The sequence below is a fragment of the Catenovulum maritimum genome (assembly GCF_001050375.1).
Lineage (GTDB): Bacteria > Pseudomonadota > Gammaproteobacteria > Enterobacterales > Alteromonadaceae > Catenovulum > Catenovulum maritimum.
This window is the reverse complement of sequence record NZ_KQ130484.1, coordinates 1-57,671: the sequence shown is the minus strand read 5'-3', so window position 1 is coordinate 57,671 and position 57,671 is coordinate 1. Positions and strand designations below refer to the sequence as shown.

General features: G+C 37.3%; 53 protein-coding genes. 29 read left to right on the top strand and 24 right to left on the bottom strand.

All coding sequences use genetic code 11. From position 1 onward, the window contains the following. The first annotated feature begins 50 nt into the window (after positions 1–50). Entirely contained in the window at positions 51–2,084 is a 2,034-nt protein-coding gene (locus XM47_RS04440; RefSeq protein WP_048690222.1) for a putative bifunctional diguanylate cyclase/phosphodiesterase, read from the top strand. A gap of 16 nt (positions 2,085–2,100) precedes the next feature. Continuing rightward, positions 2,101–2,709: a mechanosensitive ion channel domain-containing protein gene (locus tag XM47_RS04435; RefSeq protein ID WP_048690220.1), complete on the top strand. Its 609-nt coding sequence runs from the start codon at positions 2,101–2,103 to the stop codon at positions 2,707–2,709. A gap of 67 nt (positions 2,710–2,776) precedes the next feature. On the opposite strand, the gene XM47_RS04430 is transcribed toward XM47_RS04435, so the two are convergent. Further along, on the bottom strand, positions 2,777–3,580 hold the full coding sequence (locus XM47_RS04430) for a response regulator (protein ID WP_048690218.1): 804 nt from the start codon (positions 3,578–3,580) through the stop codon (positions 2,777–2,779). Positions 3,581–4,029: 449 nt separating this feature from the next. Here XM47_RS04430 and XM47_RS04425 point away from each other — a divergent pair, with 449 nt between their 5' ends. Together XM47_RS04425 and XM47_RS04420 are read left to right on the top strand one after the other, a co-directional pair. Beyond that, positions 4,030–4,335 carry an STAS domain-containing protein gene (locus XM47_RS04425; RefSeq protein WP_048690216.1) on the top strand — a complete coding sequence of 102 codons (306 nt, stop codon included), beginning with the start codon at positions 4,030–4,032 and terminating at the stop codon, positions 4,333–4,335. A 24-nt stretch (positions 4,336–4,359) separates the two neighbouring features. Further along, a complete protein-coding gene (locus XM47_RS04420; protein ID WP_048690214.1) occupies positions 4,360–6,063 on the top strand; it encodes a fused response regulator/phosphatase in 1,704 nt (567 codons plus the stop codon). Positions 6,064–6,146: 83 nt separating this feature from the next. Here XM47_RS04420 and galU read toward each other — a convergent pair whose 3' ends face one another. Next, entirely contained in the window at positions 6,147–6,983 is an 837-nt protein-coding gene (gene galU, locus XM47_RS04415) for a UTP--glucose-1-phosphate uridylyltransferase GalU (RefSeq protein WP_048690212.1), read from the bottom strand. Between the two features lie 369 nt (positions 6,984–7,352). Here galU and XM47_RS04410 point away from each other — a divergent pair, with 369 nt between their 5' ends. The 10 genes from XM47_RS04410 (at position 7,353) to XM47_RS04365 (ending at position 18,722) form a co-directional block, all read left to right on the top strand. Next, complete coding sequence (locus XM47_RS04410) at positions 7,353–8,057, top strand: response regulator transcription factor (protein WP_048690211.1); 705 nt, start codon at positions 7,353–7,355, stop codon at positions 8,055–8,057. Next, positions 8,054–9,337 (top strand): HAMP domain-containing sensor histidine kinase, encoded by a 1,284-nt coding sequence (locus XM47_RS04405; RefSeq protein ID WP_048690210.1) that lies wholly within the window; start codon positions 8,054–8,056, stop codon positions 9,335–9,337. Before XM47_RS04410 ends, XM47_RS04405 begins: the two co-directional genes overlap by 4 nt. Positions 9,338–10,055: 718 nt before the next feature. After that, positions 10,056–10,508, top strand: coding sequence for an RNA polymerase-binding protein DksA (dksA, locus tag XM47_RS04400; protein WP_048690208.1), 453 nt, complete (start codon positions 10,056–10,058; stop codon positions 10,506–10,508). Positions 10,509–10,553: 45 nt separating this feature from the next. Next, a complete protein-coding gene (gene gluQRS, locus XM47_RS04395; RefSeq protein ID WP_048690206.1) occupies positions 10,554–11,420 on the top strand; it encodes a tRNA glutamyl-Q(34) synthetase GluQRS in 867 nt (288 codons plus the stop codon). 185 nt (positions 11,421–11,605) lie between these two features. Then, entirely contained in the window at positions 11,606–12,907 is a 1,302-nt protein-coding gene (gene pcnB / locus XM47_RS04390; protein ID WP_048690521.1) for a polynucleotide adenylyltransferase PcnB, read from the top strand. After that, positions 12,904–13,386: a 2-amino-4-hydroxy-6-hydroxymethyldihydropteridine diphosphokinase gene (gene folK / locus XM47_RS04385; protein WP_048690205.1), complete on the top strand. Its 483-nt coding sequence runs from the start codon at positions 12,904–12,906 to the stop codon at positions 13,384–13,386. Before pcnB ends, folK begins: the two co-directional genes overlap by 4 nt. Positions 13,387–13,405: 19 nt before the next feature. After that, positions 13,406–14,263: a pantoate--beta-alanine ligase gene (panC, locus tag XM47_RS04380; RefSeq protein WP_048690203.1), complete on the top strand. Its 858-nt coding sequence runs from the start codon at positions 13,406–13,408 to the stop codon at positions 14,261–14,263. A 389-nt stretch (positions 14,264–14,652) separates the two neighbouring features. Further along, positions 14,653–14,991, top strand: coding sequence for an Hpt domain-containing protein (locus XM47_RS04375; RefSeq protein WP_048690201.1), 339 nt, complete (start codon positions 14,653–14,655; stop codon positions 14,989–14,991). After that, positions 14,988–16,247, top strand: a complete 1,260-nt coding sequence (locus tag XM47_RS04370) for a response regulator (RefSeq protein ID WP_048690200.1) — start codon at positions 14,988–14,990, stop codon at positions 16,245–16,247. The genes XM47_RS04375 and XM47_RS04370 overlap by 4 nt, the downstream gene beginning before the upstream one ends. Positions 16,248–16,262: 15 nt before the next feature. Beyond that, positions 16,263–18,722 carry a PAS domain-containing hybrid sensor histidine kinase/response regulator gene (locus XM47_RS04365; protein WP_048690198.1) on the top strand — a complete coding sequence of 820 codons (2,460 nt, stop codon included), beginning with the start codon at positions 16,263–16,265 and terminating at the stop codon, positions 18,720–18,722. Here the strand turns inward: XM47_RS04365 and XM47_RS04360 are convergent. From XM47_RS04360 to XM47_RS04350, 3 genes are all read right to left on the bottom strand, one after another. Next, on the bottom strand, positions 18,714–19,568 hold the full coding sequence (locus tag XM47_RS04360; protein WP_078061838.1) for a DUF72 domain-containing protein: 855 nt from the start codon (positions 19,566–19,568) through the stop codon (positions 18,714–18,716). The genes XM47_RS04365 and XM47_RS04360 overlap by 9 nt on opposite strands. Positions 19,569–19,615: 47 nt before the next feature. Next, positions 19,616–19,978 (bottom strand): DUF2750 domain-containing protein, encoded by a 363-nt coding sequence (locus XM47_RS04355; protein ID WP_048690197.1) that lies wholly within the window; start codon positions 19,976–19,978, stop codon positions 19,616–19,618. A gap of 61 nt (positions 19,979–20,039) precedes the next feature. Further along, positions 20,040–22,793 carry a sensor domain-containing protein gene (locus XM47_RS04350; protein ID WP_048690195.1) on the bottom strand — a complete coding sequence of 918 codons (2,754 nt, stop codon included), beginning with the start codon at positions 22,791–22,793 and terminating at the stop codon, positions 20,040–20,042. 145 nt (positions 22,794–22,938) lie between these two features. On the opposite strand from XM47_RS04350, the gene gmk reads away from it, so the two are divergent. The 6 genes from gmk to XM47_RS04320 all read left to right on the top strand — a co-directional run bounded on the left by gmk (position 22,939) and on the right by XM47_RS04320 (position 28,071). Beyond that, positions 22,939–23,565, top strand: a complete 627-nt coding sequence (gene gmk / locus XM47_RS04345) for a guanylate kinase (protein WP_149865457.1) — start codon at positions 22,939–22,941, stop codon at positions 23,563–23,565. Between the two features lie 133 nt (positions 23,566–23,698). Further along, complete coding sequence (gene rpoZ, locus XM47_RS04340) at positions 23,699–23,980, top strand: DNA-directed RNA polymerase subunit omega (protein ID WP_048690192.1); 282 nt, start codon at positions 23,699–23,701, stop codon at positions 23,978–23,980. Between the two features lie 292 nt (positions 23,981–24,272). After that, positions 24,273–26,375 carry a bifunctional GTP diphosphokinase/guanosine-3',5'-bis pyrophosphate 3'-pyrophosphohydrolase gene (gene spoT, locus XM47_RS04335; protein ID WP_048690191.1) on the top strand — a complete coding sequence of 701 codons (2,103 nt, stop codon included), beginning with the start codon at positions 24,273–24,275 and terminating at the stop codon, positions 26,373–26,375. Positions 26,376–26,407: 32 nt separating this feature from the next. Further along, on the top strand, positions 26,408–26,794 hold the full coding sequence (locus tag XM47_RS04330; protein ID WP_048690189.1) for a RidA family protein: 387 nt from the start codon (positions 26,408–26,410) through the stop codon (positions 26,792–26,794). Positions 26,795–27,074: 280 nt separating this feature from the next. Further along, positions 27,075–27,794: a tRNA (guanosine(18)-2'-O)-methyltransferase TrmH gene (trmH, locus tag XM47_RS04325; protein ID WP_048690187.1), complete on the top strand. Its 720-nt coding sequence runs from the start codon at positions 27,075–27,077 to the stop codon at positions 27,792–27,794. Positions 27,795–27,798: 4 nt separating this feature from the next. Next, positions 27,799–28,071 (top strand): TMEM165/GDT1 family protein, encoded by a 273-nt coding sequence (locus tag XM47_RS04320; RefSeq protein ID WP_048690516.1) that lies wholly within the window; start codon positions 27,799–27,801, stop codon positions 28,069–28,071. A gap of 188 nt (positions 28,072–28,259) precedes the next feature. Here XM47_RS04320 and XM47_RS04315 read toward each other — a convergent pair whose 3' ends face one another. Together XM47_RS04315 and XM47_RS04310 are read right to left on the bottom strand one after the other, a co-directional pair. Beyond that, positions 28,260–28,796: a cytochrome b gene (locus tag XM47_RS04315; protein ID WP_048690183.1), complete on the bottom strand. Its 537-nt coding sequence runs from the start codon at positions 28,794–28,796 to the stop codon at positions 28,260–28,262. A gap of 124 nt (positions 28,797–28,920) precedes the next feature. Further along, entirely contained in the window at positions 28,921–29,298 is a 378-nt protein-coding gene (locus tag XM47_RS04310) for a c-type cytochrome domain-containing protein (protein ID WP_048690182.1), read from the bottom strand. A 187-nt stretch (positions 29,299–29,485) separates the two neighbouring features. Here XM47_RS04310 and XM47_RS04305 point away from each other — a divergent pair, with 187 nt between their 5' ends. From XM47_RS04305 to XM47_RS04295, 3 genes are all read left to right on the top strand, one after another. After that, on the top strand, positions 29,486–30,967 hold the full coding sequence (locus XM47_RS04305; RefSeq protein ID WP_048690180.1) for an ATP-binding protein: 1,482 nt from the start codon (positions 29,486–29,488) through the stop codon (positions 30,965–30,967). Next, positions 30,930–31,613 carry a response regulator gene (locus tag XM47_RS04300; RefSeq protein ID WP_048690178.1) on the top strand — a complete coding sequence of 228 codons (684 nt, stop codon included), beginning with the start codon at positions 30,930–30,932 and terminating at the stop codon, positions 31,611–31,613. Before XM47_RS04305 ends, XM47_RS04300 begins: the two co-directional genes overlap by 38 nt. 92 nt (positions 31,614–31,705) lie before the next feature. Continuing rightward, the gene (locus tag XM47_RS04295; RefSeq protein ID WP_048690176.1) at positions 31,706–32,371 is read left to right on the top strand and encodes a glutathione S-transferase family protein; all 666 of its coding nucleotides are present in this window, start codon (positions 31,706–31,708) and stop codon (positions 32,369–32,371) included. A gap of 52 nt (positions 32,372–32,423) precedes the next feature. On the opposite strand, the gene XM47_RS04290 is transcribed toward XM47_RS04295, so the two are convergent. The 6 genes from XM47_RS04290 to XM47_RS04265 form a co-directional block, all read right to left on the bottom strand. Further along, positions 32,424–32,921: a metal-dependent hydrolase gene (locus XM47_RS04290; RefSeq protein WP_048690175.1), complete on the bottom strand. Its 498-nt coding sequence runs from the start codon at positions 32,919–32,921 to the stop codon at positions 32,424–32,426. Between the two features lie 74 nt (positions 32,922–32,995). Further along, positions 32,996–33,499, bottom strand: a complete 504-nt coding sequence (locus XM47_RS04285; RefSeq protein WP_048690173.1) for a DUF3016 domain-containing protein — start codon at positions 33,497–33,499, stop codon at positions 32,996–32,998. Then, complete coding sequence (locus XM47_RS04280; protein WP_048690171.1) at positions 33,483–33,869, bottom strand: hypothetical protein; 387 nt, start codon at positions 33,867–33,869, stop codon at positions 33,483–33,485. The genes XM47_RS04285 and XM47_RS04280 overlap by 17 nt, the downstream gene beginning before the upstream one ends. Before the next feature lie 205 nt (positions 33,870–34,074). Beyond that, positions 34,075–36,840, bottom strand: a complete 2,766-nt coding sequence (polA, locus tag XM47_RS04275) for a DNA polymerase I (RefSeq protein WP_048690170.1) — start codon at positions 36,838–36,840, stop codon at positions 34,075–34,077. 580 nt (positions 36,841–37,420) lie between these two features. Further along, a complete protein-coding gene (locus XM47_RS04270) occupies positions 37,421–39,157 on the bottom strand; it encodes an ATP-binding protein (RefSeq protein ID WP_048690168.1) in 1,737 nt (578 codons plus the stop codon). Between the two features lie 4 nt (positions 39,158–39,161). Beyond that, positions 39,162–39,701 (bottom strand): YfiR/HmsC family protein, encoded by a 540-nt coding sequence (locus tag XM47_RS04265; protein ID WP_172656502.1) that lies wholly within the window; start codon positions 39,699–39,701, stop codon positions 39,162–39,164. Between the two features lie 154 nt (positions 39,702–39,855). Here XM47_RS04265 and XM47_RS04260 point away from each other — a divergent pair, with 154 nt between their 5' ends. Genes XM47_RS04260 through XM47_RS04250 form a run of 3 tightly spaced genes read left to right on the top strand, consistent with a single transcriptional unit; the run spans position 39,856 to position 41,866 of the window. After that, complete coding sequence (locus XM47_RS04260; RefSeq protein WP_048690164.1) at positions 39,856–40,551, top strand: DNA-3-methyladenine glycosylase I; 696 nt, start codon at positions 39,856–39,858, stop codon at positions 40,549–40,551. A 4-nt stretch (positions 40,552–40,555) separates the two neighbouring features. Next, complete coding sequence (locus XM47_RS04255) at positions 40,556–41,326, top strand: class I SAM-dependent methyltransferase (RefSeq protein ID WP_078061836.1); 771 nt, start codon at positions 40,556–40,558, stop codon at positions 41,324–41,326. Between the two features lie 57 nt (positions 41,327–41,383). Next, positions 41,384–41,866 carry a YajQ family cyclic di-GMP-binding protein gene (locus tag XM47_RS04250; RefSeq protein WP_048690161.1) on the top strand — a complete coding sequence of 161 codons (483 nt, stop codon included), beginning with the start codon at positions 41,384–41,386 and terminating at the stop codon, positions 41,864–41,866. Between the two features lie 235 nt (positions 41,867–42,101). Here the strand turns inward: XM47_RS04250 and XM47_RS04245 are convergent, their stop codons facing one another. From XM47_RS04245 to dapF, 9 genes are all read right to left on the bottom strand, one after another. After that, positions 42,102–43,571: a sulfatase gene (locus tag XM47_RS04245; RefSeq protein WP_048690159.1), complete on the bottom strand. Its 1,470-nt coding sequence runs from the start codon at positions 43,569–43,571 to the stop codon at positions 42,102–42,104. A gap of 295 nt (positions 43,572–43,866) precedes the next feature. Then, positions 43,867–44,346, bottom strand: a complete 480-nt coding sequence (locus tag XM47_RS04240; RefSeq protein ID WP_048690156.1) for an early set domain-containing protein — start codon at positions 44,344–44,346, stop codon at positions 43,867–43,869. A 58-nt stretch (positions 44,347–44,404) separates the two neighbouring features. Then, the gene (gene glyS / locus XM47_RS04235; RefSeq protein ID WP_048690154.1) at positions 44,405–46,471 is read right to left on the bottom strand and encodes a glycine--tRNA ligase subunit beta; all 2,067 of its coding nucleotides are present in this window, start codon (positions 46,469–46,471) and stop codon (positions 44,405–44,407) included. A 3-nt stretch (positions 46,472–46,474) separates the two neighbouring features. Next, the gene (gene glyQ / locus XM47_RS04230; protein ID WP_048690152.1) at positions 46,475–47,398 is read right to left on the bottom strand and encodes a glycine--tRNA ligase subunit alpha; all 924 of its coding nucleotides are present in this window, start codon (positions 47,396–47,398) and stop codon (positions 46,475–46,477) included. 321 nt (positions 47,399–47,719) lie between these two features. After that, positions 47,720–48,901: a methyl-accepting chemotaxis protein gene (locus XM47_RS04225; RefSeq protein WP_048690150.1), complete on the bottom strand. Its 1,182-nt coding sequence runs from the start codon at positions 48,899–48,901 to the stop codon at positions 47,720–47,722. 66 nt (positions 48,902–48,967) lie between these two features. Further along, a complete protein-coding gene (locus XM47_RS04220) occupies positions 48,968–49,672 on the bottom strand; it encodes an HAD-IA family hydrolase (protein WP_048690149.1) in 705 nt (234 codons plus the stop codon). A 1-nt stretch (position 49,673) separates the two neighbouring features. Beyond that, positions 49,674–50,573 (bottom strand): tyrosine recombinase XerC, encoded by a 900-nt coding sequence (xerC, locus tag XM47_RS04215; RefSeq protein ID WP_048690147.1) that lies wholly within the window; start codon positions 50,571–50,573, stop codon positions 49,674–49,676. Positions 50,574–50,580: 7 nt separating this feature from the next. After that, positions 50,581–51,279 (bottom strand): DUF484 family protein, encoded by a 699-nt coding sequence (locus tag XM47_RS04210; protein ID WP_048690145.1) that lies wholly within the window; start codon positions 51,277–51,279, stop codon positions 50,581–50,583. Further along, positions 51,276–52,106 carry a diaminopimelate epimerase gene (gene dapF, locus XM47_RS04205; protein WP_048690143.1) on the bottom strand — a complete coding sequence of 277 codons (831 nt, stop codon included), beginning with the start codon at positions 52,104–52,106 and terminating at the stop codon, positions 51,276–51,278. Before dapF ends, XM47_RS04210 begins: the two co-directional genes overlap by 4 nt. Before the next feature lie 246 nt (positions 52,107–52,352). Here dapF and XM47_RS04200 point away from each other — a divergent pair, with 246 nt between their 5' ends. After that, complete coding sequence (locus tag XM47_RS04200) at positions 52,353–52,766, top strand: CBS domain-containing protein (protein ID WP_048690141.1); 414 nt, start codon at positions 52,353–52,355, stop codon at positions 52,764–52,766. Positions 52,767–52,828: 62 nt separating this feature from the next. Here the strand turns inward: XM47_RS04200 and XM47_RS04195 are convergent, their stop codons facing one another. Further along, complete coding sequence (locus tag XM47_RS04195) at positions 52,829–54,397, bottom strand: hypothetical protein (RefSeq protein ID WP_048690138.1); 1,569 nt, start codon at positions 54,395–54,397, stop codon at positions 52,829–52,831. A gap of 269 nt (positions 54,398–54,666) precedes the next feature. On the opposite strand from XM47_RS04195, the gene XM47_RS04190 reads away from it, so the two are divergent. Together XM47_RS04190 and cysE are read left to right on the top strand one after the other, a co-directional pair. Then, the gene (locus XM47_RS04190) at positions 54,667–55,554 is read left to right on the top strand and encodes a class II glutamine amidotransferase (RefSeq protein ID WP_077066472.1); all 888 of its coding nucleotides are present in this window, start codon (positions 54,667–54,669) and stop codon (positions 55,552–55,554) included. Positions 55,555–55,614: 60 nt separating this feature from the next. Then, the gene (gene cysE / locus XM47_RS04185) at positions 55,615–56,409 is read left to right on the top strand and encodes a serine O-acetyltransferase (RefSeq protein ID WP_172656501.1); all 795 of its coding nucleotides are present in this window, start codon (positions 55,615–55,617) and stop codon (positions 56,407–56,409) included. A 32-nt stretch (positions 56,410–56,441) separates the two neighbouring features. Here the strand turns inward: cysE and XM47_RS04180 are convergent, their stop codons facing one another. Beyond that, complete coding sequence (locus XM47_RS04180) at positions 56,442–57,605, bottom strand: sugar efflux transporter (RefSeq protein ID WP_048690136.1); 1,164 nt, start codon at positions 57,603–57,605, stop codon at positions 56,442–56,444. Positions 57,606–57,671: the final 66 nt, after the last annotated feature.

Below are 57,671 nucleotides of genomic sequence, written 5' to 3'. Positions count from 1 at the left end.
GTGGCAAACGCCACTGTTTTCAAATTAACTAACCCAGAGACTTTCATCTAATGACTTCGCTGATTAAATCTTCTAAAAGTTTCCTAAAGTATCTTTTTTTACCACTGATTACGCTCTTAACTTCGTTTCCTGCTCTATCTCAAGTCGACAGTCTTACTGACAGTTTAAATCTGATCTCTGTTATTTTTATTCCTTGCTTATTACTAGCCTTGGGCTTTAGCTTAATCGTACTCAGAAAAATATCAGCCCCAACTGCGATTTTATTCTCTATCTTTATTGGGGTTACCTGTTTATTAAATTTAAGCCAGTCGATAGATACTCAAATTTATCTCACTCAGGTACTTTTTCCTCTTGGACTCATTAGCCTTTTTGCCTGTTTACTCGGATTAAATAAGCTAGATAAAAAATGGCGCTGGTTAGCCATTAGTTTATTACTTGTTCCGACTTTTTTTGCGCTGAACCAGTTCTTGGCACTTAGTTCTAACTTTGCCGCTAATCTTATAAATATCGCTTTGGCGGTTTGTTTTGCCTCATTTTGCTTGATAAAAATAAAAGACAGCTTAATTTTTACCTCTGCATTAATGTTAGTTTTGAGTTCAATATTCATTGAATTTAAGCTACATATTGATTTTGATTTAGTTTCAATTTTGGCTAATCTAAGTGCTATTTTATTGTTTTTTAAATTCAGTCAACAATGCTTAGAAAGCTGCTCATTTAATTTAGGAACAGCAGCAAAAAACACGGCTGCCTCTAATATTGAATCTGAATATATAAATCCAGTAACGGGTTTAGCGAATAAAAATACCTTAGCGCTCAGCTTTAAAAGCAACATACTATCTAGCCAAGATACTTATGCTTTAGTGGTGTTAAAAATAGAAGATTTATCCAGTATTAATCAACTTTTAGGGTTCGCGACAGGCGATACCATTTTGATTCAAACTGGGTTACGGATTAATCAAAAGTTAACCGAAATAGCAGAGATTCCAGTATTAGAACAAAGCAGAGATGAGTTAAAACTTGCCCATATTTCTGGCGTTCGATTTGCATTCTGGTTAAACATAACCAAAGACAGAGACTTACCAAACAAAATCGCCGTAAAAATTATGCAGGTTTTACCTGAGCCTATTCCTTATGAGTCCATTATAATTTCACTTTCGACTTCGCTTGGCTACGCTGTATACCCAAATCATGGAGAAGATTTTGAATCTTTATTTTATAAAGCCAACTTAGCTTTAACTAACAATCCAAATCCACACCTGATTAATCCATTTAATCTTGAATATGATTTAATAAATAAACAACAAAAATCGCTCGCTGCTCAATTACCCGATGCGATAAATAAAGAGCAACTAGAGTTAGTTGCACAGCCGATTTTGAATTTATCAAGTAAAGAAATCGTCTCTGTTGAAGCATTAATTAGGTGGCGACATCCAAGCAAAGGTTTAATCGCGCCTGCTGAGTTCATCAATATTGCAGAAAATACAGGGTTAATTCATAGCATTTCTAAGTGGGTAATTGAAACAGGCTTAGCAGAAGTTAGCAAATGGCAACAAGCTTCATTAAATTTGAGCATTTCAATTAATATTTCAAGTAAAGATTTACTTCAGCATGAATTTGTTGATTATATCGCAGAGCAATTAGTGCTATTTAATTTGCCAAGTTCTAGCTTAATTTTGGAGATAACAGAGTCTGTTATTGCAAACAACCCAGAACAAAGTCACGCTGTGATTCAAAGGCTAGATCAAATGGGTATTGCCGTTTACCTAGATGATTTTGGCAGCGGGTTTACTTCACTTGCTAGTTTAAGAAACTTAGCGATTGCAGGGTTAAAAATTGATCAAAGCTTTATTGCTAATTTAACCACGAGTAATAGAGATAATACGATAGTCACTAGCATTATTGATTTAGCGAGAAACCTAGGTTTCAAAATAATAGCCGAAGGCATAGAAGCAGAAGCAATAGAAAGCCGATTAATCGCACTTGAATGTGATTATGCTCAGGGCTTTTTATACTCTAAACCCATTGAGTTGCACGGCTTTATTAACTGGGCTAAAACATGGCAACCAAAACAAAATGTTATTTAGGAGAATATAACACCCTATGCTTATGCAGCAATTAGAAAGATTTTCACATATGTTTGAAGGCAACACGCTTCAAACAACACTGACAGTATTGGCATTATTAATTTATCTTTTTTTAGTCCATAAAGCTGTGCCTAAGTTAGGCGATATTATGCAAAACAGTCGTTTAAAGGAAAGATCATTTAACCAGGCTAGCTTTTCAGCTTTACTCATCATAAGGATATTCTTTATTGCAATTTTGCTATTTATTTGGGGGGTCGATTTTAACAGCCTACTGATTGTTGGCTCGAGCGCAATCGCATTATTAGGTGTAGCACTATTTGCAAGCTGGTCAATATTGAGTAATGTGACCGCGTTTTTTATCTTACTGTTTAGCAAAAGCTTTAGACGTGGCAATTTCATCCGAATCGTCAATTTAGACAATTTTGTCGAAGGCTATATTTCAGATATTAATTTAATTAACACGACGTTAATTACCGAACAAAGAGAACTACTGATTTACCCTAATAATTTATTGGTAACACAACCAATTATCGTGAACCCTAAAAGTCATATTATGACTGTTGGCAAAACCACGGATTTATTTGTTAAAGCTAAGCCGATAAGAATGAAAAGGAATATCCGGTAGCTAGATGATAAAAGTGCGTTGGGAAGCAAGGTATGCTTCCCAAATTAAGACATGAATGAGTTTAAAATTAATGTTCGTGGTTTAATATATGGAACAATAACTCTTTTACTGTATGCGGCTCAAAAGGCTTATCACAGATCGCATTAACCCCTGCCTGCTCAATATTAGCTAAATGACTTTCATTAGCTTCTGAGCTGACCATTAAAATTGGAATATGTGATTGCTGACTTTGGTTTCTGACAAATTCAGTCAACTGCTTGCCATCGAGTTCTGGCATGTTGTAATCCGTCACAATCAAATCAAACATTTCATCTTCTAAAATTCGTTTGGCTTCGGCACCATTAACCGCCTCTGTCATGCGCTGAACGCCCAGATTAGTTAGCACTCTCTTTATATGATTTCTTGCCAGCCGACTATCATCGACAACCAGCACACGAATATCATGAATATCAAAAAGTTCTAGCTCTAGTTCATCTGTGGTCAACAAATCAAGCGTAGAGTTAATTGCAGTGCCCAAATGTTCAGAATTAAAAGGCTTAGGTAAAATAGCCACTACACCTGCTTGCTTAAACTCTTCTAATTGCTCTTTTCTATATTCACTGGAAATCAACATAAAAGGGACATCCGAATAAGGCTCCGAATGACGAATATGATGTAAAAGCTCTAATCCAGTACCATCAGGAAAATGAAGTGACGAAATCACCAAGTCAGGTACATGATTTAAAATTGATGCTCTTGCTGAAGCAATGTCATTTGCTTCTTCTATATTGCTGATATCTTCTTTTAATAAATGTTTAGTAATAACTTTACGCTGCATTGCAGATGGTTCAACTAACAATATAGATAAATCTGCTGGTGATAGATGTTGCATACGAACCTTAACCTCTAGGTCGGTTTAAATATAGTAAATGACCGATATAAAAATAACTGCCTGAATTCTGCTACACACCCTATTGAGATTAATTAGATGTATTGACTTAACTCGTCTCAAGCTCATCAAATAATGAAAAAGCTGCGACTCTAACGTGATAATTGCGTCTTAAATCAGGCTAACTTCCCTTCTTATACCTTTTCAGAAAGGCAAGTTCCACTACTTTTTTGTCTAAAACTTGACGATCTAACCTTAAATTATCTTATTAATTATCAAATATTAATAATTTAACTTGATAATTAACCGTGAAAATTTAATATAAAAATTTGAGTTTTAGTAAAGCTTAACTATTGTTTATTTAACAGTTTTTTTTAATTACGATTACACATCAGTTTGACAGCTGCTAAACTCATTGTGAAAAGTATTCCCCTTAATACAGGCAGGTATTTATGAGTCTAAGTAAAACCCTATCACCCGATAACAAAACCTTTACGATCCAAATTCAAGGTAAATTTGATTTTAATCTAGTACAAGAGTTTCGCTCTGCTTATGCGGATATTGGTGCAGAAAACCCTAAAGTTGTAATTGATCTTCGTGATACAGAATACATGGATTCATCAGCTCTAGGTATGCTCCTAAATATGCAGAAAAATCTAGGGTCAAAAGTAAGTTCGATTGCAATCTCAAATTGCCGTCCTCAAATTAAAAAAATCTTACAGATTTCTCGCTTCGATAAAAAATTCGAAATTGATTGATATAGTGCGTTAGGATATTAACTTATGCATATTTTGGTTGTTGATGACCAAGCGTTAAACCGCACTATGTTGCAGTACATGCTTGAAGTGGAAGGCTATCAAGTTTCTTTAGCTGAAAATGGCAGGGTCGCAATTGAAACTTTTAATCAAGTAAAGCCTGATGTGGTTTTGCTTGATGTAATCATGCCTGAAATGGATGGCTTTGAAACTGCACCAGAGCTAAAGAAAATGTCTGGAGATGTCCATCTTCCAATCATTTTCATTACCTCATTAGACGACCAAAAATCCATGCTGCGCTGCCTAGAAGTCGGCGGCGATGATTTCCTAGCAAAACCCTTTGATAAAGTTATACTTTCCGCCAAAATTAAAGCGCATGGCAGAAACCGTGAACTTTCGATTCGAATATTAGAACAGAGAAATGAACTCAAATACCATCAAAACTTGATGGACCGAGAGCATAAGATTGTTGAGCACATATTTTCTAATGCCCTCAATAACAATCGCTATATCAAAGATATTCTAAGCCACCACTTATCCCCTGCGTCCATGTTTAATGGTGATATGCTACTGGCAAATAGAAGCCAGCTAGGCAGTTCCTATATTTTACTCGGTGATTTTACTGGCCATGGCTTAGCGGCTGCAGTAGGGGCTTTACCAACAGCTCAAACTTTCTTTAATTTAACCAACAGGGGTATGTCTGTTGGTGATATTGCTAGAGAAATAAATAACCAACTTATCAATTTATTACCCGACGATATGTTTTGTGCGGCAGCCATAATAGAGCTATCAAATAGCGGTAAAGCAGTCTCAATTTGGTGCGGTGGCATGCCGGATATTCTAGTTGTGAATAGAAACAGCGGGATAAAACAGCGAATACAAGCCCAACACATGGCGCTTGGTATTTTAGACAACGATGAGTTTGAACACGCCAGTATCAATTGCGAAGTACAAGATACAGATAGTCTGATTTTATACACCGACGGTGTAACTGAGTCAGAAAATAAAGCAGGTGAAATGTTTGGCCAAGAAAGGCTAGAAGGCTTTTATAATGAACAACCTAAAGCTGAGTTAGTCGATGTTATTTCTTGCTTAGATGACTTTAGAGGGGCTACTGAGCAAGCTGATGATATTTCTCTGGTACAAATTAATTGCCTCGCCTCTCCTAAACCAGAAGCCGTTTCTGAGAATTCAATTCCACCACTTCCTTGGCATATTAGTTTAGATTTATCACCGGATGATATTAGAAATACAGATCCAGTCGCTAATATTTTAGACATGGTCTCGGCATTCGAAGGCATGGAAAAACATCGTTCAACCCTGTTTTTACTTTTGGCCGAAATGTACAACAACTCAGTTGACCATGGACTATTAAAACTAGATTCAGCTATCAAAGATGCCGAAGATGGCTTTTTTGAGTATTACATGCAGCGCCAAGAAAAGTTAGAGCAGCTAACAGAAGGCTCACTAACCTTAAATATTTCTTACGCGCCAGGTATTGAGTCAATTAAACTTTCAGTAACGGATAGTGGCGAAGGTTTTGATACGAGTGAAATCGCTGATATTCAAAATAGAACAGAACAACATGGTAGAGGTTTAAAATTAATTTTAGAGCTAGGCGAAAAATTGGAGTATCAAGACCAAGGGCGAACGATTATTGTGCACTATTCAGTAGCCCAATCCAAAGCGCTAGACGAGATACCAGATGCCGAAACTGCAGAAATTGAATAAGTTAGCTTGAGCTAATTTTAAACCAATAAAAAAGGCTGCGTTTATCATGCAGCCTTTTCATAAATAACATAACTAATTAGACATTAATCGTCTGAGTATACGTTTTCGTAAACATAGTTTGTTGCGTCGACAAAGCCTTTCACACTACCACAGTCAAAGCGCTTGCCCTTGAATTTATAACCAATCACTTTACCTTGCTTAGCTTGAGCTAAAAGTGCATCAGTTAATTGAATCTCACCATTTTTACCTGGAGGCGTATCACGAATAATATCGAAAACATCAGGCGTCAAAATATAACGACCAATAATAGCTAAGTTAGAAGGTGCATCTTCAACAGCAGGTTTTTCTACCATGTCTGTGACTTGATAACGACCATCACCAATGTCATCGCCCGCAATTACACCATATTTAGAAATTGTTTCTTTTGGAACTTCCATTAAAGCAACAACTGTACAACCCGTTTCTTCATGGATTTTAGCCATTTGAGCCATAACCCCTTCACCACCCACTTCATCAGGCAAGCACAAATCGTCCGCTAAGATAACACCAAACGCTTCTTTACCTATTAAAGTCTCTCCACACAAAATTGCATGGCCTAAACCTTTCATTTCAGGTTGGCGGGTAAAAGAGAAAATACCATTATTTTGAACATGACGAATTGACGTTAGGTATTTTTCTTTACTAGTGCCTGAGATTTCATTTTCTAGTTCATAAGAAATATCAAAATGATCTGCAATTGCGCGCTTGGTTCTACCCACAACAAAGCCAACATATTGCATGCCTGCTTCTATTGCCTCTTCAACACCATATTGAATCAAAGGCTTGTTAACAATTGGTAGCATCTCTTTCGCTTGTGCCTTAGTAGCCGGCAAAAAACGAGTTCCGTAACCTGCGGCTGGAAATAAACATTTTTGAACCATTTGGGTTTCCCTATCAGTAAATTTAAATTCTCTTGTTGGCTTAAACAGCACATAACATATGTTCGATAATGCAATGCTCAGAGAATAAACTCAAGTAGGCAAAGCGTTTTACCCTGATTTTTTTTATAAAAATAGGTATTAAAGTCTCATTTTGATCAACAAATTAGTTATAAGGCACCTCAATCCTTTACTTATCTTTACGTTGTAAACCTTAATTTTCGCTAGTGATGTTGCCATACTCTGGTAAATTAACGCTTTGTGGTCCAGTATATTTAATAGCGATATCGTTTTAGCAAAAAATATAATTCGGTTCATAAAAGCAATACTGCCGTCATAAATATAATACGCACTCAAGAGGTTTGTCATATTATGGAAAAAGCTTTATCCGTTTGGTTAATCGACGATGACACTGAATTAACAAGTCTGCTATCTGAATATCTTTGCCACAATGGATTAGCCTGCGAAATATTTAATTTAGGCGCGCCAGTTTTAACGGCCCTAAAACAAGGAAAACTTCCTGACCTTATGGTTTTAGACGTAATGATGCCAGGATTATCCGGGCTGCAGTTATTGCCCTCTATAAGAAGCCACACAGATGTTCCTGTTATCATGCTAACCGGTCGAGGTGAAGAGATAGATCGCATCCTCGGATTAGAGTTAGGTGCAGACGATTATATTTCAAAACCGTGTAATCCAAGAGAGCTACTTGCACGTGTGCAAGCCGTTTCACGCCGCTATAACGCTATCCCGCAACAGGTAAAAAAAGCGCAACAAAATCTTTCATTTCATGGAATTGCGTTAGATCTAGGTACACTAGAATGTACTTACATGGAGCAAAAGATAGAATTAACAGGCATTGAACTTTCTGTTTTATCTGAATTAATGAAACACTCGGGGCAATTAATCAGCAAAGCAGACCTCACCGAACGCATTCTGCACCGTAAATTAACCGCATATGATAGAAGTATTGATGTACATGTCAGTCGAGTTAGACAAAAGCTCAAGCAAGCAGGCTTAACCCAAGACATAATTAAAACGGTTCGCGGTCAAGGGTACCAATTTATCGCAGCATGATTAAAAAATTTAGGTTTTACAGTTTATTCTGGAAAATATTTGCCATTATTTGGTTATCTCAAGCGCTTATCTTATTAAGCGCTTCACTCATCATTGGCTTAAACGCGGAAAGAGCGCAACAAAACACAACAGTCGAACGTAAAATAGAGAGGCAAGTCCAAAAAGTACTGCACAGGTATGAAAATAGCCTACAACCTCACTTTCCTCCTTGGCTAAAACCTTTTGATGAACTCGCTGAAATCATAGATTTACAAAATGGTTTCCGTATTTTTGGCCACTTAATGCATGCCAACGACCAATCAACACGCTCTTTTATTGTTGAGTCAGAAAACCACTTCAAATATAAAGTTAACTATGTGTCGCTAACCAGAGGTGATGCCTTAGAGCAACTTTGGCAACGCTATGGCAAGGTACATGTTCTTTTTAGTCTTTTCTTCGTTAGTGTCTTTAGTGCGGTTATTACGACCTTAATGGCAAATCCTATTCGCCGATTGAAAAAGCATGTGACACTGCTTTCGGATGGCGAACTTCACACACGAGTAAATGAAAAACTAACTCGTAGGCAAGACGAAATAGGAGGCTTAGCAAATAGCATAAACTTAATGGCGGAAAGAATTAATGCTTTAATAGATGACAAGCAGCAACTCCTAGCAGATGTCAGCCATGAATTAAAAGCCCCCATCGCGAGAATGCAAGTCGCTAACGAAATGGCGTCACAAATAGCTGAAGAAAATAATTTGCCCACCCGATCTCATCAACAAATAGATAAAGATATTCAAATTTTAACTGCATTAATCAACGAAATATTAGATTTAGCCAAACTAGACAATGCAACGATGAACGGGCAAGAAGACTTAGTTGATCTCGATAATATTATTTTAGAAACGATTGATGCAGCTCATTACGATTACCCTAGTCGAGAAATTAGATACACGGGTTTAAACAAAACCTTCCCTGTGAGCCAAAGACTTTTTTACCGAATATTTAATAACTTACTCAATAATTCGTTAAAGCATACTGATAGTGATATCGAAATTAGTGCGATTGAAATCGATAACCAGATAAAAGTCGCAGTCCGAGATTTTGGTCCTGGATTACAACCTGAGGTACTAACAAACTTATTTAGACCTTTTACTCGTGGTGAGAGCAAAGCAACAGGCTTTGGCTTAGGCATGACAATAGCAGCTAAAGCAACAGAGAAATTAGCAGGAAAAATAATAGCAAGCAATCATCCTGAGCAAGGGCTAATAATAGAAATATATTTACCGTTAAAACGCTAGACAATACACCGTTAGGTTATGTCTTAATATTCGGCATAACGCATGATAGCCTCCTTTCGAAACGTTTAAGCTTGAAATCTAACTTATAACCTCGCCTAAATCTAAGCCAAAGCGCGTCAGTATAAAGTAGTCAGTTTATTTACAACCTTCCGCATAAGCGATCTTAGATGTAAGACATTTCCCTTCCTGAATATAGAATATGACCTGGACTCATTTAAGTTATAGCCAAAAACAGAATCTAATACATTGTTTTTAAATAAAAAATAACAAAGCATAAAAAAACTATGCCTTTATTGTTTTAAATAATTCGCTTTTAAGTTTTCTGCAGTCGACTAATATTTAACTCGAAAGGACGCAAATATAAGGAAGGGCAGGAGCTCAGCTTATCAAGGAGATAAGTAATGGATAGGACATAGCATGAAGCTAGTATCAATCAGAAGATTGTTTCCAAGGAATATAGCAGGACGCTACATAGTGGAATACGCAGCTAACCGTCAAAAAACGCCTTTTTAGGCGTTTTTTCTTTTCTCCCCCATTTAAATTCTAAAATAATGCCCATATATTGGCTTTATTGAGCAATTCATATTATTAGTTAACTTTGCATTGCCCAAAATAACACACTATAGTGAATTGATTTACTTTAAGATTGCGTCTAATTACGCTTTCTGGTATAGATACGCGCCTAGTAGATTACTGGCAAAGAATTAGGAGAACTGACATGGCCGCTGGCACAGAAAGAAAAGCAACAGGCATAATAGCTCAGGCCGGTTTACAACCTTACCAAGAGAAGCCTGGTGAGGAATACATGAATGCCGATCAACAAGAGCATTTTAAGAAGATACTATCAACATGGCGCAGTCAACTTAGAGCTGAAGTAGACAAAACAATGCATCATATGCAGGACGAAGCAGCAAACTTCCCTGATCCTGTTGATAGAGCATCACAAGAAGAAGAGTTTAGTCTAGAGTTAAGAACTCGCGACCGTGAACGTAAGTTAATCAAGAAAATTGAAAAAACTTTACAATTAATCGAAAGCGATGATTTCGGCTTCTGTGATGAATGTGGTGTGGATATTGGTATTCGACGTTTAGAAGCAAGACCAACAGCCGATTTATGTATCGATTGTAAAACGCTTGCAGAAATCAAAGAAAAACAAAACGCGGGTTACTAATTAAACAAAGCCGCTTAAATACAATTTAGCGGCTTTTTTATTCACATGACGTATATAGGCCGTTTTGCCCCTTCCCCATCAGGTCCACTCCACCTTGGCTCACTTGTCGCTGCAATCGCAAGCTATTTAGATGCTAAATCCAACCAAGGGTTATGGTTGTTAAGAATTGAAGATATAGACCCTCCAAGGCAAATAAAAGACGCAGATAAAATCATCCAACAACAGCTCAATAGTTTTGGCTTAAATTGGGATGGTGAAATCCTTTATCAAAGTACTCGGTTAGAAGCCTATCAGCAGCAGCTAAACGATTGGTTGAGGCAGGACAAAGCATATTGTTGTAATTGTACTCGACAACAAATTAAAGCAAACGGTGGCGTACATGCTGCAACTTGCAAACAGCTCAACTTATCGAGCCAAGGCAACGCTATTCGATATAATAACCCCAAAAATATTGAACACTTTAGCGACTTAATCCACGGCCAAGTAAAAGTAGACAGTAAGCAAGCTTTTGATGATTTCGTACTATTCCGGCGTGATGGACTTTACGCCTACCAGTTAGCGGTGGTATTAGACGATATATTCCAAAAAGTGAGCCATGTTGTCAGAGGCCAGGATTTACTCGAAACCAGTGTATGGCAAATAGCGCTCTATAACAGCTTAAATCAAGCAACGGTGCAGTATGCACATTTACCTTTAGTTTTAGCACAAGACGGCCGAAAGCTAAGTAAGCAAAATGGCGCTCCGAGTGTCAGCGAACACGACATAGCTCAGCAAATAACTCAAGTGCTCAATATTTTAGGTCAAAAGCCGCCTCTAGAGTTAAACCTTGAATCCAAAGAAACAATTTTAACTTGGGCAATCGACAATTGGCGACCCCAACAAATTCCAAAATCATCAATTTTCAGCCAATAATCACTTTTTTGCAGAAAATATAAGCATTTTTCACTGCAAAAATTTTCATTTTATCGAGTCTGTTATATCATTGCGCCAAAATTTTTACCTCAATAGGTTTAGTTATCATTAATCAAGTCGTAAAGCTGTGCAAAAAGGTATTGAAACCTAAAAAATCAGACACATCAGCTAGCCAATTACAAATAATCACTCGCTCTGAGCATCCGATTTCTAGAAAAGATATCAGCAAAAGTGCGCTTAAAGTTTTATACCGCTTAAAAGATTGCGGATACGAAGCTTATTTAGTGGGCGGTGGTGTTCGAGATATTCTGCTCGGTTTAAAACCAAAAGACTTTGATATAGCAACTAACGCAACACCAGAACAAATCAAAAAAGAATTTAGTAACTGTCGCTTAATCGGTAGACGATTTCGTTTAGCTCATATCATGTTTGGCCGAGAAATTATTGAAGTTGCAACCTTCAGGGGACATCACACAGAGGAACCTGAACAAGCCAAGCAATCTGAACATGGTCAATTGCTTAGAGATAATGTCTACGGCAGTATAGAAGAAGACGCTGAGCGTCGTGACTTTTCATGTAACTCACTTTACTACAATATTGCAGACTTTAGCGTAAGAGATTACTGGGGCGGTGTTAAAGCGATTCAGAATCGTGAGATTGACTTAATTGGCGATCCAGAAACTCGATATAGAGAAGACCCTGTGCGGATGCTACGGGCGGTTAGGTTTGCCGTTAAACTAGGTATGCAAATTACGCCTCGCACAGCAGATCCAATTCACCAATTAGCGCCATTACTGCAAAACATTCCAAAAGCGAGACTGTTTGAAGAATGTTTAAAAATGCTTATGTCTGGACAGGGCTTAGAAACCTACAAAATGCTGAAAGAATACAACTTATTTCAGCAAATTTTTCCAAACTTAGTTGCCATCAACGACGAAAACTCAATCACGAATCAATTAATTAATTTAGCTTTAACTAATACAGATGAAAGAATTGCGCAAGACAAGCGGGTAACACCTGCTTTTCTATTCGCTGCCCTGTTATGGCATCAAGTTGAAGAACAACAAGCAAAAGTATTATCCGAAACAGAATTGAATCCACATGATGCCTTTGTGATTGCCATTGGCCACGTACTAGACAGTGGTCAGTTTAATGTCGTGATTCCGAAACGCTTTACCAGCACAATTCGTGACATCTGGTATCTACAACCTAGATTAGAAAAACGAGCTGGCAAGCGCTGTTCTAAATTATTAGAGCATCCAAAGTTCAGAGCTGCTTACGATTTCTTATTATTAAGATCGGAAATAGAAGCTGGTAAGTTAATTGATATAGCCCACTGGTGGACTCAGTTTTATCAAGTTGAAGAGCCGCAACAAAGCAAAATGCTAAATGAGCTAAATAAACCAGAAAGAGGCAGTCGCAGGCCACAACGAAAAAGAAGAAGAGCGGCACCAAGAAGAAAACCGAATAACTCAGAAAAGTCATGAGAAAGTGTTACATAGGTCTAGGCAGTAACCAACAGCAGCCTAAACAGCAATTGAACGATGCGATCAGGGCATTAAAGGGCCTAACTCAACTAGCGCAATTTCGAGCTTCCTCGTTTTACTCTAGCAGCCCTATGGGTCCGCAAGATCAGCCTGACTATGTAAACGCAGTGGCAGAGTTTACTTGGTCCGGTACTGAGATTGAATTATTAGACGCACTACAAAAAATAGAGCAAGAGCAAGGTAGAGTTCGTAAAGCTGAAAGATGGGGGCCTAGAACGTTAGATTTAGATATCCTACTTTTTGGTGATTTAGAACTTGAATCAGATCGCCTGACCATCCCTCATTATGGTATGAAGGTTCGAGAGTTTGTGCTGTATCCACTCGCAGAAATACAACCTGAATTAACACTCCCTTGTGGCACACATATCGAACAATTACTGAAAATAGTCCCACTCAATGGCCTTCATAAATTAGTTTAAAACAAGTTAAGAGCTAACGATGCAAACAGTCCAAACAGTTGAAACATTAAGATCTCAAGTTAAAACCTTTAAACAGGCAGGTAAATCAATCGCCTTTGTACCTACCATGGGTAATTTACATACTGGTCACTTAGAGTTAGTTAAGGTTGCAAAAACTAAAGCGGATGTCGTCATAGCGAGTATTTTCGTTAACCCTATGCAATTTGGTGCCAACGAAGATTTGGATAGTTATCCAAGAACATTAGAAGAAGATAGCCAAGCGTTAGCAGAACTAGGGGTCAATTTATTATTTACGCCAACGCCAGAAATCATGTACCCAAAAGGTTTAGCTGTGCAAACCTTTGTTGAAGTGCCGAATGTTTCAGCTCTATATTGTGGTCAATCTCGTCCAGTTCACTTTAGAGGTGTCACAACAATAGTAAACAAATTATTCAATCTAGTTCAGCCTGATGTAGCTTGTTTTGGAGAAAAAGACTTCCAACAACTCAGTTTGATTAAAACCATGGTTGAAGATTTATCTCTACCCATTGAAATTATTGGCGTGCCAACCAAAAGAGAAAGTAGCGGGTTAGCTAAAAGTAGTCGAAATGGTTATTTAACCGAAGTTCAGAAACAGCAAGCTACTGTGCTATATCAAAGCTTAACTTTAGCCAAAGCTGAAGTTGACCAAGGCAATTTAAACTTCGCAGCTCTCAAAGCACAGATCCAACAAAAAATAGAAACAGCTGGCTTAGTTGTTGATTATGTTGAATTTGCAGACGCTAAGTCCTTACAGCCAGCAACCGAAGATTCCGAGTCTGTGGTACTGCTACTGGCAGCATATTTAGGTAAAACAAGGCTAATCGATAACCAAGTTTTGTTTACTAAAAAACCTTAATAACAGATTAATTTTCAAATAGTTAACGTCTATTTGGTTTATATTTTTTTGCTCCGAAAGCCGCTTTGTTAATTAATAACGTTAATTAACAAAGCAGAAAAGGGGGCGGTTTACTCCCCTGCTTAGCTTACACCTTGTCTTAATTCACCCAAAAATAAATTCGAATACCGCTTGGACATATCATTGCCTTCGCTTTTAGGGCTTAGAGGCCAAAATTTTTTAAGCGCAACTGTAAATAGCAGCCCTAGCTCAAAAGAATTGATTTAGGCCGCCCACAAAAAGCGACCTCAGCAACCAACTAAACTGGAAAAGCAGGTGCAATAACCTAAACTTATCAAACAAACCTTTTAATGAAATATATTTCTCCTCTTTCAACTTGGAGTTGCGGTATGCAGAACAATAAAGTTTTTGATGAAAGCATAATGCACTCTTTAATTGGAGAAGAGCCTGAGCTTATCTCTGAATACCAGCTTGAGTTTTATAAGCAGTCAATTACTACGCTTAAAGAAATCGCGCTACTTTTTAACAAAAAAGATTTTCAAGCCCTAAAAGAATCAGCCCACTTTTTAAAAACTTCAGCCAAAGCAATTGGTGCTATGCGATGTGCTTCAACACTACAAGCATTAGAAGACACAGCCCGAGAAGCCAACAAGCAAGAGTCATATCGCTTAATAATGCAATTAAAAACAGATATAACCGATTTCAAACAAATACTGAGTAAGATATGAAACAGGGAAATTCAATTGCAAGTCGCCATCCGACCGTACTTTTTCTTCACGAACACAACACTCCCACAGGAGCAGTTAATATTGCCAGCGAGTTTATAGAAGAGTTTCGGGTGTTTAAGATGCCAACTGATGCGATTAATGCAGTAAGGGACTGTAAGCCGAAAATCATTTTACTTGAAACAGATATGCTTGAAGACTCTGTAAAATTTTATATCAAGCTAATCAAACAACATAAATTGTTAAATTACCCTCACTTTGTCATTTTAATTTGCTCAAAAAATGAAGTTCAAGCTGCCCACTCATTATGTGCTCAAGGCGCATTTTTTGATTACTTTGTTTCCCGCCCTATCTACCAAAAATTCCGCTTAATATCTATTTTAAATAGAGCATGCAAAAAAATAAATGCAGCGGATAAACTAATTAGTATAAACGATTCACATTGCCAATTATTAAACGGAAATTTAACCCAATTAATTCAAGACATCCAAGCAACTCATAACCAGATAACCGAACCTTTATCAGATAAATTAATTGCACCGTCTGAGAGGCATGATTCTAAAGCAAATACCGTAGAGCAACTCAAAGCAATCATTACGCCTTTAGTCAATGAGTTTGGTGATGAGCTAAAGGACAAACTTAATCAAGCTCTAAGCCAACTGAACTCAATTCAATCAAATATCCTCGAGCACACCCAAGATATTAATGAAACATTAAACGAAAACATGCAGCAAGTTGATGTAGATGATTTATTAACCTTAACTCAAAAAGAAATCAGTAGAATTACAGAAATAGAAGAAGACGTTTTAGCACAAAAGTTAACAGCCGAAACGAGCGATGACCTGTTATTTTCGGATCAAGTCGAACCCGAAGAGTTAAACAAAATAACAAAAATACTGCTCGTTGAGGACAATCACATATATAGAGATATGGTTAAAAGAATATTGCAATCATCTGATTACTCCGTAGATGTTGCAGCTGATGGGCTAGAGGCAATTTATAAAATAAAAAAAACCAAATATGATTTAGTTTTAATGGACTTATTTATGCCCAAATTAGATGGTTTAAACGCCACGAAACAATTCAGAAAATTCAGTGGAAAGAAAGACTTACCAATCATAGCGTTAACCGGAAATAAAGATAAAGAAATTGTACACAAGTGGGCATCTGCAGGGATAAATGCCTACATAATGAAACCGTCTAATAAAGAGAAAATTTTAAAAACTGTTAAAAATTGCCTTGTAAAGCACTATCAATAACTAGAAGGAATTGTGATGTCATTTTCAAATCAAACTAAATGTCAACAACTTGCAACTAGTGCTGGTTTGGGAATATGGGAATACAAAATTGAATCAGGTAGTGCAAACTTCTCAGCTACATTTAAACAATTAATAAAACTTAGCAACTCAGAAGCACTCACATGGCATCAGTTTAAAAATATAATACATAGCGATGATAGAGAAATTTTCGATGCTTTTTTTGATAGCCACATCGCCTCTAACACCCCATTAGAGTTAGAACTAAGGTTAGTTGTTGATGGAAAAGCCTGCTGGTACAAATTAAGGGGTTATAAACAAAGTGGGGATAGTCCATACCATGGTTTGGTCTTGGGCTACATTGTTGATTATGGTTTAGAAAAAGAAATTCTAAACGAACTTGGTAAAACAATGGAAGCAAAGGAGCTTGCCCTGTCAGCGGGTAAAATAGGAACTTGGTCCGCAGTCCCTATTAACGAAAACGAATGGCGATGGCACTGGGATACAAGAGCCAATAAAATATTTAAATTAGAGCCAAGTGATATTGGAAATATACAAACTTGGATAGATACTCTGCATACAGAAGATAAAGACAGAGTTGTTAATGCGCTAACCTTGAGCTTAACTAAAGGCATAGATTTTGAAGAATCTTACCGCGCTGTTTTAAAAAATGATGAATTAATATACGTTTATGCGAAAGGTGTGTGTAAAAGAAAAGGTCACGGTAAAATTGTCTCTATCGACGGTATCTGTATAGAGCAGACTCAAGAATACGCTATCCAGAATGAACTAAGAAAGCTAAATACAGAACTGGAAGCAAGAGTCAAAGACAGAACAAAGCAATTAGAACAAGCATGTCTACAAGCCGAGCAGGCAAGTCAAACAAAATCAGATTTTTTGTCCATGATGAGTCATGAATTACGTACACCAATGAATGCCATAATTGGCTCTCTCGATTTACTTAACCAAAGTCAACTAGATTACGAATCCCAAGACTTAATAGAAACAGCTGTCACATCCGCAAACAACCTAGTTTATATTTTAAATGATATTTTAGATTTGAATAAAATCGAAGCGGGGAAAATGGAATTAGAAATTGTTCCTTTTTCAATTTCTGAAATCATAGATAATGTAATTAAAGTTTTTTTGCCCGAAACAGCTAAGAAAGGCATTATTTTAGACGTTCGTGAAGATCCAAAAATTCCGTTATTAGTGGATGGCGATCCAGTCAGAATTCGTCAAATTTTATTCAACTTAATCGGCAATGCAATTAAATTTACCGAAACGACAGATTCCACATTAGGAAAAGTGGTATTGGATGCAAGAATACTATCTGTGGAAGGCAGTATTTTTCTAGTTAGCTTTTCAATAAAAGACAACGGAATTGGCATAGATAAAGCCACGCAGAAAAAATTATTTTCACCTTTTATACAAGCCGAACGATCTACGACCCGAAAGTATGGTGGCACTGGCCTAGGACTCGCAATTTGTGGCAAGTTAACAGACATTATGGGGGGCGCCATTCATCTAGAGAGTGAACTAGATCTTGGTTCAACCTTTACTTTAGAGCTCCCGTTATGGAAAACAAATGAATACGACAAAGTCCCTAGGTTTAAACAAGCAAGTTTTTACTTGGTTAATCTAAATCCTTATTTAAACAAACTAGAAAATAGACTAGGCCTGTACATAGAAGCGGAAGGCGGAGATGTTCGTCATACTAGTTATGATGATTTAATGAAAAACTTAGCAAATACGGGCGACTTAGCAACAATTATTTTGCTGGCGGGTGAAGTGTTAGAGTTCGAAAGCGAGATAAGTAATTTAAATCAATTGGCTAAAAAAAATAACCGTAAACTTTTGCTGATAATAGATAAAACTCAAAAAACCTTAGCAAAACAAAAATTTTCCAATTTAGACATCATTCCAATAAAACCAGCGACCAGAGCTCAACTTATCTCTTCAATAGAAAAATCTTTAGTCAAAATAAACTCTGGATATGAAGAAATTGATTTAGAAGAATTCGATTTAGGTTTAGATTTAGATACGGAATTACTTAATCCTACACCGAGTAAATCTGAGCAACAGAACAATGAGATAGTCAATGACGTCACTGATATTTTAATTGTTGAGGACAACCCACTTAACCAAAAATTAATTGCCAAACAAATGGAAAAAATAGGCTTTAGTTACAAAATAGCAAATGATGGTATTGAAGGACTAAACATTTGGCAGCAATATAAATTTAAACTAATTTTGACTGACTGTCATATGCCAAACTTAAATGGCTATGAAATGACTTCAAAAATACGAGAAATAGAGCTAGAAGCTAACCAAGCTCAGATTCCAATTGTAGCTCTAACTGGTGCAGCTATGACTGGGGAAAAAAGCCATTGTCTGTCTATTGGCATGAATGGCTTTTTAAGCAAGCCGGTGCAAATGAAAGAGCTAGAAAGCACATTAAATCAGTGGCTAAAATAAGCTAGCTTGATTAGCCTCCAACTTAGCCTTTTCTACAGGAAATAAAGTGTTATGCGCAGGGTAATACCCCAAGCTTTGTTCAAGCATACTCAACCAAAGGCGAGTTAAATCATGAAGGTAAGCATTATCTGCAGTATGAATGAATAGATACGGTTTTTTGCCTTGTTCCAACCATAACTTAAAATGCTTTAACCAAGGTTGAATAAAAGCTCGATTTGCTTCTATATTTGTTTGCCCAACATAGCGCACTATGGGTTGATTAGCCGTTGATAATACATGAACTGGCACCTTAGGCTTTTTCAGTTGAGCATCTTTTATGGCTTCGGTCGAGGGGACTTGCGAATGTACAGGCCGAGTATCCATCATAATACGATCAACTTGGTACTGTATTAACAACTGGTTTAAATCTTTTTCTTCTTGCTGCTTATTAAAAAAATCTAAATGCCTAACTTCAACCGAAAAATTGACCTTGCGCGAATTCAACTCAAGAAATTTTGAAAGTGAAACAAGTTGGTTTGCCGAAAAATAAGGTGGTAATTGGATCTGTATTGTCGCGAGTTTGCCTGTTGCTATAATTGGTCCTAATAAATTTAAAAAACTATCAACTTCACTTTGGCAGTTAATTAACTGTAATTCATGAGTGATTTTCTGAGGTAATTTAAAACAAAATTTAAAATTATCCGCTGTTGAATCTGCCCAATTTTGTACTGTCTCAAGCTTAGGTAAAGCATAAAAAGTCGTGTTACCTTCTACGCTAGTATAGAAATTAGAATAATTTTCTAAGTGGTCTTTTGTACTCGTACCAGCAGCAAAAAAAACGTTTTGCCATTTAGTATGGGTCCACATAGGACAGCCTATGTGGATTGGAGGAGTTTCTTGCAACATTGACTAGATTATTTATCTTGGTGAACACCTGATTCAATTAACACTTGAGCAAGTTCAACAACGCCAACTTCGATGTTTTCTTGTTCATCAGCCCAATCTAGCCCGATTAAAACATTTTCATTAGCAAACTCTTCCACCCAAAAATCAACATATTCAGTTAAAGAGATAGGTGTTGGCGTATAGTCAGACCACTCGTCAGTACAAGTCGCTCTCGCATTATCCGCGCTACTCCAAAGCAAAAATACATCGTGCTCTGCTTTAGTTGCAGATTCAATTACCAGCCAATCTTCTTCATTACCAGCAGTTAATGCCCATAACACTTTAGAATCTTTAATTTTTTCGACAAATTGTTCCATTGAAGAAGTAGTCATAGTTTATCTCTATATTTAACTTTGGAAATGAGTTTTGATCATACAGCTCAAGTTACTAGAGTTACAAGCGATTTAAGAAAAGACACAGATCATCATATATTAACGGCTTCGATATGTAATAGCCCTGCCCCATATCACTGCCCAGTGACTTTAATAAGTTGTATTGCTCTAAAGTCTCTATTCCTTCTGCTATGGTTTTTAACCCTAAACTGTGTGACAAGCTGATAATAGCATCAATAATTTTAATATTTTTCGGGTTGAGGTTATTAATGAAACTCTGATCTATTTTAACCAAATCTATTGGGTATTGAGTTAAGTAGCTCAATGAGCTGTATCCAGTTCCAAAATCATCTATGGCGGTACTAGCACCAATATCTCGCCAATAATTTAGTTTTTTCGCTTGCTCAGTATGGTTATCTGACAACAAACTTTCTGTGATTTCAACGGTAAGCCAATTAGCAGGAATGCCGCTTTCTTCCACTAAGACCTCTAACTTTTTAATGTTCTGTTTACTACCACTAAATTCACGCACCGAACGGTTAATCGCAATACTGAAGTCCTGCAGGTAATGAGCATTAATTACTTTGATATCCCGCAGCGCCATTGTCGCAATTTGCTCACCGACTTCTTCAATCAAACCAAAATCTTCAGCAATGCCAATAAACTCTATCGGCGAAATTTGTTCATCTAAAATAGAAGAGTACCAACGAGCTAGCACCTCAAATTTAACCACTTTTCCTGTAGATAGCTCAAAAATAGGCTGGTATGCGTTATAAAGTTCATTATTTTCAATCCCATATATTAAGGCTTCTTTTAGTTGTATACGCCGAGCAGATTTTTCCGCTAATTTTTTAGTAAAAAACTGATATTGGCTACGTCCCAAAGCTTTAGAAAAATACATAGCTTGATCGGCTAAAGATAACAACTCATCTATTTCTTTACTATCAGTTGGGAATAGGGCGATACCGACACTAGCACTAATATGTAATTTTAAATTATCTAAAAATATAGGTTCCTGCATGACTTTAATGATAGCTTGCGCGACATGCTCGGCACCTTTAGCGCTATTAATTTCATTCGCTAAAATAACAAACTCATCACCACTAAAACGGGAAACCGTATCACTTTTTCTTACCGTTTGTTTTAAGCGCTTAGCAGCTTCAACTAACACTTTATCGCCTATATGGTGGCCATAGGTATCATTAATTGATTTAAACATGTCCAAATCTATAAATAACACTGCAAATTCAGTGTTATGTCTCAACGAATATTTTATTGAGTTGTTTAGTCTGTCGTGAAGTAAAGTCCGATTGGGCAAATCAGTTAAAGCATCAAAATTAGCTTGATGCTTAATAAACTCCTCCTGCTTTTTCTGAAAACTAATGTCTGAAAATATAGCAACTCGATTGAGCAACTCTCCATTCTCATCAAAAATTGTATCTATCGTTAGCCATTCTGGATATATCTCCCCGTTTTTTCTACGGTTCCATATTTCACCTTGCCAAGTGCCTGTCTCATTTAGAGATTCCCACATATTTTGATAAAAATCGACGTCATGCTTATTAGAAGATAACAAGCTAGGGTTCTTCCCTTGTATCTCCCCTAAACTATATCCGGTGATATCTTCAAAAGCTTTATTAACTCGGATTATTTGGTTTTTAGCATTAGATACCATGACAGCTTCGGTTGTATGATCAAAAACATTTTGCGCTAACTCTAACGCTTTAGCTTGGATCTTTCTTGTCGTAATATCTTGTATAACACCTGTTGCTCTAATGTGATTGCCATCATCATCTTTTTCAACGCTTCCCATGGCTCGAATCCATTTCATCTGACCATTAATTAATTTAATCCTGTGGGTAAAATCAAACGAGTCAGCATTATCAAAGTTAACGGCCTGCTTAACCTTATCGATATCCCGCTCATCGACCAAGGTTAAATAATGCTTTATTTCTGGAGTAAGTCGCTTTGGGTAATTTAAGATTTTATATAAGCCTTCAGACCAAGTACTTTTTTGTTTTTCATAATTAAATTGCCATGATCCTAACTGCGCTATCTCTTCAGCTTTTTCGAGTAAATGATAAGAGCGATTAATGATTTTTTGAGCTTTATGCTCACGGCTAATATCTCTTAATATGGAAGAAAAAAATTCAATATTCCCTTTGCTATTTTTATGGCACACCAAAGTATGCGATGTATCAACTATTCCAAGAGGTGTATGAAATGAAGACTTCCCCTGCCACTTGCCTGTTTTAATTGCGGTAGGAATTCCTTCATTTTGCAAGACTAATTTAGTTTGCTCAGTTGCATGCTCTGATACATTAGTATCTTTTAAATTTTTATCGATATAATTTAATAACCTCCTGCCTGCTGGATTTAAATACTCGATAACCCCTTGAGTATTTGAAATTGCAATTGCGTCGGAAGTCTTATCTATAATCGAAATTAAGCGCTCATTAGTCGATATATATTCCAACTGTGAACTAATATCTCGAATAACGCAAAGATAAACATCCCCCAACATGTGAATTGTCACTTCAACATCAAGCAAGCTTCCGCTTTTAACTAATAATTTAGCTGTAAATCGACATCCACCTGTTAAATTGGAGGTTTGTTCGTACTTAACCAGGCCTCCTGAATCAAGTAGTTGTTGCAACTCCATTTTCAATAACGCTTCAGCGTTATGTCCGGTGAACAAAGCTGCACTTAAATTGCTTTCAATTATTAGCCCGGTATCAGGATTAACTAAAAACAATGCATCGTTAGATTTATGGAAATAATCTTCAGCTAATTTGCTAAATAAAATTTTAGACAAGTTAGTTCCTTTAAAGCTTCAATTTTTCATTAAGTTTAGTCGAGTCCTATCATTTTGCTGCCTGGATAAACCAATATTTAATATTTTAATGATGAGCTAGATAGCGTAAAATAGTCGGCTATTTTACGATCAAGTTTAGGTGGTTATTGTGTCTTCTATTGGTACTTTATACGTTGTATCTGCTCCCAGTGGTGCTGGGAAATCAAGCTTAATTAAGGCTTATTTAGCTCAAAGCGATCACGCTCTGGCTTCTGTATCGGTTTCACATACCACTCGTAACCCAAGACCTGGTGAAGAAAATGGCGTTCATTATCATTTTGTCGACCAAGCAAAATTCAAAAGCATGATAGCTGACGATGATTTTTTCGAGTGGGCTGAAGTTTTTGGTAATTATTACGGGACGTCTAAAGCCGCAATTGAAAACACGCTAGCTCAAGGTATAGATGTATTTTTAGATATTGATTGGCAAGGCGCCAGACAAGTCAAAAAGCTAAAACCTGAAACTCAAACCATATTTATTGCACCACCGTCACAACAAGAACTATTAAGCCGGCTTCAAAAAAGAGGTCAAGATAGTGAAGAAGTCATTGCCAAACGCATGGCTGAAGCACAATCTGAAATTTCTCATTATAATGAATTTGATTATATTATCGTCAACGATAACTTTAATCAGGCGGTACAAGAATTTTCCGCGATTTTAACAGCAAACCGTTGCAAACAAGCTGCTCAGGCACAAAGACATCAAGCCTTGTTTAATGATTTACTAGGTTAACCCCTCTAAATTTTAAAGAAATCAGCATAAACTGGAAAAAGTTATCGCCTTTGTATGCTGATCTCTTGGATTAATTGCGATCATAAAGTAAACTAATCAATCTTTTTTCAATAAAAATTTTAGCGGAGTAAAGATGGCTCGCGTAACCGTAGAAGATGCAGTAGAAAAAGTAGGCAACCGCTTTGATTTAATCTTAGTTGCTGCTCGTCGTGCACGTCAAATTGCAACTGGTGGTAAAGATCCACTGGTTGAGTTAGAAAATGACAAACCAACCGTTTTAGCATTACGTGAAATTGAAGCTGAATTAATCAGTTCAGATATCATGGATGCGCAAGAACGTAGAGAAACAGCTGAGCAAGAAGCAGCAGAAATTGCAGCAGTAGCAGCTTTCTCACAAGGCCAAGTACACGAGTAAAACATATCTATGTTTTGCTAAACCAGCTTAATTACTCAAACGCTTAATGCTAGTCGAGTCATTAAGCTGGTAGTTTGTTTGGCTAAATAGCCAATTATAAAACAAACATATTTAACATCTGCTCAACCTGAGTAATGTAAACAAGCTACACTTATACCTACCTAGTTGAATATTTCATCAATTGACACTAATAATAAATTAAAGCTTTATTTGTTCGCGTGTCTCTGTTATTCAATAGGCATAAACTCAAAAACTTTTTTATTTGTTAACTTTCAATCGCAGGTTTTAATTAGTGGAATTATTTCAAGATTTAGGTGAACTCGCTGCTGCATACTTACCTCAGGAGCAAGTTGATTTAATTCGTCAAGCTTACCAAGTCGCACGAGATGCCCATGAAGGTCAATTCCGCAGTAGTGGTGAGCCTTATATTACGCATCCAGTAGCTGTAACTCGGATCTTAGCGCACATGCACTTAGATCATGAAACCTTATGTGCAGCACTTTTACACGATACGATAGAAGACACCCCTGTAACGAAAGATGAATTAGCCGAAACCTTTGGCGCTGTCATAGCTGATTTAGTTGAAGGTGTTAGTAAACTAGATAAAATCCACTTTAACAGTAAAAAAGAAGCCCAAGCCGAAAATTTTAGAAAAATGATTATGGCTATGGTGCAAGATATTCGAGTTATTTTAATTAAATTAGCAGATAGAACGCACAACATGCGGACGCTAGACTCGCTAAGGCCGGATAAACGCAGAAGAATAGCGACTGAAACATTAGAGATTTATGCGCCTATCGCCCATAGACTCGGTATTCATGATGCCAAAAATGAATTAGAGAATTTAGGCTTTAAAGCCATGTATCCTATGCGATACAGAGCACTTGGTGCCGCAGTAAAAAGCGCCAGGGGCCACAGAAAAGATATCATAGAAAAAATCGGCCGCGAAATTCGTCAAAGAATCAGTGAAACCAATATTGAATGTGTCGTAAAAGGCCGAGAAAAACATCTTTATAGCATATATAAAAAGATGAAAAATAAAGAGCTGATGTTCAACGACGTAATGGATATTTACGCGTTCAGAATCACAGTTAAAGATTGGGATACCTGTTACCGCACTTTAGGTGTGGTACATAATTTATATAAACCAATCGATAATAGATTTAAAGATTACATAGCTATGCCTAGGCTGAATGGTTATCAATCTTTACATACTTCATTAATTGGCCCGCATGGTATTCCGTTAGAGATCCAAATTCGCACCCATGAGATGGAGCTAACAGCTGACAGAGGTGTCGCTGCACACTGGATTTATAAATCAGGTTCAGATAGCCAAGGCACAACAGCACAAGTTAGAGCTCAAAAATGGATGAATAGTCTATTAGATCTACAACAGAGTGCGGGTAATTCGTTTGAATTTATTGAAAACGTAAAATCTGATTTATTCCCAGAAGAAATCTATTTATTCACCCCTAAAGGTAAAATTATTGAGTTACCTAAAGGTGCAACACCTGTCGATTTTGCTTTTGCGTTACATACAGATGTTGGTTTCAGCTGTGTCGGAGCAACCGTCGACAAAAAACCGCATCCGTTAAATCAGCCACTTGAAAGCGGCCAAACCGTAAAAATTGTCACAGCAAAAGCAGCAAGACCAAATGCAAATTGGCTCAATTTTGTCATTACGCCGAGAGCTAGACTTAGAATCAGAAACTACCTGAAAAACTTAAAAGGTGAAGAATCTGTTGATCTCGGTAAACGCTTGTTAAAAGTTGCTCTGGGCGATCATGAATTAAATGATATTCCAGATGAGAATATTGAAGCCGTTTTAGCTGAAACAAAGTTAAAAACCCTGCATCAGTTATTGGCTGAGATTGGTCTAGGTAATTTAATGAGCATAGTTATTGCGCGTAAGTTACTTAAGCATGAAGACGATAAAAATGAATACCCTAGCGATTTAAAAGTCTCGATTAGAGGCGCTGAAGGCATGTTAATCTCATATGGGAAATGCTGCCGACCAATCCCGGGTGACGAGATTATTGGCCATGTTAGCCCTGGAAAAGGCATCATAGTCCATATAGAAAACTGTCGAAATATTAGAGATCATAACGATGAGCCTTCTAAATATTTTGCAGTTAGCTGGGATAATTCGCCTGATGAAGAATTTTCTTGTGCGCTCAGAATCGATCTTCACAATGTACACGGTGCTTTAGCCAAAGTAACTAGTGCGGTCGCTAAGATGGGCTCAAATATCCAAAGTTTAAATTCCGAAGAAAAAGACAGTTATTTATACACAGTTGATTTAATTCTAACGGTCAATGACAGAATTCATTTAGCCCAAATAATGAAAAAAGTACGTCATATTCCAGAAGTTCAACGTGTTTTCCGTCGTAAATAAGTTTTAATTAAATATAATTTGAAGGTTTAATAATGACTAAGCAAATCATTTCTACTGATAAAGCGCCAGCGGCTATCGGTACATATAGCCAAGCAGTTAAAGTTGGTTCAACTGTTTACCTATCAGGTCAAATCCCACTAGTAGCAGAAACTATGGAATTGGTATCAACTGGTTTCGTTGATGAAGCTCATCAGGTATTTAAAAATTTGACCGCTGTCTGTGAAGCTGCCGGTGGTAACTTGAATGATTTAGTAAAAGTGAATATTTACTTACTTGATCTGGCTAACTTTGCTCAAGTAAATGAAGTTATGTCACAATACTTTGACCAGCCTTATCCGGCACGTGCGGCTATTGGTATTAGCCAATTACCAAAAGGTGCACAAATCGAGATTGATGGGGTAATGGAACTACCTATGTAACCTTAAGGTTACAGCATATTTAATTTAAGGCAGCTTTGGCTGCCTTATTGTTTTTAATAACTAACCTGAACTCGGGATAATAAATTAGCTAACAATTTGAAATACATCTACTTTTGATATTTCATCTATTCTAGCTCGATGTTTTTTCTTAGTACAAGGCGAATTTGAACGCCAATAGCGAGCCTATTGCAATCAAATTTAACGCAGTCATAAGGAAAATAGCAGCTAGAAAGCAAGTTGTTATCCCAAGTTCAGGTTAACTAGCATCGCGAATATTCCCATGACTCCAGAAAGACTTGCCCGCATAAACCAAACACTTGATAACCGCCAACCCGATCTAACGATATGTTTAGAAGCCGTGCATAAAACACACAATTTATCAGCCATAGTTCGCACTGCAGATGCGGTAGGCGTTCACGATGTTCATGCTGTACTTGTTCAAGGTTATCAAAGAATGTCTTCTGGGACTGCCTTAGGGAGTCAAAATTGGGTGAATGTCCATATGCATTCAAATATTGAAGAAGCGGTTAGCCAAATGAAAGCACAAAAAATGCAAGTTTTGGCAACGCACCTTTCAAGCAAAGCAGTTGATTTTAGAGAAATTGATTACACCAAACCGACAGCTATCTTAATGGGGCAAGAAAAATTTGGTATCACGCCTGAAGCACTAGAACTGGCCGATCACCATATTGTTATTCCTATGGTTGGCATGGTGCAATCATTAAATGTATCTGTAGCTGGCGCAACTATACTTTATGAAGCACAAAGGCAGCGTCAACTCGCAGGCATGTATGGACAGAACAAGCTATCTGCCGCAGAAAGACACAAAATATTATTTGAAGGTGGTCACCCTATTTATGCTGAAGCCTGTAAACGAAAAGGCTTAGCTTATCCACCACTGGACGAAGAAGGCCAACTTGTCGCAAGCGATGAGTGGTGGGAGAAAATGAGAATGTCAGATAAAGCTTGGAAAGCCCTTCAAGCAAAAAATGCAGAGTAATACCATGGATTTGAAAATTTTTGCGACCATTTTTGCAACTGTCTTTATCGCAGAATTAGGCGATAAAACTCAATTATCAACTATGTTATTTGCTGCAGATAAAGATGTCAGTAAGTGGACTGTGTTTTTTGCTGCGGCTGCAGCTTTGATAGTGGCCACTGCAATTGGGGTATTAGCCGGTAGCTTATTATCTGAATATATAAATGAAAAAATATTAAACTACATCGCTGGCGCTGGCTTTATTATTATTGGCTGTTATACCCTCTACACAGCTTAGTTGAATAAAAGAAAAACAAGCCTTTCAAGACAGAAATGAAAGGCTATTTAACCTTAACTCTGGACAAGAAATCATCTAATTCCATGAAGTTTTGATATGATTTAATTTTTATTTCTTGAAAGGCATTTTTCTTAGAACCAAGTGAATTCAATCCAGTTATCAAGAAAAATCCCTCTCAGTAAAACTGGTTATTTTCCTAGCATACGCTTAAGCGTTCTATCTTTAGAAACAAAGTGATGTTTTAACGCACCAAGGATATGGAAGATAATAACCGCCATAATGACCTTACCAAAAATCTCATGAATTTCATGTGCTATGCCGCCAATTTCTCTTGAGTTTTCAATTTCTGGTAGACTAAATAAACCAAAAAAGCTCACTTCATATCCACCCGCTTCACTCATAACATAACCGGATAATGGCATAACCAGTATGCTAGCGAGCAGGATAATATGTACTATCTTTGAAACCCGCTTTTCCCAATTAAGTACGCCATCCACATGTGAAGGAAAACCTTGAATGATACGCCACGCAATCCGCCATAAGCCTAAAAATAAAACCAGCACTCCAACAGACTTATGCAAGCCTATCATTTCAAATTTATCCGGGCCTCTTGGCATATCTTCGACAACTAAGCCAAATATCAACATACCTATCATTAATAAAGCTAACGTCCAATGATTAATGATAGATATTCTACCGAAACTAGTTTGACTGTCTTTCCACATAATTGCCCCCTAAAAATTATTCTAATTCAGTTAGATACGTGTATATTTATACTATATAGCTCAATTATTACAACATTATCATGCTCGAGTTATACTTTTACATTTGGATTTTTTATTTTTAGTCTTAATTTTTACCTTCTGGTTTATGATTAAACCTTTCATTTAACCAAGCTGAAACCCTTTGATATGTTTCTTGGTCAGGTCTTTTAACCCCGTCTTTATCTTTAGGTGGCATTTCATTATTCGCAAGCGCGAGCGACACCTCATGCCAAACAAATGGATAGTCATTTAAATGTCCATCTAATTTACTTTGTAAGTCCAACTTACCTTTTTTATCTATCGGGTTATGGCAATCGATACAATATTCACTAACAACTTTATGTAAAACCGTATCCTGAATAGGGTATGGAGGCGCATTCTCTAATGGATTATTCGCTTGCTCATTACAGCCAGTCAAAAATAAGATAGCGACAATTAAACCGCTGGATGAAACTTTGCTCATAGTTTACTTTTTCCATTTTGTGTACCACAAAGGTAGTCATTTTCAAATATAGATTTTACGCTAACTAACTCTAATACCATAAGCTTGATTCAAAAAATCGTTTTTAACGTTAAACTCCACACTTTTTGCACATTGTCTGGCTATTTTTAGGTTAGAGTTAACTCTGAGATTCTGTTAGGTAAAATCCATGGTTTTAAAAATTCGTCACAAACTCTTTATCGCAATTGGCTTAAGCAATATTTTAGTTGTCGCTCTCATATTTATTGGTATGAGTTGGATTTTCAATCTCACATTTAATGAATATATCAAACAGAGCCACCAGCAAAATTTAACCCCGTTAATTCAACTACTCACAGAGCGGTATCAAGCTGAACATAGTTGGCAGTGGTTAGAAAATAATCCAAGGGCTTGGCGAGGCTTATTAGCAGAAGGAAACAGAGTTAGAAACCAAGCTGAGCCAAACAGAGGTGATCTTAGAGGTCCTCGCCCTCCACGAGATGCGACAGAGCCAAGAAATCCAAGGCAATCTAGGAAAGCTCGAAATTTACTCCTACTTAAAGACACTAAGGGTAAACTCATCATAGGTAACGAGATACCTAAATATGAAAGAAGTAAATTTCAGTGGTTAGAGCTCAAAACCCCAAACAATCAAATTATCGGCTATTTAGGTTTTCATAACCCTACCAAATTATATTCAGACGCCAATAATACTTTTGCCACTAGCTTAATGACTAAATCAGGTGAAATTGCATTAGCGATTTTAATTCTAGCTTTGGCTATTGCGCTGCCTGTATCTCGGTACTTAGTGACACCAATAAATAAACTACAACAAGCGATGAAAAGGCTAACATCTGGTGACTTTAAGAACATAGAGACACTGCCAATCAGCGGCAGAGATGAGTTAGCCGATTTAGCTGCTAGCTTCAATATTTTAGCCATGACATTACAGAAAAATTTAAACGCAAGACAACAGTGGATTGCTGATATATCTCATGAATTAAGAACGCCAATGGCCATTTTACGCTCAGAGTTAGAAGCCTTAGAAGATGAAATCATTCCATTGGATAAGCAAGCAGTGCAATCACTGCATAGTGAAATACTCAGGTTATCCGCTCTAATTGATGATTTGTACCAACTGTCTTCCTCCGATATAGGCGCACTCAATTATCACAGAACATCGTTAAACCTAACCAGCCTACTCGAAGACATAAAGCAGCAATATACATTAGAACTAAAAGACAAAGATTTAAGCTTTAATCTAGTATCTGAAGATACCGAAGCCATGGTTTTTGGAGATGAAAATAGGCTACTACAGCTGTTTAGAAACTTAATGAATAATTCAATCAATTACACCCACAAACCCGGTTTAATCGATTGTACGCTGAAACTAATTTCAAATAACCAACTACAAATCACTTGGCAAGACTCTTCTCCAGGAGTAACGGATCAAGAATTAGAAAAACTGACTAAGCCACTTTATCGCAGTGAAAGTACTCGAAATTTACAATTAAATGGCTCAGGTTTAGGCTTATCTCTATGTCAAAGAATTACTCAAGCACATCAGGGGACTTTGAAAATAAATCATAGTAAACTAGGTGGTATACAAATAATAATAACGCTGCCTGTGAGCTATGACAGTGACTACTCAAGCAAAAATTTTAATCGTTGAAGACGAAATCAAACTAGCCAATGTACTGGCTAAATATTTTGAGCAAATGGGTTATCAAGTAGAACTCATCCACCATGGTGCTCAAGTAATGGGCTATTTTAGCTCGAATCACGTAGACTTAATTATTTTAGATCTTGGCTTACCTGGTCAAGACGGTCTATCACTGTGTAAAGCAATACGCGCTCAATCAGAAGTGCCTATCATGATGACAACCGCCCGTGTTGAGGAAATTGACAGGCTATTAGGCTTAGAACTAGGTGCTGACGATTACATTTGTAAACCCTATAGTCCACGGGAAGTGTGCGCCAGAGCCAAAGCAGTTCTTAGAAGAGTGCAGCCAAGTACAAATAACGAAACATCACATCACTGGCATTTAAACGAAAACCAGTTAAGCGTTAGCTTTGCTCAGGTTGAAGTTCAACTCACCGCTGTCGAGTTTGGCTTATTAGCCACTATGGTTGCTAAACCGAACCGTATATTTTCTCGCGATAGTCTAATGCATGCAGCCTACTCTGACGACAGAATCGTCAGCCACCGCACAATTGATAGTCATATCAAAAAATTGAGAAAAAAATTAGAACAACTGCCAACATCAGAAAACAAACTACACTCAGTATATGGTGTCGGCTACAAATACGGTATTTAGCAATAAGTACCAAGAAATATGATCTTGAACATATTTTAGGCTAGTTTAAATTGGCAGTGTTGTAAAAACATACTAATTTAAGGATACAAAATATGACAAGTAGCATAGATTCAATTGAAATCCTCGGGCCTAATTTTTCTAATTTCGTCAGATCTGTCATGCTAGTTTGTGAGAAAAAACAGATCCCCTACACGACAGGAATGATATTTAATAAAGAGGAAATAAAACTCAAAAGTGAAGCTCATTTAAAACTTCATCCCTTCGGTAAAGTTCCCGTGATTAAACATAATGACATTACTTTATATGAGACAGCTCCTATTTTGCGCTATTTAGATGCCATAGCTTCAACGCCAAAAATACAACCAGAAGGTCTAGTCGAGCAAGCCAAATGCGATCAACTTTGTGCTGCTATTTCGATTTATATCGATAAAGCGATTTTAAGAGATGTATTAATTGAGTTTGCTTTTCCTAAAGGCGAAAATGCCAGTGTAAGATTAGATAGAGTTGAACAAAAAATGCCTGCAGCGATAGATGCACTAACCATAATGAGTAATCAGCTCGGTTCAAAACCATTTTTACTCGGAGATACATTTACTCTAGCCGATGCTTTATTGGTACCTATATTAGATTACACAGATAGAATTTTAATCGCTCAAAATGCACTAGGTGATTTTCCGAATTTGGTTAACTACCTAAACAATATAAGAGCAACCCCTGAAGGTAAAAAAGTGCTCACACAGCCAGAGTTAAGCTTTTAATCAGTTCACTAAAATGAAAATAGGAGTAAGCATGTGCATCTATGTTTACTTCTCAAACCCTAGCCTTACGCCAAAGTATAAAGTAAAAAATGCCAGCCCCGAACAAGCCAGTGTAAATACAAAATTTGTGTAAATTAACCACTGAAATTAAATTTAACATAGGATTGATTAGGCTGAATGGATAAAAAGGCTGAACATCTCCGTGCATAATTCCATCGAGCACAACGTGACTATAACAACCAACAAAAGCACTTAAAAATGCAACTCGCCATGAAATTTTTATAGGCTGTGACTTTTTTGATATACCTATGATGAGTAAGCCCACTTCTGATAAGTATTTACCCGACAATGCCGCCAAAATAGCTAAAAGGCTCCCGCCGACAAATGTATGAGAGAAGCCATGCAAGTGTCCATGTCCCTGAACCAAAACCCGCAAAGGCTGGATATCCATAACGATTTGTGACCAGCCAAAAACCATTAAACTAAAACTAGTTTGCAAAATAGCTTTAATGAAAATCCCTGTTCCCATATGAAATGGCGTAAATGGCATAAAGTCCCTAACAATCCAAATTTGAGCTAAACAAGCTTAAATGTATAACAAATACGTTACTATTATATTAGAGCCTAAGATTTTACTGTCTTAAAAGTTTTCTTAAACCAGCGATTCAACATAGAAAACTCATATTTATAATTATCTAAACTCGGCGGCAAAATAACTTGATCATGCATTGCCATATTTTTAAGGTATTCTTCACCGGATTGGATCACTCGCTTATCCGAACCAATTAATTCATAGTTAAACTTAATTCTTGGGATATAAGGCGTTTTAATCACCCTCATATCAGATAAGGGGCCAGTTCTCAGTCTAACTTCGCCGGCTAAGTCTAAGTCGGTAACAGTCAGCTTTAAAGTTTGATCATCTGGTAATTTTTGAGCTAAGCGATTTAGAAAGGTTTCAAATTGCTCGAATGTGTAACTCTGAAAATCCTCATCTGACTCATAAAGGCTAGCCTTTACATCAATATAATCTTCAGGATTTTGCCACTTAAGACTAAGTTTGGCAGCAAATAAGTTAGCAGAACTTAAAAGTAGTAAAACGCTAACGATACTTTTACTCAGGTTTTTCATCTTTTTTTCTCCTACCTTTTGTTTCTTTAGTGATAAAAGCACTTGGTATGATATCAACACCAACCATGCGAGCTAATTTAACTAAAATAGGAATAGTAATAGGTGCAAAAGGCAACACAGCAAATATACCTAAACCTATCCCCTTTAAAACATCTAAAAATTGTTCGTTCGCTATCGCCAGCTCTTCTTTAGTCGCCTGCCCACTGGCATGTCTGCGATAAATGGCGAGCATTTCTTTTGTCTCAGCTTTTTCCTGCAACAAGGCTAGTTTAAGCCTTAGCATTGTCCGTCGAAATTTAATTCGACTCGAACGTCGATTAATTCGAATGACCCGAAACGGGGCTTTATGAAGATAACGAACCGCTTTCATTAACAGTTAATTTTAGCCTAAGTATAGTGAACTAATTTCAGTCTATCTTAAACTGAAGCAGATGGGCAGAAGTGTATGTTTAAATATTGTAAATTGTGCGTGCCGACGCACAATCTCAGCGAGTAATATACCCAACCTATCGGCTGGGTATATTATGCGAAAGTTATTCGAAATAGTTCAAATTACAAACAAAGATAAACAAGCTCTAGTGCGCTTCTTCCCAATTATCGCCAATACCAGCTTCGACTAGCAATGGCACAGATAATTCCACTGAGTTTTGCATTATTTGACAAATTTCCTTGCTTGCTTGCTCGGCAAAATCTGCTTTAACCTCAAATACTAATTCATCGTGCACTTGCATTATCATTTGAATTTGCCCTTCCGTTTTAGTTTCTATCCATTTAGCAACATCCAACATGGCGCATTTAATAATATCGGCCGCAGTACCTTGCATTGGTGCGTTAATAGCAGCACGCTCGGCCGCTTTTCTCACAGCACCATTACGAGCTTTAATATCAGGTAGATTTAGCCTTCTGCCTTTTATGGTTTCAACATAACCATCTTCAGCTGCATTCGCTCGCGTTTCTTCCATGTAGGTGAGTACGCCTGGATATCGCTCAAAATATAAATCCATATACTTTTGAGCTTCATTTCGAGGAATATTAAGCTGTTTAGCGAGTCCAAAAGCAGACATGCCATAGATTAAACCAAAGTTAATTGCTTTAGCACTTCGTCTTTGGTCCGAAGTGACCATGTCTAATTCAACCCCGAATACTTCAGCTGCTGTCGCCTTATGAATATCTAACCCTTGTGAGAAAGCTTTTAATAAACCTTCATCTTTAGATAGATGCGCCATAATTCTTAACTCAATTTGAGAATAATCGGCAGCTAAAATTTTATAACCTTGATTCGCAATAAAAGCTTTACGAACTTTGCGCCCCTCCTCATTACGAATCGGAATGTTTTGCAGGTTAGGATCCGTAGAAGACAACCTCCCCGTCGCGGTGACAGCTTGGTGATAAGAGGTATGAACTCGTCCCGTTTTTGAGCTCACCATTAAAGGTAATTTATCCGTATAAGTCGATTTAAGCTTTGCTAAACCTCTATATTCAATAATCACTTTAGGCAAAGGATAATCGAGAGCTAACTCTTGTAAAACTTCTTCAGCGGTTGAAGGTGCTCCTTTTGGCGTCTTCTTTATAATCGGGTGATTGAGCTTTTCAAACAAGATAGCTTGAAGCTGTTTAGTTGAGCTTAAGTTAAACTTTTCGCCAGCGATTTCGTAAGCTTGATTTTCTAATTCTGACAGTCGAATTAATATATCTTGGCTCTGTTGTGATAGCTGGTGAATATCAATTAATACACCGTTTTGCTCTATTTTCGATAAGACTGAAATTAAAGGCACTTCAATATCTTGATAAACACTGACTAAATCATCGCTAGTAGATAATTTTTCCCACAAGGTATTATGTAGCTGTAGCGTAATGTCGGCGTCTTCTGCTGCATACGGTGCCGCTGTTTCCAATGGGATTTGATTAAAGGTTAGCTGCTTTGAGCCTTTACCTGCAATTTCTTCAAATGAAATATTTTTATGGCCTAGGTATTTAAGCGCTAAGCTGTCCATATCGTGGCGAGTGCCTACACTACTCAATACATAAGACTCCAGCATAGAGTCATGCTTGATACCTGTTAGGTTAATATCGTAGTTAAATAATACATGCTTATCATATTTTAAATTTTGACCAACGATTGCTTTGTTTGGATCTTCTAGCAGTGGTTTAAGCTTGGCTAATACCCAATCTCTGTCTAATTGCTTAGGTGCATCAGGATAATCATGCGCAACAGGGACATAGGCTGCTTTATTTTCTTCAATAGCAAACGAAACCCCAACGATCTCAGCTTTCATGTAATCGAGAGAAGTCGTTTCTGTATCAAAAGCAATTAATTCTGCTGCATTCAGTTGTTTTAACCAAGCTTCAAACTCAGCTTGGTCTAAAATACAAGTGTATTCCTTTTCAACCTTATCAGCCGCTTCTGGGTTTATTGTTTCAGCGGTTTCATCTAGTTTATTTTCTGGTGCAGAATCACCTTGCTTTATCACTTCAGCAAGCCAACGTTTAAATTCTAGTTCTGTGTATAGTTCTGCTAGTAACTTGTAGTCAGGAGCGGAAATACTAAATTCGTCACCTGATAAGGCAATCTCTACGTCTGTTTTTATCGTAGCAAGCTGATAAGAAAGCTCGGCTTTGTCTTTATTATCAATCAATTTTTGCGGCATAGTTTTAGAACCTCGGAAAGAGAGCTCTAAAACTTTTTGTGGATCTTGATATAGCTGCTCTATACTGCCAATACCCTGCAGCATAGCCAATGCGGTTTTTTCACCGACACCCGGTAAACCTGGGATATTATCAACCTTGTCACCCATTAAGGCTAAGTAATCTATGATTAGCTCAGGTGGAATACCAAATTTTTCTTTAACACCTTCAACATCCAAGACTGTATCTGTCATGGTATTAATCAGGGTAACATGAGGATTAACCAGTTGAGCCATATCTTTATCGCCCGTACTGATTAGGACATGTCTCCCCTTAGCACTTTCATTTTTTGCAATCGTGCCAATAACATCGTCCGCTTCTACCCCTTCAATCGAAATAAGCGGTAACCCAAGCGCTTTAATGACTTTATGTAAAGGCGCAATTTGACCTCTTAATTCATCAGGCATTGGTGGACGGTTAGCTTTATATTCAGCATACATATCATTGCGGAAAGTTTTACCTTTAGCATCGAATATGACGATCATCTGTGTAGGATTGAAACGCGTGATTAAGCTGCGCAGCATATTAACAACACCGTAAACAGCTCCGGTTGGTTCACCTTTAGAGTTTGTTAAATGCGGTGGCGAATGAAAAGCTCTGAATAAATAAGAAGATCCATCAACAAGAATCAGGGGGTTTTCAGGTATTGTCGCCATTAATATGCCTATTATTATGCAAAAAAAAATATTATACCCAATCTGCCTAAAGATGCGAGTAAGCGTAGGTGGCGGTTATAGGCTTTTGTTTAAAATAAACTCGTTTACTTTGTGTGTAAGTGGGCTGTAAATTTTAGGCATGAAAAGCCTACAGTTAAAAAACCGCATAAGCTGTGGATAAGTTTGTTGAAAAGATTTTTGAAAATAAATGAATAAATTTAGAAATTAACTTTAAGTTATTGTTTTTAAATTGATTTTATTATTTATTGTTATTTTATTCCCTTATTGTAAACATGTGGAAATAATTTTCTAAACATTTACGGGCTAGTTAAAGTTATAAATTTTAGGCGAGTAATCTACTCGCTTTTAAGCTTAAGATCTAATAGATTTATAGTTAAAAAATGGCTAAAAAAATAACTAAATAGTATAAGTAGCTGTATCAAGTGTTAGCGGCGACTTAATGTATTAATCAACTTACTCCAAAATAAAAAATATAATCTTGGACTCCTCACTGGACTGGCTCGCCTATTAACTTTATTACAATAGAGCTAAATCAATATAGAGCGACCATAGAATCTAACTAATCAGCTTTTGATGATGGCTCAGCTGACTTACTTTCGTTCTTGGTCTTGTCCTCTTTCTTGGCTTTCTCTTTATTATCCAAAGATCCAAGATTAAAAGTTAACCGAGTGTATTTACCTTGGCGGCTTTCTAACTTAACACTGCCTTTTAACTTTTCTGTTACCACTTCATTCATCAAGCTCAAGCCCACTCCAATCAATTTGGGATGTGGTAGTGACTGGCTAATCGCTTCGAGTAATTCGGCTTCAATGCCATTACCATTATCTTCAACTCTCAACGTAACTGAACCAGCTTCTTTGCCTTTAAAGGCTTCTACCATAACCGTCCCCTCACTTTTCGCTTTAAAGCCATGCTCAAGTGAATTAGAAATAGCTAAAACAAGTATCTGGGTTAATGACCCAGAAAATGTCGCTATTTCTAAATCTTGCGGAACGGTCACAATGTAATTAATTTTTTTATTCTTATTTAAAGTTTTAAGCGCAGAAATAACTTCATCAACATGTATACTTAAATTTACTTTCCGCTTTTTATCATCTGCTAAATCACGACTAATTTGATTTAAGTTATAAGCTAACTCCCCTGCCTTAAGTACATTTGCAGCCGCAATATTGGAAAGCTGGATGGTATTATCAATAAAAGTATTTACATTGGATTTAGTAACTTTGCCTTCCGTCATTTTCACTTTAAAGTTTAACGCCCTTTCCTCTAAAGATGACGTTGCTTTTATCGACTGACTCACCATAGGGGCGACTTCTGAACTTAAACCTGGTGTAATCTCACTTAAAATCGAAAAACGTGCTGTTTTCTTAAAATTAGCACGTGCGCTAGCTAACTCTTCACTCGTTTCAGCAAAGTCGTCTGAGACTTGTTTCAGCTGTTTAACCGAATAGTATCTATGCCATGTAATCAGGCTAAACAACAAAGCAATGAGTAAACTAATAATAACACTACTCATTATTACTCGAAGAGACTTAGCATGGTTAGGTCCCATTTTATAAACACGACTTAACTTAATATTGAATTGCCATAGGTAATCATAATAAGAAGCTTCAAAGGAAATATCAGGTGTGCTGACCTGATTAGCTCCAAACTGCCAATTTAACAAACTGCTCTGATTTTCCATTAAGTGAATATCGAACCATAAATTATTTGGTTGGCTAAACCGGCTTAAACCGACTTGAATTAATGACAAATCTATCCGTGTAAAAAAGAAATCAAAACTACCTTGGTCGTTTAATCGAGTAATACCCGCTAGCATGTAGTCTTGCATCTCACCATCAGAACCAGCTTGAGATAGAGTGAGCTGTCCTAAATTAGTTTTGCTCTTTTGAAACAGGCTTAATAACTGATATCTAAGACTTTCATCTAGATGATAAATCCTAGCGGTTCCATATGACCAAATATGCGCTAAACGATTATCTTCAATTTTAAAATGACCTAGAGAAGCTTCGCTATAAGCTTGATTTTGTAAAACCGTACTAACAACTAAGCTTTCTAATTCACTAGGTTCAGCTATGACAGAGGCATAAGTCACAAAAGCTTGTAGTAAACTAACTCTAGCATCTAATGCTTGCTTCACTTGTTGGGTAAAGGTCTCCACTTCAGGTTTAGCTGCACTGATCCAATTCTTTTCTTCAAATTTATGAACTGTTTGATAAGTTTGATAGCTACCAGCAAGTGATAGGCCAACGCAAATCAATATAATTAGCCATCCAGGAATATTTAAAGGTTTCATAAACTTAATTTACTATTGTACTGTTAGAAATAAATGGACGGCTAAAGACATATTGTTTTGTATCTAACATGGATTGATTTATATATATAGATAAATACTTACCTTTAGATACAAAAGAAATTGCACCGCCTTGAGTAATAAATTGCTCACCATTACCTATGGTTAATTTATTTTGCCTTTTAGCTTTGGCTAAAAGGGGTTCAATAACTAGATTGCTAAAAACATTATCAAAATAATATAGATCACATTTAAATTCGGTATCGAATTCGTCTAGATCATCTTGGTTATAAAAAAAATGGAATTTTAGAATATAGCCATCTGTGTACACAAGTTGACGCAGAGCAAGCTTGTGCACGCTGGAGTGCTCGTTTTGTACCAAACCACAAAACTTTTTATTAATTTGCCCTGACGAGTGATCAGACCAAGTTAAGTTTTGAAATAAATGGAATAAGAGGATTGATTTTTCATTGTCTTGATCTTCAGCTAAGGCCAAGCTAGAAAAGCTAAGACACCAAATCAACAAGATAAAATTTTTTAATTTCACAACAAGCAGGGTCCAGTAAACTCAAAATAAATTTATATCCAAACAAAATACATATTGGCTTGGTTAAGGTAGAATTAAACTCACTTAATCTTAACAGCAACTCGATATTTATGCTGTTTTTTGTATCATGATTCAATCAAAACATAGCGATATAATGGAAAAATTTACAACATTATGGCAACGAGCTTGCGAGCGAAAAGGTTCTGAGCAAGTTTTAAACAATTTATTAAGCCAGCCGAGAAGCAAAAACCAGTTACAACAGCTAACAGACGATAGGTACCTATCTGAGTTTAGTAAAAAAATATTCCAATCTGGTTTTGTCTGGCGTGTAGTAGAAAATAAATGGCCAAACTTTGAAACACTTTTTTTCAATTTCGAAATTCAAAAAGTGCTTATGCTTTCTCCAGAAATGTTAGACAACAAAGCTTCTGATGCCAGAATTATTCGCAATGCCAAGAAAGTACAAGCCATATATCAAAATGCCTTGATGATCCATGACATTCAAGTAGAGACGAATGACGCTTTTGCGAGTTGGATTAGTCAATGGCCCGAAGAAGATACTATAGGTCTTTGGCTGTATTTTAAAAAACACGGAACTCGACTGGGTGGCAACACAGGCCCATATGCATTAAGAGCGCTAGGTTATGACACCTTTTTGCTAACCCGAGATGTGGAAGCCTACTTTAGAAATTACAAATTAATTGACGGCGGTTTAACAAGCTTAAAAAGTTTGAAAGTATTTCAAAGCTGCTTTAATCAATGGCGAGAAGAGTCAGGTTTAAGCTTACAGGAAATAAGCCAAGTTATTGCATATGGCACAGGCGACAATAACCTAGGCTTTGAGAATTAATCATATGATAAGCAGCATAAAAATTGAATCTGCGGAGCTACTAGAGCACCCTATCTTGACAGATATTGCGAGTCGCTTCGGTTTCAGTTTAACAACAGAACTTTCATTACCATTTCAGCTAGCATGGCTAGACGAAAAACTACAACTAATGCAAACAGATACTCCAGCTCAAGGCGGCGTATCTGTTGATTTTAATAGCCCACAATCAGATTATCGCCGCTCGCAAATTAGCATAAAAAAAGAAGCAATTGCCAAAGCCGTCGGTGCTAAAGCAAATCACAGGCCGAGTGTACTCGATGCCACTGCTGGTCTAGGGAGAGATGGTTTCGTATTAGCTGCGCTAGGTTGTAAAGTGACTCTACTGGAGAGAAATCCGGTTGTTGCTGCTTTGCTTTATGATGGACTGCGCAGAGCCAAAGCATCAGCAAGTTTATCAGGCTGGATTGAAGACAGATTAGAGTTTATTCACTGCTCTTCATTAGACTTAGCTCAAGTTGAATCGCTCGTAACATCTGCACCTGAAGTGGTATATTTAGATCCCATGTATCCTCACAAAAAAAAATCAGCTTCGGTTAAGAAAGAGATGAAAGTTTTTCAATCTGTCGTCGGTGCTGATTTAGATGCTGATGGATTACTCGAAAATGCGCTAAAATTAGCAACACAAAGAGTTGTGGTAAAACGACCCGATTATGCTGAACCACTGGCAGGTGTTAAACCCAGCTTCGTCATTAGCTCAAAGAAGAATCGCTTTGATATTTATGCTCGAACCGTTTAACACCAATTCAGTGATAACTAAACTAACAATTAGAATCTAATTAATAAGGAATCCCAAATGCCATCTTTTGACATTGTGACTGAAATAAATATTGAAGAAGTAAGAAATGCGACCGAGAACGCTCAGCGAGAACTTGCAACTCGTTATGATTTTCGTGGCGTTGAAGCTGAATTCGAATTCAATAAAGACTGTGTAAAAATGACAGCTGAAGTCGAGTTTCAAGTTGACCAGATGATGGACATCTTAAGAAATGCGCTTTCTAAAAGACAAATCGATCCAAGAGCGATTAAATCGGGTACAGCTGAAGCTTCTGGTAAAACAACCTCTAAGACAGTTAATTTTATTCAAGGCATAGATACGCCGACTGCGAAGAAAATCGTAAAATTAATCAAAGACAGCAAGCTAAAAGTACAAGCTTCTATTCAAGGTGAGCAAGTTAGAGTAACAGGTAAAAAGCGAGATGACTTACAACAAGTTATGCAGCTAATCAAAACCTCTGAATTAGAGCAACCTTTCCAGTTCAATAACTTTAGAGACTAAGCTTTTAAGTTATCGAAACTAAAATGCCGTTCAATTGAACGGCATTTTTAATTCTAGCTTTATACCAGTTCACCTAAATTTTTGATCTATATTTTATGTAGAAAAAAAGTGCGCTAACAAGGCATGAATTGCCGCTACTAGTAAGCTAATAGCAAAATTCATAACGCAGTTTGCGTGTTTTTTAACCCGTGAAATTGAGCAACAATTAGGATGGATTGGTATTATTCGAAACTGATTAACCCATAGGTCGATATTCAGTTTGTGGAACTTCCACTTTAGGCAGCCATTTCCTCAGCTCTTGAATCAAGGCTTGATGTTCGGCTTCATTGGCTAAGTTATGATATTCATTTGGATCAGACTTTAAGTTGTACAACTCTTCTGCACCATCACGATAACGAATATAATTCCACTCTTGCCAACGAATGCCATTATTACCTTCTTGGTAGCTGGTTATTGCAGGGTACTGCCACACTTGATCTGGCGCTTTCATTAGCGGCAATAAACTGTGACCACTTAAGCGTTTTGGTGCTTTAAAGCCTGTTATATCGACCAAGGTTGGATATAAATCAACTAGGCTAACTGGCGTTTTTGTCACACTAGGTTTTACACCCGGTACTTTAATTATGTATGGCGTATTACTGCCTTGATGCCACAAAGTAAATTTTTCCCAACGTTCTTTCGTACCCAATTGAAAACCATGATCGCCCCATAAAACAACAACTGTATTATCTTTATATGGGCTGTTATTTAAACCATCTAAAATTTTTCCTATCGCTGCATCAGCAAAGGATGTGCTCGCTAGGTATGCTTGAATAGCCCGCTTCCATTCTTCTTTGTCGCTTTTAACCAACTTAGCAAATCCAGTCGACCAGTTTGCGCGTGCAATAGCCGGAATATCATCCATATCATTCTCCAGTACTTCTGGCAGCTTAATATCATCAATTGGATACATATCAAAGAATTCTTGTGGTGCTAACTGTGGTGAATGAGGCCTAAAAATGCCACAAGCTAAAAAGAATGGCTTATCATGTGATTTAGCTAAGTAATCAGCACAAAACTGTGCGGTTTCAAAGTCACCGGTCTCTTCTTTTTTCTCTTTAATTGGGCCCCAAATCCCGTGTTTTCGGATATAAGGAATGATTTGATAACCATCGTATGCAATTTTACCTCCGTGCCATTTAGCCCAGCCATTTTCACCTATGTAGTCTTCTGCACCACCGGTTCCAGTTCTAGTTTTAGCTTGATAGTCCCAAGAAATAGGATCAGATAAAGGAGCTGGCTCATCTTTTAAACCACGAGGGTGATGAAAAATTTTACCCGCTGCGACAGCTTCATAGCCATTTTTTCGGAAAAATTGAGGTAGAGTGACTATGTCTCTACCATCAGGTAAATCTCGGAGGTTTTGCTCGTTTAAGAAGTGCCCTGTCACTTCAGGACGTAAGCCTGTCATAGTGGCAATACGCGAAGGGCCACATGCAGGTACTGCGCTGTAACCGTTTTGAAAACGAGTGCCTGAGTTAGCTAACGCATCTATATTTGGCGTGATAGCTGGACCACCCCATGCACCAACCCAGTTATTCAAATCATCAACAGCAATCATTAACACATTTAATGGTTTAGCATCTGCTTCGGCAAAACTTGGGGCGGAAAATAGTGCAGATGCAACTACCCCAATTGATGTAGCAATAGCTTTAAAATTTTTCAAGGTTTAATCCAACTCTAATTTACGCCAAAAAGAATTAAAGAGTGATCATTCAGTTATATCTGAATTGAGTTGAAAGGCTTTTCAATTTCTACTGGGCGATCAAATTCAATGCTTATTGGTATCAAACAAAAAGACTCAACAACGAATTTGTTAAGATAACCATGATATTTTCACATCAAATATTGGATAACCATAGTAAAGAAATGTAACACTTTTTGCAGTTTTGTGAATGGAAGTAAGGAATAAACAAATTAATTAGGCTCAATATACGGTGGAATAAAGAGCCTAGATTTAATTATAAATCAGGCACTATCTGATCAAGTAGAGATTCAGCTTGAGCGGCTCTAACCCAAACTTTAGGGAATTTTTCATTCGTAAAATCAATAAAGAAATCATAATCACCTGTTTCAGGAGGGGTGAATTCAAAAGGCTCAAACTTAGCTTTACAATTAGCATTGACCGTATTAGACAAGTCAGCAGTTTTATCGCTCAGAGCATAATAACCACAGTTTGAACCAAGCGACCAATTCTCGTCGGCAAATTTAAACTCATAAGGTTTACTATCCGCAATCAACTCAACTCTTGCTTTGTATAATTGGCCTGATACTTTTTCAACTTTTGCGTGAGCTTCTACATCCCACCAAGTAAAACTACCGCGTAAATACAAAAATTCAGAGCGGTCCGTTTCCTTGATGTCTTTTTTATACGGTGTAACACTACAGGCACTTAGTACATTTAGCATTAAGAAAAGTATCAACAAGGCTGAATTTTTCATATTAATTTCCATAATTAAATTTAATTAAGGCACCTAAGAGTAGGCGCCTTAAACTAACTTACTGTAAAACCGAAATATCTGCAATTTGTAAAAATAAATTACGTAACTGAGATAAGAGTAATAAACGATTCAGTTTAACAGCTTCGTCATCCGCCATTACCATAACATTATCAAAGAAAGCATCCACTGCAGGTCTTAGCGTTGCTAATTCTGCAAGTGCTTGTTGATATTGACGATTTGCAAAAACTGGCGCTAATTCAGTTTGTTTAGCGGAAACAAGCTGATATAAGGTTCGCTCTTGCTCTGCTTCTAGTAATTCAGTATTAACTGAATCCGCTAATTCTGCAGGGTTTTTCGCTAATATATTACCAACGCGTTTATTTGCCGCGGCTAACGCTGCTGCTGACTCGTGCTGTTTAAATTCAGATACAGCTTTCACTCTTTGATCAAAGTCGACCGGCTCAGTTGGACGCTGGGCTAATACAGCTAGGATAATTTCAGCCTCAAATCCTTGATCTTGATACCAAGTACGGAAACGCCCAAAAATGAACTCAACAACATCAGCTTGAGCTGTACTATTTGTCAATTTATCACCAAATAAGCTAACCGCTTTGGCTGTGATGTCCGCAATATCTAAGTTTAAGTTGTTTTCAACAATAACTCTTAGTGCACCAATAGCAGCTCGACGTAAAGCAAATGGGTCTTTGTCGCCTTTAGGTAACATGCCTATGCCAAAAATACCGGCTAGCGTATCAAATTTATCCGCTAGTGCGACTGCACAACTGACAGGGTTTGATGGTAGTTGATCACCAGCAAAACGAGGCATATATTGCTCGTTCATTGCATTCGCAACGGCTTCACTTTCACCGTCATGACGAGCATAGTGCATCCCCATAACGCCTTGAACATCAGTGAACTCCATAACCATTTCTGTCATTAAATCAGTTTTAGACAGTAAACCGGCACGTTTAGCGTCGGTTACATCACCACCAATTTTATCTGCAATGTAAGCCGCTAATTCTGAAATTCGCTGAGATTTTTCGTACAAAGTACCAAGTTGTTTTTGGAATAAAACGGTTTTTAAGCTCTCAAGGCGGCTCTCTAAGGTTTTCTTTTTATCTGTTTCAAAGAAGAACTCAGCATCGGCTAAGCGTGGACGTACCACTTTTTCGTTACCGGCAATAACTTGCGCTGGATCTTTACTTTCAATATTTGAGATAAAGATGAACTTATTAATTAGCTTGCCTGATTTATCCAGTACAGGGAAATACTTTTGATCGCCTTTCATCGTGTAAATCAATGCTTCATCTGGTACCGCAAGGAATTTTTCTTCAAACGATGCAACCAATAAAGATGGCCATTCAACTAAGCCTGTTACTTCTTCTAATAAGGCCTCATCCATATCAGCAACTGCGTCCATCTCGGCCGCTTTAGCTTCAACTTGTGCTTTGATATCCGCTTTTCGAGCTTCAAAATCCGCGATAACGTAAGCGGACTTTAATACAGCTTCATATTCGTCAGCATGTTTAATTTCGACTAAGCCTTTATGATGGAATCTATGGCCTTGTAACTGAGTACCGGTTTTCACCCCTAAGATTTCAGCTTCAATCGAGGTTGAACCAAATAAAATAGTTGCAGTATGCACAGGTCGAATAAACTGAGTGTCAGTCGCGCCCCAACGCATAGGCTTAGGAATAGGTAACTTAGCTAAAGAACGAGCAGCCATATCAGCGACTAAATCTGTGGTCTTTTTACCTAGCACGGATGCTTTATGTAGTAACCAAGCACCTTTTTCAGTCTCTAAACGCTCAGCATCTTCAACATTAATGCCATTACCACGCGCCCAACCTAAAGCGGCTTTAGTCGGGTTTCCATCGCCATCAAACGCAGCCTGAATTGCAGGTCCTCGTTTTTCTACAACTTGGTCTGCTTGCTTGTCTGCTAGTGCTGTCACTATTAATGCTAAACGACGAGGCGATGCTAACCATTTAATATTTTCGAACGCTAAGTTAGCGCCTGCTAATTCAGCGGTAAAATTTTCAGCAAAAGCTTCCGCTAATTTACGAAGCGATTTTGGTGGTAACTCTTCAGTACCTAATTCAATTAATAAATTTTCAGTTGTCATAAATTAAGCCTGCGAATCTGTTTGTTCTTGATTTTTTAAAAGTGGGAAACCTAAGGCTTCACGTTTTGCATAGTAACTTTCAGCACACGCTTTAGATAATGTACGAACGCGAAGAATATAACGCTGACGTTCTGTAACTGAAATTGCGTGACGCGCGTCCAGTAAATTAAACGCATGAGAGGCTTTCATCACTTGTTCGTATGCTGGCAATGGTAAATCCAGCTCAATTAATTTTTGGCTCTCTTTTTCACACTGATCAAATTGAGCAAATAATGCGTCAACATCTGCGTGTTCAAAATTATAAGTAGATTGTTCTACTTCATTTTGATGGAAAACATCACCGTATGTAATCTTACCCATAGGGCCATCAGCCCAAACTAGGTCGTAAATAGAGTCAACACCTTGGATATACATGGCTAAACGCTCTAAACCATAGGTAATCTCGCCAGATACAGGTTTACACTCTAAACCACCGACTTGTTGGAAGTAAGTAAACTGAGTAACTTCCATACCATTTAACCAAATCTCCCAACCTAAACCCCAAGCGCCTAAGGTTGGTGATTCCCAGTTATCTTCTACGAAACGTATGTCATGAGTTTCAGTATCAAAGCCTAGTAACTCTAACGAGCCTAAGTACAATTCTTGAATATTGCTTGGCGATGGTTTTAAGATAACTTGGAACTGATAATAGTGTTGTAAGCGGTTTGGGTTTTCGCCATAACGGCCATCAGTTGGGCGTCGGCAAGGCTGAACATAAGCACAATGATGCGGCTCTGGACCTAATGAACGTAAAAATGTCATAGGGTGGAAAGTACCCGCGCCCACTTCCATATCTAATGGTTGAACAACCACACAGCCTTGCTGTGCCCAGTAATCTTGTAACGCAAGGATTAAACCTTGAAACGTTTTAATATCGTACTTAGCCATATTGCTGAAACGTACCTTATGAAATATTTAATCCCTGTCATTTAAATTGGCATGACTTTGGATTTAGGTTAACTCTGTTATTTGGTCGCAACCAAATCAATGTATGTCTAATAGCTAGATTAACTTTGAAGCTTTAGCTAACTTGGCAAAGCTTGCAACGAACGCTAAATGGCGGGAATTATAACTGAGCTAGAGTTTGACAACCAGTGTTAATTAACTTCAGCTAGGGATAATAAATGGCAGTCTAGAGTCGCTTTACTTAAACGAACGAATCTACTGATACAACAGGGTTAAAAAGAGAAAAGCTAGGGCGAGTAGGTCTTACTCAACAAAGTATTCAAATACGGCATTTAATGCTTCTAAATCCGCAGGGCTAATCGCGTAATATTGAAAGCTATAAATGAGTTTATTATCTAATTGGATTTTTCGAATTAACTGGGATTGAACATCAAACTTATCCCCTGTATTCAATTTAAATTTCACTTGCTTCGGTAAGAACATAGCAATGTGAACTATTTCATTATTTTCAATTATCGGCGCATCGGCAAGATCAAACTCAAGACTAAAACCAGCTTGGGAAAAATCTTTAGTTATCGTCTCTAAGTGGACTTTTTGATATTTGAGTAGCAATTTTATTTTAGCGTTAACTCTTTCGTATTCACGTTTATCTCCGGAAAAAGTCATACGATAACTATCATCTAAATCAAATTTAAAGCTTGAAGCCAATAAGTTTACTGTCTCAGTCGTTGCAGACAAATCATCCGCAATGCGTTCTATTAATTTTGCATCAGCTGCGCTGAGCTTAAGATCTTCGAGCAAATCGCCTGTGATAAAGACTTCATCAATTTGATCGTCAGAAACTAAAGCAACTGACTCCAATTTAGCTAAGGCTCTATTCCAAAATGGCTTATTGGCATCTAAGTGATAGCCAACTTCTGCTAATTCAGCCGCTATCTCGGCAACTTGTTCTGCTGAATACCCAACCTGTTTAGCATGCCTTTTCAAAGTTGCTATCGTCACCGCCAGCGCCAGCGACATCTCTGTAAAGCTATTATCAACTTGTTTTAGTAAGCCAAGATCAGTATCCGGAAATTTAGGGTGATTGATTGATAAATCCCCTCGAGCAATAGATTCGACTCGAGCATTTAAATTTCTAAGCCGTTTGTTTAAAGGCCGGTGCAGAGAAAAATAATAAATAATTGGTAGAATAACTAGGCAAAGTAAAATAGCCCAAATAGCAGGTGATAGATGCTTGATATACTGATTTTTTTTGCTTTGCGCTTGATTAACAAAATCTAGCTTTTCTAAAATAACAAAATTTTTATCCGCTAATGCCTGTGTATTAACATAAGCAAGGGCAACCTGAACTTCATTTTGTTCAACGGTAACATCATCTGTTAATTTCAATAAATAACCACTTAAACCCAGCATGGCTAAAACAAAGAAACCAAGTAAGGCGCAAGTGCGAACATTGATGTTATATTTTAAGGAGTTGATATTCATTGCAAAATTATAGTTGAGTAATTGAAGACAACCAAACTAATGGGGGTTTTATACTCTTAAATTAACCTAATAGTAAACAAAATATAGTAAATCAGATAACTGGTTAAATTCCATATCAGGTAACCCATGTAGCGGATAAGATTGGAACTTAGGATTATACCACGCTGTTCTGCAATTAGCAGATTGAGCACCATAAATGTCTGAACTTGGACTATCTCCAATATGTAAAATGTCTTTACTCTGAAGCGATAATTGCTCGCATAATATATCAAACATATCCGTTTCAGGTTTCATTCTGAGCCCATCTTTCGGCTGATATACTTTTGTAAAGCATCCTTCTAAACCAATTAAATCTGGCTCTGCATTGCCATTCGTTACCGCCACTAAGGTATAATTTTTCTTTAGCCTCATCAGTATATCCACCACTTCAGGCTTAACTTTAAAATTATTTCGCCAGTGATAAAATTTTAGAAATGCCTGATGCGCTGACTCGACTGGGTTAGCTATTTTATTATCTCTGAAAGCTTGTTCCAAAAAGGCGAGCCTAAGTTTGCTAACATCGCTGCGCAGAGCTGGATTCAACTTAGCAAATGTAATCCTTTCCAGTAACCAGTCATGCTGAGTTTTATCTTTAAAGCATGCATACTCAGAGCTTAAGTATTGGCTTAATTTATTTTCCGCATTTTGAATTATCGGGACGTTATCATATAAGGTGTCATCTAAATCAAAGCTTAATAGTTTTGGTTGACTAATCCGTCGGTAAAACTTCATATTACTTATCTTTCTTAGCTCTAGGGTGGGTTTGATCATACACTTTAGCTAAGTGCTCAAAATCTAAATGGGTGTATATTTGTGTAGTCGAAAGATTTTTATGCCCTAACAACTCTTGTACCGCTCTTAGGTCTTGACTACCTTCTAACATGTGTGTGGCAAATGAATGTCTGAGTTTATGTGGATGAACATGATTGGTTAAACCCGATTTAATTCCTGCCTGTTTCATTCTTTCCCGAATATATCGCGCACTAATACGCTTTTTTTGTTTACTGACAAATAAAGCCGTGTCTTCTACTTGGTTCATAATGCGAGCACGGCACACTAACCATGAGTCAATTTTATCCAATGATAATTTGGTAATTGGGACTATGCGTTGCTTACCCCCTTTACCTGTGACTCTAAGGGTTAAGCTTGATCTATCTAGGTCAGGTATATTAACCCCTGCTAATTCGGATAGCCGGAGTCCAGCTGCGTACATTAATTCCATCATGGCATTATCGCGTACCGCTAAATCATCTTCTGGATTATATTTGTCGAGTAAGGATTGAACTTCGTCTATATCTAAATTTTTAGGCAGGCGTTTTTCAGCTTTGGGGGCCGAGATTAACTTAGCGGGGTTAGCAGCTAACTGGCCTCTTTTAACCAAGAATTGACAAAAACTTCTGAGGCAAGAGAGTCTTAGAGCTATGCTGGCTGGTTTTAGCTTCTCTAATTTAGCTCTAGCTAATTCACTTCTAACAAAAACGCTATCGATTTCGTCTAAACTAATATTCAATTGTTTAGCAAAGACATGCTGTAACTGCCTTTGATACGTTTCTAGCGTTTTTGCAGAAGAGCGCTTTTCATATTCTAAATAATGAGTAAATTCCTCTAACCAATCGCTTATTGATTTACTCATTCATTATTTACTTTTTTTCGTTAGATTCACTAGAAAAATCTAACAATAGTTTATTAATCAGCTTAACCATAGGCCCCAAAAACAAGGTATCCATATCACCTTGAAAGTGGCTATCATCTATACTACCAAAAGCTAAGATACCTAAATCTTTTTGTCCACCGAGACGAATCAAAGCAACAGATTTAATTGCCTGTTCTTCAGTAAAAAACAATGCAAGCTCTTGCTTTTTTAATCGACCAAAATAGAAATCGTCTTGAGCCAGTCTTTGCAAAATAATATCTTGGTAAAGACTCTTAGATTCAACTAGCTCAGCAGCATGTTCATCACTGGCAATAAATAAAACTAGCTTCATACCATCAAGCTGAATTTGTTCTAACAAAATCGCTCTGAGTAAATATATTAGCTGCTTACTATCTGGGCACTCCAACAGGGCCATATATAAGTTAATAAATGCCTTATATATGTGCTCATTATGTTTTGCTGTAGCAACCAGTTTAGTGATGTTTTGCTCTAAATGATTTACTTTTTCGCGTAATACTTGCTGTTGCCGCTCAACTAATGAGACAGAACCATTTGAGCCATGAGGTAATTTAACTTTAGCTAAAATTTCAGGGTGATGAGCCAATAAATCTGGATTTTCCGCTAAATAATCTAATACTTGCTGTTCGTTGACCAAGTGTTCTTTTGTTTCTAATTCTTCACTCATATATTCATTTGTCCATCAAAAACATGTTCAGCAGGGCCTGTCATTCTGACTGGATGACCTTCACCTTTCCATCGAATCATAAGTTTTCCGCCAGGTAGCTCTACCTCAACCGATTCGGATAGCTTACCTTGTTGAATACCAACAACAGCAGCTGCACAGGCCCCAGTTCCACAAGCAAGCGTCTCGCCCGCTCCCCTTTCATGAACCCTTAATTTAACTTGATGGTCATTTAAAATTTGCATAAAGCCGATGTTAGCTCTTTCTGGAAATCTTTCGTGATTTTCTAGAATAGGCCCAAGCTCAGCAACATCACTTGTGTTGATATCATCAACAATCAATACACAATGAGGGTTGCCCATTGAAACAACACCGGTTAGTAAGTTACGCTCACCAGCTTGCATTAAATAAGTTTTTTCTGCACTGTTAGCTTTGAAAGGTATCTGCTTAGGCTCGAATCTGGGCTCACCCATATTCACAGTCACTTGCCCATCTTTTTCAACATACAAAACGATATTGCCACTTTTGGTACTGACTGATATTTTTTGTTTGTTGGTTAATCCTTTTAATCGAACAAATCGAGCAAAGCAGCGGGCTCCATTTCCACACTGTTCAACCTCACTGCCATCGGCGTTAAATATACGATAATGGAAATCAATATCAGGATCGTAAGGCGCTTCAACCACCAACAGCTGATCAAAACCTATTCCAAAGTTTCTATCTGCTAATTTTTGTATCTGCTCTGTAGAAAAAAACAAATTTTGGGTAATGTTATCTATGACCATGAAGTCATTACCTAAACCTTGCATTTTTGAAAAGTTAAATTGCATTCTTAATTTCTTGTCACGACAAATCTAATATAGACAAAATACAAAGTATTACAGCAACAGTCGAGTCCTAACTGCAATTCTGGTGTAAAAACTTGAATTAATCACTGTATTTTAAGCCTCAGTACGGTATGAGTTTTGTTCAAATCTAAAAAGATAAAGGTACGCTAAATTTTAATGATTAAGATCAAAGTAGGTTTCTCCTAAACTTCTATGATGGATTTCAAATTCATCAGGAGTTAATTGGTTATGAAACTAGTCGCCGAAGATTTAATGGAATCCGATGTGATCACAGTACAAAAAGATCTGACTATTGAGCAAGTAAATCAAATATTCAGTGCAGAAAAAATCAGTGGTCTTCCAGTTTTAGATGGTAATAGTTTGGTCGGTATTATTTCCAAAACAGATATAAACCATGCATTATCAACTCAAAGTATGACCAAACACAGCTTAATCAGTGAGATTATGATTACGGATATTATTAGTGTCACACCAAATACGGATATTTCTGAAGTTGCCGTGATTATGACCTCTAAGAACATACATAGAGTTTTAGTATGTCAGCAACAAAAATTAATTGGCATTATTAGCGCCATGGACTTCGTGAAAATTTTGCAGCTAACTAAAATGACTCAAACTAAGCCTGTCGCTATACCTGCCTAGGTTTAAACTAGAATGCAGTTATACAGTTAAAACTGCATCCTACTTAATTAGGGGGATATTAATTAAGGGCAGGTAAAGCTCACATTTTCTGCATTAGCTATCTCAAAGTTTGCTTTTGAGATAGCTGTCGTGTCATTTAAGCACTCTCCATTCAATTGAAGGTTTTCAAATTGAATATCACTTAGCTTTGCGTTTGATGAATAGCCTTTTATTCGATTGATAATGGCACCATCACCTTTAAAAGAAACATTTTTAAAGGTTACATTTTTTACTATATGATCAACATGTTTAGGCGCTAAGTTGATAAAAATAGCGACTTCATTTTCAACCGTTATATTTTCAAATATAAAATCTTCTTGTGTTTTAAGCCCATTATTATCCGTGCTCGCTCTGATATTAAAAACGCCCTGATTAGCGCCATCTACAGGCCATTCACCGTGCAAAACATCAACGTTTTTTACTCTAATATTTTTTGCATCAACCGTATTCCATGCCCACTGAAAAACAGCACCATTTGTCAGGTGCCAGGCAACTATGTTTTCAATATTTTGGTTATCACGGTATAGCTTTATACCATCATCATTTGCCCAAACGAAGCTGTTCGAAATATGAGTATTCTCATAGCCGACTAAGCCATCATTATTAAAGCGCCAGCCACCAGGGGTCTTAACCCAGTGTATTTCATTATTCTTTCCGAGCAATCTAACTGCAAACTTTGATGGTTGTGAAATCACTAAGCCTTCAACTCTAACGCCTGTCACTCCCCCTAGAGATTCAACCATATTAAATTTAGTATCATCACTCCTACCACCGCCAAACACCCTGCCATCTAGATGCCCTCTCCCCCAAATTCTAGAGCCATTATTATTAGCGTCTTGAAAATGTATCGCTCCTTTAACAACAGCACCACCTTCCAAATAAATATTCTTAATATGGCCCTGAGGATACCAATTCATAATGGTGTGAGATTTAGGTGTAAAATAAACTGTATCGTAACTAACATCTATTGATGTTAAATCTACCTGATGACAAGGATCACAAACCATGACATTCGCTGCATTTTTATCAGGAACATCCGTTTCCATAGGATCTGCAAATATCAACAAGCCATTCTTGTAACCCTTTTCACCAAACTCAACGCTGTACTGACCCGGTTTAGTTAATTTAAACTCAAGGGTAGAGTCGTCAATTTTAGTTGTGGTAACTTTATGTCGGCTTGGCAACACTTTGGCTGTGTCGTAAAAAACTTTAGATTGAGCGGGTTTCAGCTTTACTCGAATTGTCACTTCTTCCTTAAATGAAAATTGAGTCCAAGAAATCGTATCATCAACCACAGAAGCATTGCGTCCGCCTTCTGATGCACCATTTGATTTAGACATATAGACAATTAAGTTTTCCGAAATATCACCTTGGTGAACACTAACCTCGTAATAATCAGTTAAAGGTAAATCTGCATCTGAATTATCTTGAGGATAAGTAGCTAAATTTGAGCTGTTGGCAGGCAGAGTTACACTATTTGTGTCCTCTGTTTCTATATCTAGACTACAAGCAGTAAGAAGGGCGAGCATAGCAATAACTATATATTTCAATATTTGCTGATTAAATTTTACCAAACCGACTAAAAACTTCATTTCGAGAATTCCATGCAGATACGATTAGGGCTTATAGTATCCGGATATCAAAATAACCATATAGCCGTTAACAATAGTTAACTAAAATCGTTACAAGTTACCATTTATTAATAATTCACAGCGGTTTACTCACCATCTAATACGCATTAACCTCAATAAGTAAATTTAATTCCTTCTCGGCTCTAAGTTATAATGAATACTCTGAATAACACTTCCGCTTCAACTCGAGTTGTTTTATCCTTATTTTTTATTCTGTCTAAGTTTTATATATGTGTCGTTTTTTAGCATACTCAGGTCCAACCATATTAATGCATCAACTTATCTTAGATGCATGCCACTCTTTGGTATTTCAAAGTAAATCAGCAAGAAAAACCAATTTACCCGTTAACGGCGATGGCTTTGGTATAGCTTGGTATCCGACTCATCTAAATAAAGAGCAAGCAGAGCCCATAGTATTTTTAAGTGTGGAACCAGCTTGGCGTAACAGAAATTTAGAGCAGATAACTAGAAAACTACCTATGCAACACTGTTTTGCACATATCAGAGATGCAAATGGTGGTAGTTCAGTAAACTATGAGAATTGTCATCCATTTCAATGGAAAAACTATTTATGGATGCATAATGGTTTATTAGATGAATTCGAAAAAATTAAAAGGCCTTTACAAGCTCTCCTATCAGAAAAAGCCTATCAATTTGTAAAAGGAAGCACAGATAGTGAATATGCTTTCGCCTTGTTTCTAGACTGTATTAACTGGCAGCCAAACCTAAGCGCAGAGCAACTGAAACTAGGTATGTTCGAGTGTATGGAGAAAATTATGCGGCTAAGGAAAGCACAGGGCGCTAATACCAATGCTTTTATGAACTTTGCTGTGACCAATGGCGTAGATACAATAGCGACTCGATTTTCGAGTTTAGCAAGCGAGCAGCCTTCATCACTTTTTGCGGCAGTCGGTGAAGTTAAATTCGTAAAAGAAAAGCTGAGAATAGAAAAGTCAGGTGATGACTCTAACTATAGCTGCATCATAGCATCTGAACCTCTCACTTCAGATAAATCCAATTGGAAGAAGATCGACAGGAATTGCTTTATCCACAGCCGAAACAACAAAATAATTGAAATATCTAAAATTCCACTAAGCTTTCAGTCCGATCTGGCTTGATTAATCGTCACTGAGGCTATACCTTGCTAGCAAGCAAAAACAAACTTTAGATTTATCATAATGATCCCATTAGATATTTGGCCGAATTTAAAGGCAGAAGCAAAAACGATTTCAGAGCTAGAACCTATACTCGCAAATTATGCAACCCAGTGTGTACTCCAGCACGATCACTTTTCGGATTCACTCAGTTTCGTTCTCGCGCATAAGTTAGCAGATGCCTTAACCGTTGAAGACAAGTTATTCGAATTGTTCCATAGTTTTTATCACAATGAGCCAGAAGTCTTAGAAGCAGTTACCGCGGATTTAGCGGCTGTATACGATAGAGATCCTGCCATAACGAGTTACTTAACTGTCTTATTAAACTTAAAAGGCTTTCAGGCAATTCAGATACACAGATTAGCGCACCACTTATGGCAAAATAATCGTAAAGAACTAGCTCTATATATACAAAGTAGAAACAGCGAAGTAATGGGAGTGGATATTCACCCTGCCTGTAAAATTGGGAAAGGCGTCATGTTTGATCATGCAACAGGCATAGTGATTGGTGAGACAGCCGTTATTGAAGATAATGTATCTATACTACAATCAGTCACGTTAGGTGGAACCGGCAATGAGTCAGGTGATCGACATCCAAAAGTCCGCCATGGCGTAATGATAGGCGCAGGAACTCAAGTTTTGGGTAATATAGAAATTGGCTATAACTCAAAAATTGGTGCCGGGAGTGTCGTTTTAAAAGATGTTAAGCCACACACAACTGTAGTTGGTGTACCTGCGAAACAAGTTGGCATTCCAAGATGTCCAGAGCCATGTTCAACTATGGATCAAAATGTACTCAATGACGTCACTTCGGATTAATTAAATCGAAGTGACTCCAAGCGCTACATTATCTAAACTTTTTTCTTTAGCGCTCGGTAATACAGCAAGCAAATCAAAGCCAAGCACACTGCGATTAAAGCACCTAAATTGGCGTGTCTAAAACTAGTAAACTGGGCGATAACACCAGTTAAGCTAGTACCCAACATCATACCGATTTTAATTGCATTGGAATAAAAAGCTGAGGTATACCCGACTCTAAGGGGTAATTCATCTTGTAATAAAGTTAAAGATAGCCCTGCAAACAAGCCATAAAAAATAGCATTTACAAACTGCAAACAAATAAAATGCCACAAGTCTGTCGAAAAAAAGATACCTGAATAAAACACAATCGCAAATAAATACGCAACTCCAACTAGAGCATGCTTAGTTATTTTTTGCGAGAGTTTACCTGCATACAGCATGACCGGAATCTCTAACAAGGCGACTAACCCCATCAATAGTCCGGGAGAGTAGCTTGCAAAGCCTAATTCCTTAATCGTATATAAAGGCATAGCAGAGGAGTATAAAATATTAGCAACTGAAGCAAAAGTAACGGAGAGACCAAGCATCCAAAACGACAATGAGCTGGCACCATTATGCTTCCCATTTACAGCTTCCTTAACGACTTTAACTTCTGGTATTAACTTAAATGCAAACAAAGCGGCGACACCGGAGAAAATCGCTGCGATATAAAATGAACTACTAAAGCCAAGACTGCCAGCTAATGCAAAACCGACAGCTGGACCTATTATCCAAGCCAAAGAGATAGCCGCTCTTAAGCGGGCATTGAAATCAACTGTATTAATTTTCTTGTTTCTATCAGCCCATTGTCTCGATACAGTTAGCATTTGAGGGATCGCGGCATTTCCAATTGAAACCATGCAAATACCAACAAGCAAAACCATCCAATAAGATCCTAAGTTCGCGTACAAAACTAAACCTGTACCCATAGCAATAACTGAAGCAATATATAGCTTTCTTGCACTAACACCATTATCAGCCTTAGCGCCAAGCAGTTGGCTAATGAATAAGCCAGCTATAGTCACTAGAACTGTATATAAACCAATATAAATAGGTTCAGCGCCTAAACCTTCAACAAGGAAAAAACTCATCAGAGGATTAACAAAAGCACCAACTAAACCAGTCAATGTGCTTAAGATTAGGTACAGCCAAGATGAATTTTGAAGTGAAGACAAGGGATTATGACCAAATAGATTTAATAGAACTCAATGTAATCTGTAGATTTATCAAGTAGATAAACG

What these genes read in the sequence shown, in the direction of transcription:
- XM47_RS04425 (WP_048690216.1), top strand. Translation starts at nt 4,030, where the DNA reads ATGAGTCTAAGTAAAACCCTATCACCCGATAACAAAACCTTTACGATC.
- XM47_RS04435 (WP_048690220.1), top strand. Translation starts at nt 2,101, where the DNA reads ATGCTTATGCAGCAATTAGAAAGATTTTCACATATGTTTGAAGGCAAC.
- XM47_RS04210 (WP_048690145.1), bottom strand. Translation starts at nt 51,279, where the DNA reads ATGAGTGAAGAATTAGAAACAAAAGAACACTTGGTCAACGAACAGCAA.
- folK (WP_048690205.1), top strand. Translation starts at nt 12,904, where the DNA reads ATGAGAAAGTGTTACATAGGTCTAGGCAGTAACCAACAGCAGCCTAAA.
- XM47_RS04440 (WP_048690222.1), top strand. Translation starts at nt 51, where the DNA reads ATGACTTCGCTGATTAAATCTTCTAAAAGTTTCCTAAAGTATCTTTTT.
- XM47_RS04270 (WP_048690168.1), bottom strand. Translation starts at nt 39,157, where the DNA reads ATGAAACCTTTAAATATTCCTGGATGGCTAATTATATTGATTTGCGTT.
- glyS (WP_048690154.1), bottom strand. Translation starts at nt 46,471, where the DNA reads ATGACAACTGAAAATTTATTAATTGAATTAGGTACTGAAGAGTTACCA.
- cysE (WP_172656501.1), top strand. Translation starts at nt 55,615, where the DNA reads ATGATCCCATTAGATATTTGGCCGAATTTAAAGGCAGAAGCAAAAACG.
- XM47_RS04420 (WP_048690214.1), top strand. Translation starts at nt 4,360, where the DNA reads ATGCATATTTTGGTTGTTGATGACCAAGCGTTAAACCGCACTATGTTG.
- XM47_RS04285 (WP_048690173.1), bottom strand. Translation starts at nt 33,499, where the DNA reads ATGAAAAACCTGAGTAAAAGTATCGTTAGCGTTTTACTACTTTTAAGT.
- XM47_RS04220 (WP_048690149.1), bottom strand. Translation starts at nt 49,672, where the DNA reads ATGAAGTTTTACCGACGGATTAGTCAACCAAAACTATTAAGCTTTGAT.
- rpoZ (WP_048690192.1), top strand. Translation starts at nt 23,699, where the DNA reads ATGGCTCGCGTAACCGTAGAAGATGCAGTAGAAAAAGTAGGCAACCGC.
- XM47_RS04200 (WP_048690141.1), top strand. Translation starts at nt 52,353, where the DNA reads ATGAAACTAGTCGCCGAAGATTTAATGGAATCCGATGTGATCACAGTA.
- XM47_RS04360 (WP_078061838.1), bottom strand. Translation starts at nt 19,568, where the DNA reads ATGTGGACCCATACTAAATGGCAAAACGTTTTTTTTGCTGCTGGTACG.
- polA (WP_048690170.1), bottom strand. Translation starts at nt 36,840, where the DNA reads ATGGCGACAATACCTGAAAACCCCCTGATTCTTGTTGATGGATCTTCT.
- XM47_RS04370 (WP_048690200.1), top strand. Translation starts at nt 14,988, where the DNA reads ATGAAACAGGGAAATTCAATTGCAAGTCGCCATCCGACCGTACTTTTT.
- XM47_RS04280 (WP_048690171.1), bottom strand. Translation starts at nt 33,869, where the DNA reads ATGAAAGCGGTTCGTTATCTTCATAAAGCCCCGTTTCGGGTCATTCGA.
- xerC (WP_048690147.1), bottom strand. Translation starts at nt 50,573, where the DNA reads ATGAGTAAATCAATAAGCGATTGGTTAGAGGAATTTACTCATTATTTA.
- glyQ (WP_048690152.1), bottom strand. Translation starts at nt 47,398, where the DNA reads ATGGCTAAGTACGATATTAAAACGTTTCAAGGTTTAATCCTTGCGTTA.
- XM47_RS04240 (WP_048690156.1), bottom strand. Translation starts at nt 44,346, where the DNA reads ATGAAAAATTCAGCCTTGTTGATACTTTTCTTAATGCTAAATGTACTA.
- galU (WP_048690212.1), bottom strand. Translation starts at nt 6,983, where the DNA reads ATGGTTCAAAAATGTTTATTTCCAGCCGCAGGTTACGGAACTCGTTTT.
- XM47_RS04405 (WP_048690210.1), top strand. Translation starts at nt 8,054, where the DNA reads ATGATTAAAAAATTTAGGTTTTACAGTTTATTCTGGAAAATATTTGCC.
- XM47_RS04190 (WP_077066472.1), top strand. Translation starts at nt 54,667, where the DNA reads ATGTGTCGTTTTTTAGCATACTCAGGTCCAACCATATTAATGCATCAA.
- XM47_RS04375 (WP_048690201.1), top strand. Translation starts at nt 14,653, where the DNA reads ATGCAGAACAATAAAGTTTTTGATGAAAGCATAATGCACTCTTTAATT.
- XM47_RS04315 (WP_048690183.1), bottom strand. Translation starts at nt 28,796, where the DNA reads ATGTGGAAAGACAGTCAAACTAGTTTCGGTAGAATATCTATCATTAAT.
- XM47_RS04355 (WP_048690197.1), bottom strand. Translation starts at nt 19,978, where the DNA reads ATGACTACTTCTTCAATGGAACAATTTGTCGAAAAAATTAAAGATTCT.
- XM47_RS04320 (WP_048690516.1), top strand. Translation starts at nt 27,799, where the DNA reads ATGGATTTGAAAATTTTTGCGACCATTTTTGCAACTGTCTTTATCGCA.
- dapF (WP_048690143.1), bottom strand. Translation starts at nt 52,106, where the DNA reads ATGCAATTTAACTTTTCAAAAATGCAAGGTTTAGGTAATGACTTCATG.
- XM47_RS04255 (WP_078061836.1), top strand. Translation starts at nt 40,556, where the DNA reads ATGATAAGCAGCATAAAAATTGAATCTGCGGAGCTACTAGAGCACCCT.
- XM47_RS04300 (WP_048690178.1), top strand. Translation starts at nt 30,930, where the DNA reads ATGACAGTGACTACTCAAGCAAAAATTTTAATCGTTGAAGACGAAATC.
- gluQRS (WP_048690206.1), top strand. Translation starts at nt 10,554, where the DNA reads ATGACGTATATAGGCCGTTTTGCCCCTTCCCCATCAGGTCCACTCCAC.
- XM47_RS04295 (WP_048690176.1), top strand. Translation starts at nt 31,706, where the DNA reads ATGACAAGTAGCATAGATTCAATTGAAATCCTCGGGCCTAATTTTTCT.
- dksA (WP_048690208.1), top strand. Translation starts at nt 10,056, where the DNA reads ATGGCCGCTGGCACAGAAAGAAAAGCAACAGGCATAATAGCTCAGGCC.
- XM47_RS04305 (WP_048690180.1), top strand. Translation starts at nt 29,486, where the DNA reads ATGGTTTTAAAAATTCGTCACAAACTCTTTATCGCAATTGGCTTAAGC.
- XM47_RS04330 (WP_048690189.1), top strand. Translation starts at nt 26,408, where the DNA reads ATGACTAAGCAAATCATTTCTACTGATAAAGCGCCAGCGGCTATCGGT.
- trmH (WP_048690187.1), top strand. Translation starts at nt 27,075, where the DNA reads ATGACTCCAGAAAGACTTGCCCGCATAAACCAAACACTTGATAACCGC.
- XM47_RS04225 (WP_048690150.1), bottom strand. Translation starts at nt 48,901, where the DNA reads ATGAATATCAACTCCTTAAAATATAACATCAATGTTCGCACTTGCGCC.
- XM47_RS04310 (WP_048690182.1), bottom strand. Translation starts at nt 29,298, where the DNA reads ATGAGCAAAGTTTCATCCAGCGGTTTAATTGTCGCTATCTTATTTTTG.
- XM47_RS04410 (WP_048690211.1), top strand. Translation starts at nt 7,353, where the DNA reads ATGGAAAAAGCTTTATCCGTTTGGTTAATCGACGATGACACTGAATTA.
- XM47_RS04260 (WP_048690164.1), top strand. Translation starts at nt 39,856, where the DNA reads ATGGAAAAATTTACAACATTATGGCAACGAGCTTGCGAGCGAAAAGGT.
- panC (WP_048690203.1), top strand. Translation starts at nt 13,406, where the DNA reads ATGCAAACAGTCCAAACAGTTGAAACATTAAGATCTCAAGTTAAAACC.
- XM47_RS04365 (WP_048690198.1), top strand. Translation starts at nt 16,263, where the DNA reads ATGTCATTTTCAAATCAAACTAAATGTCAACAACTTGCAACTAGTGCT.
- XM47_RS04195 (WP_048690138.1), bottom strand. Translation starts at nt 54,397, where the DNA reads ATGAAGTTTTTAGTCGGTTTGGTAAAATTTAATCAGCAAATATTGAAA.
- XM47_RS04430 (WP_048690218.1), bottom strand. Translation starts at nt 3,580, where the DNA reads ATGCAACATCTATCACCAGCAGATTTATCTATATTGTTAGTTGAACCA.
- XM47_RS04290 (WP_048690175.1), bottom strand. Translation starts at nt 32,921, where the DNA reads ATGCCATTTACGCCATTTCATATGGGAACAGGGATTTTCATTAAAGCT.
- XM47_RS04250 (WP_048690161.1), top strand. Translation starts at nt 41,384, where the DNA reads ATGCCATCTTTTGACATTGTGACTGAAATAAATATTGAAGAAGTAAGA.